The following is a 57671-nucleotide window of genomic DNA, read 5'->3' as shown; positions in this document are numbered from 1 at the left end:
TTTTCTGCAGGCTCAGGTTTATGTAAAAAGTAGCCCTGTAAAGTCATATCTGGGAAAGCTTGTAGCATAGTTAGGTGCTCTTGATTCTCTACTCCTTCAGCAACAATCTTCAGGTCAAATAAATCACCCAAACTAACTATCATATCGATAATCAGTTTGTCGTTATTGTTTGTTGGCGCTTCTAAAACAAATGACTTATCAATTTTAAGTTCATCAATTGGCAATTGCTTTAAGTAAGTTAAGCTGGAGTAGCCAGTTCCAAAATCATCAATAGATACCCTTATACCCAACTGTTTTAGATGATGTACAGCCGCAATAGCATCATCCATATTGTTTAACAGCGTGCCTTCAATTATTTCAATCGTCAGATTTGCAGGATTGACCTGTGCGTCAATAATGCTTTGAGTGATAAAGTGTAGAAAACGTTTTTCATGAAAATGTCTGCCGCTGATGTTAATAGAAATAGCTAGGCTTGGGTTTTGCTCGTTAATTTGTTCTAGTAGTTTTAAAGCTTGAGTTGTAACCCAGCAATCTAAATCATAAATAATATCAGACTCTTCGGCTATCGGTATAAATTCAGCAGGGCTAATAAAACCTTTTGTTGTATGTTGCCAGCGAAGGAGTACCTCAGCCCCCTTTAGGGTATGGTTGTGATCATATTGTGATTGTAAGTTAAGTATTAGTTCTTGTTGCGCAATTGCTTGGCGTAAGTCTTGTTCTACTTCGAAACGCCGTTTAGCTTGTTCGCCAAAAGATGTATCAAATGACGTAACTCTATTGCCGCCTTTTTCTTTTGCTTTATAGCAAGCAGCTTCACAGTTTCGAATAGTTTCAATTGCGCTTCCTCTTAATTCATTACGTGGAAGAATATAGGTCCCTATACTGACCGTTAAACTGATTTTTTGTTCTTCGATATCAAATGGTTCACTGGCGGCTAGTAGCAGTTTTTGTGCGGTTACATTCGCTAAGGATTGTGTTCTTTCATAACCAGTGCCTTTTTGTGTTTCACATAGTACAGCAAACTCATCACTGCCAAGGCGTGCAACGATATCTTTATTACCTAAATTATTGTTTATTCGTGTTGAAAACTCTTTTAATACTTTATCGCCCGCCATTAGGCCAAGGCCATCATTAATTGAATGAAAGCTATCTATATCTAGAATAAAAATACAGGTATAGCTTTGCTGTTTATTTTGCTCTCGTAATTGTTGTTCCAGAATTTTTAAAAAGTTATTACGATTAGGGAGGCCTGTAAGCTCATCATGCCATGTTAAATAGTCAATACGCTCTTGAGTGACTTTTACACTCGAAATATCACTAAATACACCAATAAAGTTAATGTTGGTATCGACTTCGTTTTTAACCATACTAAGTGTAAGTAATTCAGGATATAACTCACCGCTTTTTCGTCGTGTAGTCAGCTCACCACTCCAGTAACCCGCTTTGCTCGCATGTAGCCATATATCATCAAAGTTTATCTCTGGTAGGTTGTTTTGTTTGATTTCTTTTAATGGTTTTCCAAGAGCTTCACTTTCACAAAACCCTGTTATTCGGCAAAAAGATGGGTTGACAGCAATGATAATACCCTTGTGATTTGTGATTACTACGCCATCGGCTGTGCTGGTTAGGGCTTGATAAAATAAAGCTTGTTTGGCTGATAGTTTTTTTAATTCAACATCACGCTTGGTAAGCTCAGAAGCAAGGTTTTCTACCTCAATGAATTTGTCATGTAATTCAAAGTTTTTTTCAATGAGGCGATCGAGCATTCCTTGCACAGAGATGTGTGCGCGTACACGAGCACGAACGAGTGCCAATTTATAAGGTTTGTGAATATAGTCTACGGCGCCCAGTTCGAAACCTTGTTCTTCGGATTCTTCTTCGGTGAGGGCGGTGACAAATATAATAGGGATCCCCTTGCTATTTTGGTTCTGCTTTAGCTTTTTACAGACCTCATAGCCATCCATCTCAGGCATCATAATATCAAGTAATATTAAGTCTGGACGTGTCGTTTCAATAAATTCAAGCGCACTTCTGCCGCTAGTTGATACGCGAACATCATAATCTGATAGCAAGCCTTCAACCAATATATGCAGATTATTGGGTTCATCATCAACGATGAGAATTAACGGCTTTTGACGGTCAGCGTTTTGTGTTGGTAAGCTTTGGGGCACTAATTTCTCAATTACAGTTTCACTATTAGATAAAAAATAGCTCATAGTTAAGAGCTTTGTCTAGTTTTTAAGGTCATTTAAGTAGTTATTAATGATTGTTTTAATTGATTGAAAATTAAATTGATTTATCGCTTCTCTTAACCGTACTAATTGCGTATTTTCTGTTGCGTTTTCTATATGCTGCTCAAGTTGTAAAATAAGTACCTGGGGAATAGGTTTAGCTGATTTAGCTAATTCAAGTATTTCATCTAAGTACTCAATATTACTTTCAATATTCAGGCTGATTACTTGACTTGCTTTCAATTGGTTAGCAATCGCAAACTGCTCTATTGCGCGCAAAGAAATTTCAAGTTGCAGCTGGCAAGGAGTAAAGTTTATCGGTGTAGATTGTTTTATATCTTTTTGGAGTTTTTTAGCTACTTCCTCTAATCGTTCTAAGCCCAAAGTGCCGGTTAAACCTACAAACGTATGCAACATACGTCTTAACTCAAGAATATGTTGTTGCTTATAAAGCACTTCTGCTTCTTTTATAAAGTTACTGTAGTCTTTAGTAAACCGGTCGAACGACTCACTTAGCAGTACATCATTAAAGTCTAAGTTCTCTAAAGCCACGGGCAAGTTTATCAATTGTGTCTGGGAGAAATTAGGCGTTGCTAAAAGGGCTGAATTGATATCAAAATTTAAAAAAATGAGCACCTCAGTGCCTCCACCTTGTCTACTCTTGACTTGAATTTCGCCATTTAGCAGTTTGATCAGCTTTTGACTAATACTTAATCCTAACCCTGTTCCAGTATATTTACGGGAGTAGGAGTCATCGTTCTGATAAAAAGGATTAAAAATTGCTGATAACTTATCTTCAGGAATACCAATTCCCGTATCTTTTACTGAAAAAACTAAGGAAATTGAGTCATTGCTCAATGAATCGGCCGTTATCGTGATTGTGACACTCCCTTGCTCGGTGAATTTGATTGCATTGTCGACTACAAAGTTTAAGGTTTGGTTTAGCTTTAAATAATCACCTGTCAAGGCGATGTCTTCATCCATATGAAGTAATATATTGAATTCTAGGTCCTTAGACTTACATAAGCTTGAAAATGATTCTGATAAGTACTGTGACACTTCTTTAATGGTAAAGTTAATATTTTCGATAGTGGATTGATTCGAGTCTAGCTTTGATAACTCTAAAATATTATTTACTAATGAAAGCAGGTTGTTACCACTGGTAAGGGATTTAGCAATATACTTTTTATGCGCACCATCTGTAATTTCTTCAGATAAAAGTTGCTGCATTCCTAAAATGATATTCAAGGGTGTGCGCAGCTCATGACTCATATTAGCGACAAACTTGCTTTTTGCCTCATTGGCAATATCTGCTTGATGCTTTGCTGCTTTTAATGCTGAGTTTACCGCTTTCATTTGGTCATTTAGCTCTTGGGTTTCTATCAGTAGTGTGTTTGTTTCATTATTTTTCTTATACAGAGAATTGGCCGCTTTTATCGCATGCGAAAATTCATTATCTAGTTCAGGCTCAGCCAGTAGACCACGTTGCTTACCATTGTTCATATCGTTCAAAAGCAAGGAAAGGCTATTTATAGGGGATATTATTGTGCGCACAATAAAAATGCATATTGTAATTAATAATACCAACATCACTAGCGCAAATACTTTACTTTGTTCCGCTTGTTGATCTAGGTGTAAGCTGACTTGCTTTTGGGCTTGGAGAAAGGTGTTTTTTTCAGTACGGTTTATCTGGTCTGTTAAATACAGTAATTCATTTGCAACACCTGTTAAAACAACATTTACCGAGTAGTTATAGCCTCTCGACAGTAAAATAAGCTGGTTATAGCTTTTTCTGATTTCTAAAAATTCCCTATTTAGTAAATTCTTAGGCTGTATTGAGCCTGGCTCAATAAATTTTTCTATCTTATCTAGCTGCAGCTTAAGCTGATTAACATCTTGGCTGGTTGTCTGCGAAATATCAAAGTCAGTATTTTCTAAGTAGTTTTCCGTCGCGTAGTTTATATTTGAAAGTGTTAGTATTGCATCTGCGTAAATTGCCTCATGACTCGAGCCTTTAATGTTTTTCAACGTGTTGAGGTGCAATATTAAATTATTAACCGCGGGCTTGAAGCGTGTATTGAATAAGCGTACACGATTTTTTCTGTTTTTAACGACTTGCTCAAATGTTCGGTTAAAGTTTATTAAGTGCTCTCCTAAACGAGTAAGCAAGTCTTTATATGAACTTGAATGTTTTTGTGCATTGGTATTGAGTTTCTCTAAGTCATTTTTAGCATTCAACTGAAAACGTTTAAAATTATCTACTGAAATTGGCTTGGCTTTATCAACGTAATGAGTTACTTGACCTTGGAGTGAGATGACGTTATTTTCAAGATCGTTGGTTGCTTCACTTTGGGTTTGAGCATCATTTTGTACTGTCAAAAGTATTCTTAGTGAATTTTGTGCACTTGAAAATAAATAGCTTTGAAACAGTAAGATTATAACTAATAATGAGATCGCAGCGATGATTTTTGATTTGATAGAGTTTATTTTCATTAGCGACTAATTAGCTCATACCACTTTTGCAAGCTGTAATCATACGTTGGCATAACTGTATTCCAGACAGCTACATTGCTGAAGCGTTTTAAATAGCTACCACCACTGCGAACGTTACCTGCTTCTACAGATACTTTACCTTGCGTATTAAGCAGTGTCTCCGTTGCCTCTTTTCCTTCATACCAATATGCCCATTCAGCTTCTGAAAGTAACGGTTTTGAACGCTCTGGGTTACTAATGTAATAACCTTGTCGTGCAATAAAAGCGCCTGGCCAGCCACTGAGCCACCAATTCATATAATCATAGGCGGCATCTTTTGTATTATTGGTGATTTGGGAAGACAGACACATAACACCGTGCCAGCCTCGGTAACCCTCTTTTGGCGCTGCAAATCGTACATTGATGCCTTGACTATTTAAGCTCTCTACCGCGGGTGAAAACATACTTTGAATGCTAACCCGGTTATTCTTCATAAATTCAACGGACTCAGGTACTGAGTTCCAAAAGCCATTAAAGTGTTTTTGTTTTTTATAATCGAGTAAAATAAAAAATAACCTATCTAGTTCGTCGCGTGTCATAGCGCCTATATCAACAAATTTTATTAAGCCTTTACTTTGCGCTGCGAGCGCCAAATCAAAAATGCCAATTGTTGGTGCATTTACTATGCCTACTTTGCCACGATTTTTTTCGTCGAGTAACCAAGCCCAGCTTTCAGTTTCATATGCGCTACCAAGAGGAATGCTGTCTAAGTTGTAGCCAAATGAATCTACATTGTGGACATACGGTAAATAGCTTATTAACTCTGTTTCTTGTGCGTTTAGAGTGCCATCATCTTGAATATTAAGTAATTTGTAAGGTGCATCTCCTGCGCCAATAGATGCGTCTTGAGTAAGCTTTCCGGTTTTAGTCAATGAGTTAATTTCATTAAAATGAGTGATGCGCTTTTTTTCGATTGGCTGGATACTTCCTGCATTCCACAGAACATTGATACTATTAGACCATTGTTCATAAAGATCAAAAGAGCTCGGATCCATGGAAGCTTGTTGTAAAACAGATGAACTACCTGCAGGATTAAACACAATGTTGATACCTAAATCTTCCATTGCTTGTTTGCGTAGGGACTCTTGGAGTGTGACATGTGTGCCGAGCACACGTAGAGTGGTTTTTTTACGCGCGAAAACATAGGGTACATGGGTAATAATGCCAGCGCCTACACTTAAAGTGGCGATCTTCTTGAGTGTTGCCCGTTTAGGCAAATCCATATTTTAACCTAATAAATTTGTGTTAGATTAGGTATAGTTAATCATTTTCATAGACTCAAGTAAAAAATAAAATATATGAAGATTAATTAGAATAATTTAAAAAGGAGGATTATAAAGAATTGATAGGAAAGTGGTGGAGCTAAGCAGGATCGAACTGCTGACCTCCTGCGTGCAAGGCAGGCGCTCTCCCAGCTGAGCTATAGCCCCACATTCCTAAAGTTACAAATTTTGTAACCTGCTTAAGGTTCCGTTTAAGCGGGACGAACTTTAATGAGATTTATAAATTTGGTCAAGTATTTTTTATATTTTTTATCAATTTTCACGAAAACACTGAATTTTTGTTAGACTAGCGTCTATTAAAAAGCACAAAGAAACTAATAATGAAAAAATACGCTTGGGTTTTGCTGATTTTACTTTTTGGTTGCGCCAGTCAAGATGAGCCACCTTTTGAAATAAATAACAAACAACTGTACAAAAAACTGGATGAACAAGGTAATAAAATTTTTGCTTACGTTGTATCAGTTAAAGCTAATAGCAGAAAAAGCCGAAATTCAGATCGTCCATTAACCCGAAGAGAATTTAAAGATTTTGCAGAGCAAGAGTATTTTGAAGAATCTAATAGTCTAAAACTGCAACTTGAAGATCAGGCAGTTGAATTATTGAATAACGAATTAACGCAGCAACAATATTGCCCAAACAATTATGAAATAGACGAAGTGGTTTGGCGTGATTTAAGCGTACAACTTCGAGGGCGTTGTTTATAGCATGCTAGAAGGTAAAAGTAAGTTAGCTGAGTATTTAGCACATTTAAATATTCAGTATGATGTGATTGAGCACCCAGCTTTGCATGGTAGCTTAGATGCCGATAAGCTATTAATTGAGCGTCCAGGCACGCGCTTAAAAAATCTCTTTTTACGTGATAATGAAGGGAAAAATCATTTTTTAGTAATAACCGCACATGATAAGCAGCTTGATTTAAAGGCAATGGCTAAATATCAAGGGCTATCTCGGTTAGGATTTGCGTCAGATGAGCGTTTAGCACGTTATTTAAAAGTAGCTCCAGGCTGTGTTTCTATGCTGGCCCTTATGAACGATAAACAAAATAATGTTACGTTATGGCTCGACCAAGATATATGGTTTAGTGAGTTATTTCATTGCCACCCATTTGAAAACACGGAAACTTGGTTGATGAAAAAAAATGACTTAGAACAGTTTTTTGCCAGTACAGGGCATCAACCTAAGGTGGTTTTTTTACCTGCTAAATAACCACTCAACACTAAGGTTAATCCGCACAAACATACAAGCAGTAGCGCAGCCATAAACGCGACGTGCCCGTAGTGCTGGTATACCAAGCCAGGTAAAAAAGAACCCAGCGCACCACCACTATAATAAAATGATACATAACCGCCATTGGTGACACTCGGTGGCGCGTTACTTATTTTGTTTACTAAAGGAGCTGCTGTTGCGTGAATCATAAACATGGCAGCGCAAAACCCAGTAAAGGCCAATAAGAATATTATGAGCTGGTTACTCATTAAGATTAATATTGTTCCACAATAAAAAATAAACACTGTGCTGAGTAAGTGCCAAGCCCCTGGACTGTGCTTTAATAACCAAGGTGTGGCAATCGATGCTAAGGCACCAATGAGATAGCCACTGTAAACCAGGCCAATATCACGGGTATTTGTTATTAAAAACGTATCTTGCAAAATAAAAGGCAGGTAATTCAATAACGCAGCAAAGCAAAAAAACATGCAAAATACTGCGCTATACAACTTTAAAATAGGTGCTGTGGCAAGTTGTTTTAAATAACTCAGTGGTGATAATACCTGCGTTATTGTTTCATGGCGGCCTTTAGGGATGGCTAAAGCCAATAAAGTCAAAGCGACAGCGATTACATAGTAAAAGATCTGCCAACTCCATAAGTCTGTAAATACAGCAGCCAATACCCGACCGAAATAGCCTCCAGCGATAGTACTGCCTATGTACAAAGTCATATTGTGCTGTAATTGATCTGCTTTATATGTGCTGCCAATATAGGTGGTCATAGCGGTGAGGGCCGCAGGTAAAATGAGTCCTTGAATAAAGCGTAGTAACAGCAGGAGCTCAAAGCTGGGGGCAGTGGTAAACACAATACAGCTTAATGCCAGCATCAACATAGCATAGCGTAAAATAGTCAACGGGTTATGTTTAGCAAGTAATAAACCGTATACCAGAGGAGCAATGGCAAGTGGTAACATGGTTGCTGTCATAAGGCTGCCAGCATTTGCAGGCGTGACTTTAAACTGTGATGCAAAAAGACCTAATAATGGCTGCGGTGCGTACAAGACAAAAAAGATAAACAATGAGCACAATAATAAGTGGGAAATACGCATTATTTTGACCAGCCAATAAAAGCTGTTAGCTTACGCTTAGTGCTTTTTAAATCAATGATAAAGCAGCTTTAATTATTAAATATAAATATCAAAATACGATTTTCTTGCGCTATATCAGGGTTTGTTTTACTAACTTTGATAGATTAGTTTTTAATGCAACAACCTTCAATGTTGAGGTAACTGGGCTATGGGTATAAAATAATCCTAATCTAAGTTTTAATGGAACAAGGCCATGGGTTCATTACAAGACCAATTGCTACAAGCAGGACTTACAACATCACATAAAGCGAAAGTTGCAAAAAGCGAGAAACGCAAACAACAGAAGAAGCAGAAAAAAGGTGCCACGAGCAACCCAAGTGATCTGCAAAAGCACATTCAGCAAACTAAATTAGAGCAACAAAAGAAAGCTGAAGAGCTAAACCAAGCTCGTCAAGGTGATTTAAAGCAGCGTGAACAAATAGCCAGAGTTAAACAAATTTTAGAACACCACAATCAAGATGAAATTCGTGGTGAGCGTACTTTTAACTTTACCTATGAAAACAAAGTTAAAGAACTAGACGTGAATGAAAAGACACAAAAAGCACTTGCTGGTGGTAGATTAGCTATATGTGTTTTAGAAGGGCAATTTTTTGTACTTGAAGACGAACCTGCACGTAAAGTTGCTGAAGTAGATGAAAAGTACATCGTATTTCACGTTGAGCCAGAAGATAAGGGCAAAGATGATGATGACCCGTATGCAGACTTTGAAGTGCCTGATGATCTTGTTTGGTAATTTTTGCAATCGGAGCTTTTAAAACGCTCCCAGTGATCTTCAATGTGTATAAATTGCGTACAAAATTAGCATGCTATTACGCATGGTCTACAATTAAATAAGTAAATTTATAAACCGTCAAAAAGAAGAGAAAATACAATGAGCAAGATAACAACATTACTTTTAGGGGCTAGCCTTGCAATGGCAGCTAGTGCATCTTTTACATCAGTAGCAGCTGAAGGCGAAGCCCTTTATACAGCTAAACTTTGTCAAACGTGTCACGGCCCTGAAGGCAAAGCGCCAATTATGGCATTGTACCCGAAACTAAATGGCCAAAATAAAGAATATTTACTTGCGCAAATGAAAGACATTAAATCAGGTGCGCGTAGTAATGGGATGACTGCGGCAATGAAGGCTATGGTTGCTAATGTATCTGAAGAAGAAATGGCAGCAATTGCCGATTACTTAGCAAATGTAAAGTAACTCTATCGTTAACCTGAATCTTGGTTAATATTAATTAAACAGCCACATCAATTTATTTGATGTGGCTGTTTTGCTTTCTAACAGTTGATTGCAACCTTAGACTGCTTTAGACTTCTATACATCTATTTCGCACTGTGTTCAGTGTGTTTATACAAGGCATATATATGTTTGAATTACCGCAACTTGATTTAAAAAATAAAGTATCAGCACAGGAGTGGCAATTACGTGTAGATTTAGCCGCGTGTTATCGTTTAGTTGATCATTTTCGTTGGGGTGATTTAATTTATACGCATTTATCGGCAAGGCTGCCTGGCACTGATCATTACCTTGTAAATGCATTTGGTCTAACATTTGACGAAGTAACCGCATCAAACCTGGTGAAAGTTGATTTATCAGGCAATATTTTAGATGACACTCCGTTTAAAATTAACCCGGCGGGTTTTACTATTCACAGTGCTATTCATGAAGTGCGTGACGATGCTCACTGTGTTATTCACTTACATACCAAAGAAACCATTGCTGTTGCGACGCAAAAACAAGGCCTGTTGCCACTGAGCCAATATTCAATGTTTTCTTTACCTTCATTGTCTTACCATGGTTACGAAGGGCTTGCAGTAAATGATGATGAGAGAAAGCGATTGCAAGATGATCTTGCTAATACTAATCACATGTTATTAGTAAATCATGGCGGCTTAACGGTAGGTCCAACTGTGGGGGATGCTTTCATGCGCTTTTATGATTTACAGCGTGCGTGTGAAATTCAACTCGCATTGCAATCAAGTGGCGCAGACGTTACGCCAGTGCCTCAAGCCATAATCGATAATATTTATAATCAAGCCAATGTTGTGCACAGTGGTAGCACAGGTGGTCAGTTAGCCTGGCCTGCTATGCTACGTAAAGCGTATCGTCTTGATCCAAGTTTTGCTAATTAAGGAATTTTCATGAAAGTTAATCGCGTTGAAGTGTTTGATATCCATTGCCCTGAGCGTCCAGCGTGGACTCCTGTGTTTGTTCGTATTCATACTGACGAAGGTATTAGCGGTGTTGGTGAGGCGGGTCTTGCGTACGATTTAGGGCATAGTGCCGCTGCTGCGATGATCAAAGAAATGGCCGATGCATTTTTGATTGGTCATGACCCATTTCAAACTGAAAAGTTATGGTCGCGTATGCTGCGTGAAAGCTTTTGGGGTTTAGGTGGTGGTCCAATGGTTTATGCCGCAATGAGTGCTATTGATACTGCACTGTGGGACATTAAAGGTAAGGCACTTGGTTTACCTGTTTACCAGTTACTTGGCGGTAAAGTTAACGATAAGCTGCGTACTTATGCCTCACAATTACAGTTTGACTGGGATAGTGAATTTAAAGCCCTAGTACAACCACAAGAATATGCAGAAGCCGCTTTAAAAGCGATTGCAGAAGGTTATGATGCCGTTAAAGTTGACCCTATTCAGTATGATAAAGACGGGAACACGTATTATGATCGCACCAAGATCATTTCGCGTGCTGAAATGAAGTTATACCGTGCGCGTATGCAAGCTATACGTGAAGCGGTGGGTGACGAAGTCGATATTATTTTTGAATGTCACAGCTTACCGGGTGCGACATCTGCCATTCAGATCGGTGAAATAGCAGAAGAATTTGATTGTATGTATTACGAAGAGCCGGTTAACTATTTAAATCACTCATTACATGCAAAAGTTGCGGATAAGGTCGCTGTACCAATTGCAGGTGGTGAACGCTTATATAATCGTTGGGGTGTGCGTCCATACCTTGAAGATCAAAGCATTGACGTGCTCCAGCCTGATATAGGTTTATGTGGTGGTTTTACCGAGACTAAAAAAGTATGTGATTACGCCGATATTTTTGATGTAAGAATTCAAGCGCACGTATGTGGCGGCCCTGTTGCTACTGCAGCATCATTGCACTTAGAAACGGCTATTCCTAATTTCTTAATTCATGAGCACCATACTTATGCTATTAAAAAGTGGAACCGCGAATTATGCCTACAAGATCCACAACCAAAAAATGGCTTCTTTGAAGTATCAGAAGAGCCTGGTTTGGGTATTGAGCTAAATGATGAGATCGTGATGCGCTCACAAAGAGTAGAGATTAAATAAGCATCGAGTCGCGAGCTATGGGCCAGCGAGCTAAATTTAGCTCGCTGCTCATAGCGCTGATTAACTTTGAGCTTTGATAAGCTTAAAGTTATTCCTACTAATTCAAAATGTTAAAATTTTCCTAGAACCTAGTTATTATTCACTTTACATTTCACATCAGGCAATGGCTCTGTTGCTTTGCTATCTAAGTGACGTATAAAACATAAGTTATCTTTGATCAGCAGTTCAAACCTATCAGGCATATTCAACTGCTTGCCCATAATCGGGTTACCAAGTTCATCGGTTTTATTTACATTATCGACGACCATTAAACTACGTTTCATGAATACATCATCTGCAACGGCAATATTATCACTACGCATTAAGCGGGCTAATCCCTGTGCAATCAAGTCGCTCTGAGGCTTTTTCAAAAGCGCATGCTGCAGCTTGGGTGTAGGCGCCTCGCTATACGCACTGCAACCAAGTAGCAATAAACTAATACTGAGCAAAATGTATGGTAATTTTTTCATCTTTCGCTACCTGTTTTTTGCTTGAGGCAAGATTTTGTTCTGTTGAGCAAATGTACTTGCACGAGTATCGATTACCGCAGGTGTATCAGCCAACAGGGCAGGAGCAAAACCTTGTTGGCTAGCGGTTGATGTTGCTGTTGGGCAGCTTTGAGTTTCACGATAATTAAGAGCAGCTGCTAACAGTGCTTCATTTGGATCGCCTAATTGGTGGCTAAAGTCATCCGCTACAGCACAACCAGCTACACGTACCGGTAAGCGTTCATTATTCACCGTATTTTGCGGTGCAAAGCCATCAGAATATTCGCCAAAGCCTTTGTTGTTCTCACCTGTGAATTGAATGGTAAAATAGGTGGTGTTGCAGTTATCTGCAGGGTAAAAACCATAGGGCTTACCACAGGTGCCTGCGCCGATTTGGATCACTTCAATATCAATTCCTTGAAGCCCATTAATAATGGCTTCACTGGCAGAGCAAGTATTACTTGTGGTTAATAAATAAACTCGCTCTAGATTAAGAGAAGGTAAAGGTGTTCCTGGAGTGAGCCCCGGATTATCAGCAAAGCCAATAAACTCATCGGTAAACATCACCGGTTCTAACCGCTGCCCTGTGACAGGGTTAAATGTTGGGTGTTGATCATTAAAAATTGTGCGTTCAAAAATTTTATTGTTAGTATTCGCAGCACCTGCAATCATATAGCTTACTTGGCTTGCCATTTGTAAAAAACCACCGCCGTTGTAGCGAATATCAATAATTAAATCAGTGATATTACTGTTTTTTAGGGTATTAAACGCATCATATAATGGCTTTTCAGCAATGGCATTATGGCTATTAAACTGAAAATAACCCACACTGCTATTGGCAAGTGTTTTTACATTTGTAACTGGTTGTGATGTTATAGATTGAGCTGTTAAAGTGACCTCACGAACCTCTGAGGTCTCAATGTCTTTAAATGTAAAGTTGGTTGTTTTACCAGACTCACGAGGTGATAAGCCAGCATTAAGTATATCGACATCCGCTTGCGTGCTTGCATTTACAAAATCAACACCGTCTACTTCCAGTACTTCAAAACCACGGCTTAGGTTAGCATTACTTGCAGGGGTGTTAGTTTCTGTGTATGAGATTACAGCTTGGCGAGGGGCCGTTGCGCTAATTATCTTGAGCTTGAAGCCATAGCCAAAACTAACGCCTGATTGACTTTGGGCTTCCCACTCGGCTGTGGGGAGACTTGAGTGAAAATTGTCTTTATTAGCACCAGATTCCGTTATTTCTTTAGTCTTTAGAAGTTGAAAGTAGTCAGCTACGGAGTCGGTGAGAGCAGGGTCTCGGTCAATTATTTCGTCATACCATAAGTAGGTCTCATTACTCCATGAACGCAACCAATGTTTTTCATTTAGCGCTTGGCATTGCTGGGCAAAACTAGTTGAAGGCTCAAACACGCCTTCAGACCAGTCAATGGTTGTCGGTACTGGTATCTGAGTGTTATCAGTATTCGCTGTGCTGCCACCACCGCAACCAGTTAATACAGCTAGGGATAAGGCTGAGATTAGTGCTAAATTAAATCTTGATTGAGTCATCACACATCACTTTTTAGATACATCTTGTATAGAATATAGCGCCTTTTATTGATACAAGATAGTAAGTAAAAGGTTAAAGCTGATAAAAACGAAGAGCATTGGAGTAACTAAGTTGTTGCCATAAATCATGACTTTTGCATAACGAGAAGTGGCTGTGCCAAAGTTCACAATAGTTTTGTTGAATTTGGCAAACAGGAAAGTTACTAGCGAACATGATTCGCGTTTGGCCAAATTGCTGTAATATAAATTCAAAGCAAGCTTGCTGTTGTTGCTTATTTAAAGGCAGTAATTCAAATCCAGAATATTTGATATAAACATTTTTATTGTGGGCTAAATTATTGATGCCTTTTTGCCATAACGCTAATTGTTGTGGTAACCCAGCGTGATTTAGCACGAGTTTTAAGTGGGGAAGCTGCTGAGCATAATGAACAATTCTTTCGCTAATTAAGGTGTTTTCAAGCTCAAACTGAACTTCAAAGTGAAGTGCTTGTTCAGCTAAATAAGTAAGGTTCTCTAATGTATAAGGGTGTAATAGTCGAGAGCTGTCTTCGCCTTCTGTGATATCCCTAATACCGACAAGTGACGGGTGTTTTAAATTATTAATCGCTTTTTTAAACTCAACAGGATCAGAATCTATTTTCGCAAAACTAACAGCTCTATATTGCTGATTAGCTAAGTGTTTACTTAGCCAATCTAGTTCTCTAATGGGCTGTTGGTTATCGAACCCAGCTTCAATATGTACTAAAGCGGTTAGCTCAAATGGGCAATTTTTAATAAGGTCGTCAGGGGTTATCGGTTTTTTAATTTTCTCAAGATTAGGCCAAGGGGGAGGGTTATCTCCCTTTAGCCAGTTGTAGCAACCTTCATTTAGGTTAAAAAAATGCACATGAGGGTCAATGATTTTTGAGTGCATTTTTAATCCTCTTATTGCGCTGTATAGCCGCCATCAATATTTTGTAGGCTGCCTGTTATAAAGCTGGCGTTGTCGCTTGCTAAAAAAGCAACAAGCGCAGCAACTTCATCGGGTTGGCCTAAACGACCAAGCGGCTGCAAAGCACCTTCTTGTTCGACTATTTCAGCTTTATTCGCACCGCTTTTGGCGCAATATGCGTCTATGGCATTATGAAATAAAGGGGTTTCTATTGTACCTGGGCAAACGGCATTCGCTCTAATATTAAAAGCGGCATAATCTAGCGCTGTGGTCTTGGCCATAGATGCTAGCGCATGTTTGCTTAGGTTGTAAGCAAATGAGTTGGTTTTAGCTATATTTGCTTGGTCAGAAGCAATAAAAATAATTGCGCCATCTTGTTGTGCTTTCATGCTAGGCAAAACAGCCTTTACTGCAGCATAGGCCCCTTTAACGTTGAGGGCAAAAAGGTTGTCAAAAGTTGCTTCGTCAGTATCTTCAATATTAGCGCTTAAGTGCTTGCCAGCATTTGAAACGAGTACATCAATACGGCCTTGATCTTGGGCTATACGCTCAATAGTACGCTCTACATTAGCTACTTGACTAACATCACATTGTTGCCAGCTGCCAAATTCACCATCTTGAATGTCCAAGTTAAACACACTAAAGCCTTCGCTTTCTAAGCGCTGACATATAGCTCGGCCGATACCTAGGCTTCCGCCAGTGACGATTGCAACTTTTTTCATTTTATACCCTTAGTGGCTATGACCACAGCCGCCTTCGCTATGAACATGACCATGGGAAAGCTCTTCGCTGGTGGCTTCACGTACGGTTATAATATCGATATCAAAGGTAAGTGTTTTACCGGCAAATGGGTGATTTAAATCACAGTCAGCATTAAAACGACCTACTTTTACAATCGTTACTTGGTGTTGACCTTGGTTTGAATGCACCATGGCTGTCATGCCAGGCTTCCACACTTTTGTGTCACCTTGTAAGTGCTTAAGAGGAATGCGTTGGATAAGATCGTCAACACGCTCACCGTACGATTCACTTGGCTCAAGAGTAACCGTTAAGTTGTCACCAGCAGATTTGCCCTCAAGCGCGCTCGCTAAACCAGGCAACATGCCCTCAAGGCCGTGAATATAGCTTAATGGCTCGCCATTTTTACTGCTTTCAAGTTGCTCGCCAGCTTCACTTAAGGTGTAGTGAAACTCAACGGCTGAATTGTTACTGATTTGCATGCCAATCTCTTTTATTAAAGTTTACCAAAACGTCGATTTTACGCTAAATCATATTGATGTGAAACTAATGTGGCTGTTTTAAGGTTTTTTCTAACCCAGACAGCATTCCTTCATTATGAAGTTGTGAAACGGGCTTAGTTGCTTGTGGTAAATGTAAAACCAGCAATGAGCCAGGCTTTAAAATACTGGATGCACTTAGCTTATTCCACTGTGCTAAGTCTTTATGTGGCACATCGTATAGTTGGCTTATTCCCCAAATTGTGTCGCCAGGCTTTACTTGATATTCAATGGCAATTGTAGGAATTGCTACCTCGGTCTGCTCAAGGTATGGACTAATTTTATAATCGATAGTTAATGAGTCGGGCATAGTACGTGGCTGACCAACAATTAAGGCTTCGCCAATCCCTATTAGGTTGGAGGTTTTATTATTCATCATTTTTAATTTTTTAACTGAGAGGCCAAAACGCCGTGAAATGGAATATAAGGTATCGTCTTTCTTTACTATATATTCACCAGAAAAGTTATTTTTAAAAAACTGGCTGCGTAAAAGGCTTTGTTGCTCCAGTGGCAGTAACAGGGTGTGAGGCCCATCAGGAGAACTTTGATTTTTTAAATAGCCCGGGTTTAAAGTATGTAGCTGTTTACGGCCAATCCCTGACAGATTCGCTATTACTGAAAAATCAAACTGCTGGCCAACATTAAACTCGGTTGTGAGTGCTTTATTTGCTAATTTAGGACGCAGTAAGCCTTGCTGTGGATTTTGTACTAAATAGCTTAAAGCTAACAGTTTTGGTACATACTCAGAGGTTTCTTTTGGTAATTTTAAAGACCAGTAATCAGTACTTTTCCCTTTGTTTTTATTTTCAGCAATCGCTCTTTTTACGCGCCCTTCACCGCTGTTATAGGCGGCGAGTGCATGTAACCAGTTACCATCAAAACGCTTGTGCAAATATTTTAAATAGGCAAGAGCTGCATCTGTCGAAGCAAGCACATCTTGTCGCCCGTCATACCATTGATCTGACTTAATACCAAAATGATGGGCTGTTGCACCAACTAGCTGCCAAACGCCAACAGCTTGTTGCGATGAGCTAACGGTAGGTCTAAAGTCACTTTCGACAAAGGGAAGTAAGGCAATTTCCATTGGTAAATTTTGTTGTTCAATTTTACGAACAATATGGTAAAGATAAGGAGCTGCTCGTTTGTTAACTGTTTTTAAATAGTTGGGCTGTCTGATATACCATTTAATACGTTTATTAAGCGCTTTATTTAGATAGATTTTAAATTGTAGGTTCGTCGCTATGTGTTGCCATAAATCAGCATTTCTTTTTGTTACAGCCGTATTAGGGGAGTTAGTAGTTTGAGGTGTTGGCTGTAACTTTATAGTTGGTTTTACTGGGGCATCTGTTTTATTACTTACAGTAAGTACTGTTTTTTTTGAAGGCTCAAAGTGGTTAAAGATAACTGGTGCTGCTACGTCTTGTGCTTGACCATTTGCGGGGTCTGTTGTTTCACAACCTAACAACATAAATAGAGTAACAAATAGGGCAAACAAGTAACTGCGCATAAAAATCACCGAGAAATTGTCCTTTATAGAGTTTAGCACAACCTTGTGCGGGGGCTATTTTGACTGTTTAGCGCGCTTAAGTCCAGCTTGTAGAAACATTGGGTAAGCTTTAGCAGAGATGTCATCTGTGATGTACTGGTTAGCAAATTGTTCATTAAAGCTTTGTTGCAGTTGGGTTAAATCTTGCTCAGGGTTGTTTTGTACATGTTCTTGTATGGCAGTTAAAAAAGCGTGAGAGTGTTGTAGGTCTTTTATTGTTATCGGTTCACCGTGGCCTGGTAAAATTGTTTGTTCAATAGTGTTGGCAGCTAACTCAGTTAATAATTCTCGCCAGTCAGTTAAATTGCCGTGCCCTGGGTAAGGTAAATAGTCGACGATATCTCCACCGGCTAAAATAGTTTTTTGTTCGGCATAAAGCATTAAATCGGCATCAGTATGAGCTTGGTAGGCATTTATTGTTATAGGGTAATTGCCTAAATCAAGTGCAAGTGAGTCAGTGACTGCTAAAGCGGGTGATTTTAGTGTGTATTCTTGCCATCGCAGCAGTCGCACTTTTGCTAATTCAAGTTTATCACGCCAGGCAGCTTGCTTACTGTCAGGTTGCTTGGCTAAACGCTGAAAACTTAATTCAATGCTTTGTTGATATGTGTCTAGCTTATTATTATAAGCCAGTTGAAAATCTGTAAAGCTTGCCGCTAACTTTTGATGTGTAATTAATTTAGCATCTGGGTAATGGTGTTGTAATACGGCCATGCCAAGTAGGTGATCGTCATGAAAGTGGCTGGCGACTAAGTAACATAAAGGGACCTTAAGAGTGTGTTTTAGATGCTTAACAGTTGCTTCAACAGCCGAGAAGTTACCACTAGCATCAAACATTAATGCACAGTTGTCACCTTTAATAAGAATTTGGTTCGAATCATAAAACCGCAAGTTAGCGGACTGCTGAAAAAAATCGACGTGATTAGATATTTTTTGCCATTGAGCATGAGCCTGACTAATCGACAATAGGGTGCCTGCAAAGACTAAAAAACGAGTTAAACGAAAGCTGAGAAAATTGTTAGTCATCATTTATCCCTAAGGCAATTTAAGCAGATAAAAAACAAGCGCATAGTGCGCTTGTTTATTTATGAGTTGAGTCGCTTAAGTGTAAACTTAGTTTATCGATAAGCTCATCTTGTTGCTGTTGTGCAATGGCTTGTTGCTTTTGCACTTCTAACAATTCGTGACTGATGTTCAGTGCCGCCATAAGTAAGGCTTTTTGATCATTTCGTACTGTAGAGCGTTGTTTCATTTGCTCTACTAAATCATTGAGGTGCTTTGCAGCAGCAATCAGTGCTTCTTCTTGGCCTTGTGGGCAAGCAAATTGCTGCTCTTTGCCAAGTAGCTCAACAGTGACCCGCTGGTTTTGCAACTCAGACATTAGCTAGCCTGTTGGGCGCTTTGCAACTTCTCTAATAGGCCGCTTAGTGTTGAACTAGTGTCCTTTTGTTTTTCTTCGCTATCAAGTACTTCAAGTTGCAAAGTTTCATTTTCATCAATTAGCTTACTGTTTTTTTCTGTCAGGCTCGTAACCTCAGCTTGCAGCTCATTATTGCGGCTGATAAGTTGGTCGATCAGTTGTTCGAGTTGAGAAAGAGTTTCGTTGTTCATAAAGGCGCTCATATAACTGTTATTAATAACTAGCAAATGTAAAGCAAAGTTACTTTATATGCCAGCATTTACGCTTGTTTTAGCTGATTTTTATTTACTGTTAAGGGATAATTCAGCTCATCAGCTTTTTTGTTCAGAATTGGTTCACAGAGTTAGGTGAAATAAGTGTTTTAGTGAATGGTGTTTTAATTTCAACTGAAACTCGTATCTTGTTATAGCTTGCGTATAATGAAGCCTGATTACAGCTTTTATCATTTAGCTTATAGCGAAACTAAAATTATGCTCAGTTACAGACACTCATTTCATGCCGGAAATCCAGCGGATGTACTTAAACACTTAGTACTAGCACAAGTGTTAAGTTATCAAACAATTAAAGATAAGCCACTTGATTATATTGACACTCACTCAGGGGCGGGTTTTTTTGAATTAGCATCGGCTGATGCGCAAAAAACGCAGGAATTCCAAGATGGCATAGCAAAGCTTTATCAGCACAGTAGTGAGCACGAAGCTTTAAATGATTACATCGCATTGATCAAGTCTTTCAACGAACAAGGCGATCTTGCTTTTTATCCTGGCTCACCAAAAATAGCCGAGCACTACTTGCGTCGTCAAGACAAAGGCTGGTTTTTTGAGTTACACCCGAGGGATCTGGTGTTACTTGAAGAAAACATGCTGGGCAAGCGCTCAATCCGTGTTCGCGGTGAAAACGGTTTTGCGGGACTAATTGGTTTATTACCTCCAGCATCACGCAGAGCCTGCGTATTGATTGACCCACCTTATGAAATCAAAGACGACTACGATACAGTTGTTAAAACGTTAGTTAAAGCTCATCAGCGCTTTGCTACGGGTACTTATATGATTTGGTATCCAGTCGTTGATAGAGAGCGTATTGATCATATGGAACAGGGGCTTATAGCCTCTGGCATGCGTAATATTCAATTATTTGAGCTTGCTACACAAGCTGATACTGACGTACATGGTATGACAGCCTCAGGTATGATTGTTATTAACCCGCCTTGGAAATTAAAACAAACCATGGATGCCGTTTTGCCTGAATTAGTGGACTTGTTAAGTGACGCCAGCGGCTTTTATCGCAGCGAACAGCTAGTTGAAGAATAGCTAACCAGAGCTCAGGTTAACTAGAAGTTTTTTACTGTTTGAAAGCGCCCAATTTTGCTTGGGCGTTTTCTATGCAAGAGCCTAATTAAAGTACGTTGTTTGGAATGTAGCAGTGACTTCACCTGCCGCATCTTTCATTGTGAGTGTCTCACCCTTAATAGTAAACTCAGTTGCAGTGTCCAGTACCGCTGACATCGTGCTTTCAACATCCATTTGCTCAATACACATTTTTTGCGTACTTGCTAATGGCTTAAAAGTAAGTGCTTGTTCACTAACTTCATAGCTGCCAGTAAAGTTATTACACCCTAAAAAGCCATGAGTTGTGCCATCGGCTTTAAACTGAATAAAAGGCTCTTTGGTTTTTACCTCTACAGCTTCATCATTGAAGCTTACTGCTTTCCAGTAAGTGTTCGTCAGGGTTACGTCAGGCTTAGTTGCAGAAGCTTTTGATACAACAACTTCATAAGGTTGATCTGTTTGCTGCTGTGCAAAAGGGTCATTATTGGTTGTGCTAATGTAAAGTAATTGGCCTTGGTTCTCGATACGCGCACTAACACTATAGCGATGGCCCGCTTTAATTTTTGACTGCTCATATTGCAGCGACACATCATACGGAGGGCCCCCATTAAGCTCTATGGTCTGCTCACTAATAACATCTGCTTTAACGTCCATTTTAGACACATCAGAAAGCTTAACGGTCAATACGGAGCCTGGGCGTAACATACTACGGTCTAAATAAGTTACTTGTGTGTTAAGAGTCGCCATTGTTTTTTGCTCTGTTGCATTGTCGGGTGTTTGCTCCTGAGTACAACCTGATAGAGCAATGCTTGCGGTTAATAATGCAAGACAGCCTAATGATGATTTTTGTAATGACATAAAGTTTCCTTGAATGAACTAAAGTTTGCAGCACTATTTACTACAAACGCTATTAAATATATTCCTTCGGCGCTTAATATTAGCTTAATCCAACAAAAAATGGGCTAGCAGCCCATTTTTTATAAAAACTTTAATGTTAGGGTTTGTGGACCCTGGAAGATCAAATTACTTTTTTACATATTTAGTCAAAATCACAATGCGCTGACCGTCTACGCGTCCTTCAATATGCTCAGGATTACTGGTTAAACCAATATTACGCACAGCAGTGCCGCGCTTTGCAACTAAGCTACTTCCTTTTACATCAAGATCTTTGATGAGTGTTACAGTATCGCCAGCCTGAAGTACGACTCCATTACTATCGACATGCTTGATATCATCATCTTCTGCTAGTACTTTTTGTGCCCAAGCAAGTGTGTCTTCTTCAAGATAAATCATATCTAGCGCATCTTGCGCCCAACCATTATCAGGTGCTAAGCGGGTTAGCATTCTATAAGCAACAACTTGAACGGCCGGTGTTTGGCTCCACATGCTGTCGTTTAAACAGTGCCAATGAGTAGGAGTTAACTCGACGGTTGCTTCAACCTGGTCTTTGCAGGTCTGACAGGTGTAAATACATTTATCTGAATGAGCTTCGTTAACTGGTGGTACTTCGTATACAGATAGGTTCTCGGTTGCACTACACAGTTCACACTGGTTATTACTGCGTTCTACTAAGGCTTTTTCAATGCTCATATCTTGAGGCTCTTTTAGTCTTTAGCTAAGGGGGAGCGAGCATTATACCTAATTAGGACTTTGATGAGAATATGCCCTTGTTTAAAGTGTGGGTATTTTGTTAATTATATCGATATACTTTTGTTCAATACTACTAATTGTGCCTTCTTGATGCAGTTGTTTGATAGCTTGGTTAATCTGTGGAAGTAGGTGGCGATACTTATGTAAAATACGTATGCGGAGAAAACCATCGGAGTGGGCAGCTCCAAGAGCCACCTGTACCCCTAACTCCTTTGACCAATATAAAGCAGATAACTCACTAATTATAACGACCTCGAGCCGTTGACGTTGTAACGCTTGTATTAGCTCTTTTTCAGAAGGGAAATCCACGCGAATAAATTCATCATCGTCATAGTAATAATAGCCCATTACTGTGCCTACATTTTTTCCATTTATGGCAGCTAAACTTTGCCATTTTTTAGTGTGCTCAGGTAATGACACTAAATACTCAGGCATTTGAAAAAGAGGTGCAGAGTAAACAAAAAGAGGATTATTACGTTCGTGTTTTGATAACCATGCGGTACTAATTATATCAAAATCAATTTTACCAGTAGTGAGCGATTTTATTGTGCGCTTTGCGGGTAAGACAACATGTTCGCCACGAATATTGGCGGTGTTGAGGAGCTGTTGTACTATTTCAGGAAAGATACCGGGTAAGTCAGAATCACCAGTATAGAAAGGAAAATAATTTCCAGAGCCAGTTAAGTTATATTTTAAGGTTACAGGTTCATCTGCTAATGAAGGTTTGCAAAACATGTAGCAGGCTATTAAAAAGTAATACTTAATGGAAAGCTCCTTACTCTACTGCAAAGCAATTATGGCAAACTAGTTTAATGACTAATTAATACAGCTAAAGTTATTTGAGAGTGTATCTTTTGAATTAGCCTTTTTAGTGTTGTTTATATTTCTACTTTTGGCAAATTATAAGTGGGTGCAAGCTTTCAAAAATTCACTATACTGAAGGAATATAGAATAATAATTTAGTTACTCTGGGCGACTAAAATTATTAGCAGGAATAAAAATGCCGAACACAAAAATAACAAAAACAGTACCGACTATGGTAACTCAGTATATTGCGCGCCAGCCCATTTTTAATGTAGAAAAAGGCATCTTTGCATATGAACTTTTATACCGAGACTCAGCAAATAATGTATTCCCCGTTGGTACTACCGATGGGCAAGCAACAGGACGACTTTTTTTTAACGCATTAATGTTAATTGGGATTGAAAAATTAACAGCCAACCAATGCGCATTTATTAATTTATCTACGGATGCTTTGCTTGAAGATTTTCCAAAACTTTTACAACCAAGAAGTGCAGTAATAGAAATAGTAGAGCGCGCAGATAATATAGCTAAAGTAACTAAGCGTGTTAAAGCATTAAAGCAAGCAGGTTATCGTTTTGCGCTAGACGATTATGACGGTGATGAAAAGTGGGAGCCATTACTAGAGCTCGTAGATTACATTAAACTTGAAGTAGAAGAGCCTCTGATCAAAACGAACATGATGCTTAAAAAGCTCAAGCGACGCTTTCCTTACGTTAAAATTATTGTTGAACGCATTGAGACCCATGAACAGTTTTTAATGTTAAAAGCTGCGGGGTGTGATTATTTCCAAGGGTTCTTTTTTGCCCGCCCAGAAATGCTTAGCTACCATAATATTGAACCCTCTAAGCTGGCTGTTTTTGATTTATTACGTTGTACCTCGCGCCCAGATTTGAATTTTGATGAAGTACACCAGCGTGTCGCAAAAGATGTTGGTTTAACTGCACGTATACTTAAATTGGTTAATGCGCGTTCTAAGAGCCAAAACTTAGTTATTACCTCAATTTCGCAAGCTGTGATTTACTTAGGTGAAGATGCCATACGACAGTTTGTCAGGGTGTTGGCTCTGAGTGAGCTGGGAGTTGATAAACCTACTGAGTTGACTAAGTTAGGGTTGATCCGTGCTCATTTTATGCAGCTTATGTTGGAGCCTGGGGGCAAAGACATGTCTGAGCAAGGTTATTTGGTTGGTTTAATGTCGGTGCTTGATGCTATTTTAAATGTGGAGCTGGGTGTGATTGCTCAAGAATTTAGCTTAGGGGATGAGCTTTCCAGTGCTTTGCTGAATTTTAACGGTATGTTGGGAGCAACATTGCAACTAACTCGCAGTGTAGAGGAAGACAATTGGCCTTTAGCTGAAAAGTTGCTAGAAACCATTCGCCCAGCGTCCAGCATGGAAGTTGTGTACAACGCCATGCTTAGTGCTCGTCAGTATGGTGATGAAGTGTTAGCATCAATTATTGAACAAGAATAGTCACTTAAGTATGATGCGTGATTATTATTAACGTGACTTAAGATATTCCATGCGTTTTTTATTACCAGTTACCACTATTTTAATTGCCTTAGCGTTATTAATTCCTGGAGTTACTCAGCCAGTTTTGACTCTAGAGGGTAAGATTGATAAGTCTAAACTAGCTCAAACAGGTATCGAGATGCTGGCAGATGAAGGTGATCGCAATACCCGTAATATATTAGCAATGGCATCAAGCATGCTAGGGCTCGATAAACTGGAAGGTGAAATTAGTGCGTATAAAAAAACACGCAGTATTTGGGGCACGGTGACTGAACTTGCCAATAATAAAAACTATTTAGTTGCAGTGCTGGTGGCGTTGTTCTCTATTGTCATTCCAACTTTAAAGTTACTACTGCAACTGATTTATTTATTTTTACCGGTGAATAGTTTTAAGCGAGTACTCGGCTCGACTGTGCAACGCATTAGTAAATGGAGTATGGTTGATGTGTTTGTCATTGCTTTAATCGTAGCTTACCTAGCAGGTAATGCCGATGGACAAATGGGCGAACTTATCATTATGCACGCAGAGTTTGGCGCCGGTTTTTGGTATTTTACCGGGTATTGTTTATTCGCGATCGCCGCCAGTAATTTAATTAAGATTGAACCAAAAAACGGCTAAAAGATTGTGTTAACTAACGAGTTACCATAAAATTCGCTAGAACCTAGAACCTAGAACCTAGAACCTAGAACCTAGAACCTAGAACCTAGAACCTAGAACCTAGAACCTAGAACCTAGAACCTAGAACCTAGAACCTAGAACCTAATTTATAAAAGGCTACTTTTTGCAACGTATTCAGCTTAGTTTATTGACCATCGTATTGTTACTCACTTTAGTGGGCCAAGCCGTTGCGTCTGTAACTATGAGTTGTGAAATGCCACACATGAGTCAGTCACAGTCAAGCATGACGGATAGTCATAATATGCATCATGATATGTCCGCTGGCATGATGAATATGGATTGTTGTAATGATGATACAACAGCCAATCAAGAATGTAGCTGCCCAGTTAGTGCATGCTCTGCACATTCAATGCTGAGTATGGATGGTTTATTTACCACACTATTATCGCCGTCTGAAAAAGTACAACTTCACACCCCGCAAGATCAACACCGAATAGCCAGTTCGTTATACCGTCCTCCTATGCCTGCTTAATTGCAGGATAGGTGCGTCTAAAATTTATATAAATCACCTTTTCTGCCTCTAAATTTAATCTTTTTTTTAATTTTAGTGGAGTAAGTGATGAATCACTTCGTAGTACTTAAAGCCAGTTTTTTAGCGCTTTTGCTAACAACGGCAATCTCAACACACGGTAATGAACTAAGCCTTGATGAAGCACTTAACGTTGCGCTTAACAATGAGCCTTGGTTAACAGCCAATAAGTATCAGCAAGCAGCAGTGCAAGCACAAAGCCTAGCAGCGGGCACTTTGCCAGATCCCATCTTAACAGTTGGGCTAATGAATCTTCCGACCGATGGCTTTGCCTTTGATCAAGAAGGAATGACCCAACTTAAGGTGGGCGTAAGCCAAATGTTTAGTCGTGGTGATAGCCTTGAGCTGAAGCAGCAAGCTTTAGCTCAATCAGCTCAGCAATATCCTTGGCTACGTGCCGATAGGCTTGCGCAGGTTAAAACCATCGTCATTGAATCTTGGCTCAATGCGTACCGAGCGCAGCAGAGTATCGCGCTGATTGAGCGAGATAAAGGCCTGTTCACACAATTGATTGATATTACCGAATCGAGTTATGCAAGCTCGGTTGGGAACACTCGTCAGCAAGACATCATTCGCGCGCAGTTAGAGCTAACTCGCCTTGAAGATAAACTTGTAATGCTTGAACAGCAATTTGAAAGTGCTAAGAAGCGCTTATCGCAGTGGCTACCAATGAACATGTTAACTCAACCTGTTAGCACTAACCGTACTGACATAATGCCACTGGTTGATTTTGAAAAACTAGAATTTACCAAGTTAATACCGCTGTTAATGACGCACCCTGCAATTGTGGCAATAGATCAAACCGTCATGGCTAAGCAAACCGAAATAGATGTTGCCAAGCAAGGTTATAAACCGCAGTTTGGCGTAAATATGGGCTATGGCTATCGCGATGATACGCCAATGGGAGAGTCTCGTGCTGATTTGTTTTCGGTGGGTATTAGTATCGATTTACCGCTGTTTACCGACAATCGTCAAGACCAACAAGTTAATGCTGCTATTGCCATGGCAGAGTCGGTGAAAACAGAGAAATTGCTAGCACTACAAAGGCTCAAAGGGATGTATTTTAAAGAGTTTAGCCAGCTTGCACGGCTACAACAACGGGATGCGCTTTATCAAACTAAGTTATTGCCACAAATGGCCGAACAAGCACAGGCTACGCTGAATGCTTATACTCGCGATGATGGTGAGTTCTCAGAAGTTATGCGTGCTCGCATCAGCGAACTCAATGCCAAAATCGACGCTTTAAACATCCAAATTGATCAACAAATTATTATTGCTCGCTTGAATTATTATGCCAGTAGCAAAGATTCTGCGGTAATGACAGAGCTACTAACAGGAGAGCATGATGAACACTAATTTAAAATTGCTTATCGCAGTGTTGCTCGGTGCTTGTATTGCGTCGGCTGGCTTTACTTTTATGAATGACTCAACAAACTCCACAGCCGCTAAGGTAGAGCAAATCCCCTTGTATTGGGTTGCGCCTATGGACAGTAATTATCGTCGTGACGAACCAGGCCTTTCGCCAATGGGAATGGAATTAGTGCCTGTTTATGAAGAAAATAAGAGCAGCGGCCAAGATGGTCCCGGTGCGGTGGTGATTTCTCCTGCTGTGATCAATAACCTTGGTGTTAGAACCACTAAAGTGCAATTAAAATCATTGCAAACTAAAGTCAAAACAGTGGGCTTTGTACAATATAACCAAGATGAGTTAATCCACATTCATCCGCGAGTAGAAGGTTGGTTAGAAACGTTGTTTATTAAAGCCGCAGGCGATCAAGTTAAGAAGGGGGAGCCGCTATATACCTTGTATTCACCGCAATTGGTGAATGCCCAAGAAGAGTTTGTTCTGGCAGTTAATCGCAATAACCCAGTACTTATTCGTGCTGCCAAAGCGCGCTTAAAAGCATTGAATGTATCGGATGGTTTTGTTGAGCGCTTACAAAAAAATAAAAAGGTGATGCAAAATATTACCTTTTATGCACGCCAAAGTGGCGTGGTCGATGAGCTTAACGTTCGTGAAGGTTTTTATGTAAAGCCCGGCACTTCAATGATGAGTATTGCTCAGCTTGATGAGGTTTGGGTAGAAGCCGAGGTATTTGAGCGTCAAGCACAACTAATCGAAGTGGGCTTACCGGTTACCATGACCCTTGATTATATTTCCGGGCAAAGCTGGCGAGGTAAGGTTGATTATATATACCCAACCCTAGATGCCAAAAACCGTACGCTGCGGGTTCGTTTGCGCTTTAATAATGAAGATCATCAACTAAAGCCCAACATGTTTGCACAAGTGAGCATTCATACTAAAGCCGCACAGCCGCAACTTATTGTGCCAAAAGAGGCGGTGATCCGCACCGGCTCCCAAGATCGTGTTGTTATCGCTTTAGGAGAAGGGCGCTTTAAATCAGTGGCAGTAGAGCTTGGCCGCAGTGATAACCAGCATGCCGTTATTTTAGCGGGTATTAAAGCAGATGATGAAGTAGTAACGTCAGCGCAATTTTTATTGGACTCTGAATCCAGTAAAAGCTCTGACTTTAAACGTATGCAAACACCAGAAGCCATCACTAGTGTATGGGGCAAAGGCGTGGTGAATAGCATCATGGCTGGTCACCGTATGGTTAATATTAGTCATGAACCAATGGAAGAATTGGATTGGCCTAGTATGACTATGGACTTTAGCGTTGCCGATAGTGTTGATTTTCAGGCGCTACAAGCAGGGCAATCGTTGCATTTTGAATTGACTAAACAAGCCGATGACAACTATCTGATAAGCGCTATTCATATTATGGATTCAACCCATATAATGAATGAGGCTGATAATATGGCCACGGTAACAGGCACTATCAATACTATTGATAAAGAGAAACGGATTGCCAATATCAGCCGCGGCGCAATTAGAAAATGGAACCGAGGTCCTGCAACTATGAACTTTATATTTGCTGAAAATATTGATTTAAGCCACCTTTCAGCGCAGCAGAAATTGGCATTTACCTTTAGTGTGCAAGCGGGTGAATTTGTGATCCAGCGCATTGACGTTGCATCAAACATGCAATCTCACAGTGGTCACTAGGGGGCTTTATGATAGCAGCAGTTATTCGTTGGTCCGTTACTAATCGCTTTTTTGTTTTGTTACTTACAGCAATTTTGATCGGTGGTGGTTTATTTGCGGTAAAAAATACCCCCGTAGATGCTTTACCTGATTTATCCGATGTACAGGTAATTGTTAAAACCTCATACCCAGGACAAGCCCCGCAAGTAGTGCAAGATCAAGTCACCTTCCCGCTTACCACTGCCATGCTCTCAGTACCTGGAGCACAAACAGTGCGGGGCTTTTCATTTTTTGGTGACTCTTACGTGTATGTCATCTTTGATGAAAAAACTGATCTGTACTGGGCGCGAAGCCGAGTGCAAGAGTACTTAAGCCAAGTGGCTAGTCGCTTACCCGATACCGCAACCGCAGAGTTGGGTCCAGATGCTACCGGTGTTGGTTGGGTTTATTTATATGCGCTGGTGGATAAAACCAATCAGCACGACATTAGCCAACTACGTAGCTTGCAAGATTGGTTTTTAAAGTTTGAATTGCAAACCGTACCAGGCGTGTCAGAGGTGGCTTCTGTAGGTGGTATGGTTAAGCAGTACCAAGTCAATGTAGAGCCAGATAAATTACGTGCTTATGGAATTCCACTGAGTTTGATTCAAACCGCAATAAAGCAAGGTAACCAAGAAATGGGTGCCTCAGTGGTAGAAATGGCCGAAGCCGAATACATGGTAACCAGCACCGGTTATATTAAAAGCGTGGCTGATTTAGAAGCTATACCGCTGGGTGTCAATGCCAATGGCACACCGCTACAGTTACGTGATGTTGCCGATATTCGCCTTGGCCCACAAATGCGCCGAGGCATCGCTGAGCTAAACGGTGAAGGTGAGGTTGCAGGTGGCGTAGTGGTAATGCGCTATGGCGAAAACGCACAAAAAACCATAGAGCTGGTAAAAGCAAAGCTCGAATCACTCAAGAAAGGCTTGCCCGATGGGGTAGAAATCGTGCCAGTGTATGACCGTTCTAATCTGATCAAAAATGCAGTAGATAACCTCACCAGTAAACTGCTCGAAGAGCTGGTTGTCGTCGCATTGATTTGCGTCGTGTTTTTATTTCATGTGCGCTCATCCTTAGTGGCGGTTATTACTTTACCGCTGGGGATTTTAACGGCGTTTATCATCATGTATTGGCAAGGTATTAATGCCAATATTATGTCGCTGGGCGGTATTGCCATTGCCATAGGTGCAATGACCGATGGCGCGATAGTGATGATTGAAAACATGCATAAGCACATGGAAAAAAAACCATTAACGGATGAAAACCGTTGGCAAGTGGTGAGCGATGCAGCCAGTGAAGTCGGCCCCGCGCTGTTCTTTAGTTTAATGATCATTACCGTTAGTTTTATGCCTGTGTTTATTTTAGAAGCACAAGAAGGGCGCATGTTTGCTCCACTGGCGTACACTAAAACCTATGCAATGGCGGCATCAGCAGGTTTGGCGATCACTTTAGTGCCAGTGCTGATGGGTTATTTTATACGTGGCAAAGTCATTTCAGAGCAAAAGAATCCGGTTAATCGCTTGCTAGTGAATGCTTACAAGCCTCTGCTTAATACGGTATTGCGCTTTCCTAAAATGACTTTAGTGTTAGCTGTGGTGGTAGCGATTATTGGTTTTTATCCAGTGAATAAAATTGGTAGTGAATTTATTCCGCCGTTGGATGAAGGCGATTTAATGTATATGCCGACCACTTACCCAGGCTTATCGATTGGTAAAGCGCGGGAGATTTTACAACAAACCGATAAGCTCATCGCCACAGTGCCAGAAGTGTTAACGGTATTTGGTAAAGTCGGGCGGGCAGAAACGGCCACCGATCCTGCGCCATTGACTATGATCGAAACCTTTATTCAGCTTAAGCCTAAAGAGCAGTGGCGCGCAGGTATGACGCTAGAAAAGCTGAAAAAAGAACTCGACGACTTAGTGAAGTTTCCAGGCCTGACAAGTGCGTGGGTTATGCCAATCAAAACCCGTATTGATATGTTAGCAACAGGTATTAAAACGCCGGTAGGCATTAAAGTCGCGGGGCCAAATTTGAATGAGATCCAAAAAATTGGCCAGCAGATTGAAGTATTACTTAAAGATGTACCCGGTACGGCTTCCGTTTACTCTGAGCGCGTAGCGGGTGGACGGTATATTAAGGTGGATATCAACCGCGAAAAAGCCGCTCGTTATAGCTTAAACATTGCTGATGTGCAGCAAGTGGTCGCTACAGCGATAGGGGGCATGAATGTAACCGAAACGGTCGAAGGGCAAGAGCGTTATCCGGTAAACCTACGTTACCCACAAGATTACCGCGATTCACCTGAAGAGCTGATGTTATTGCCCATCGTCACCCCATCAGGTCAGCGGATAGCGCTTGCAGATGTGGCGGATGTATTTATTGAAGACGGCCCACCGGGGATAAAAAGTGAAAACGCACGCCTAAATGGTTGGAGCTTTATTGATATTGATGGCATTGATATTGGCAGTTATGTAGATAATGCGCGCCAATTACTGGACGAAAAGCTAGTGCTACCAGCGGGTTACTCAATAACTTGGGCTGGGCAATATGAGTACATGGAGCGCGCCAAAGACAAGCTCGCCTATGTATTACCACTGACCTTAGCGATTATTATTGTGCTGTTGTATCTTAACTTTCGAAGCTTTGTTGAAGTAGCCATAATAATGGCCACCTTACCGCTGGCAATGATAGGCGGTATCTGGCTCATGTACTTAGAAGGCTTTAACTTCTCAGTCGCCGTGGGTGTGGGGTTTATTGCCCTTGCTGGGGTCGCGGTGGAAATTGGCGTCATTATGCTGGTGTATTTAAACCAAGCCTACAATGAAAAGTGCGCGCAAGCACAACAAGCCGGCACAACGCTTAGTTTTGTAGAACTTAAGCAAGCCATAGTCGAAGGCGCAGGCCTGCGAGTACGCCCAGTGATGATGACCGTCGCAACCATAATCATCGGATTGCTCCCCGTACTTTACGGCACAGGCACCGGCAGCGAAGTAATGAGCCGCATCGCCGCCCCCATGGTCGGCGGCATGTTCAGCGCCATCGTTCTAACCTTGTTAGTGCTACCCGCAGTGTATTTGTTATGGCGTAAGCGGGGTATCAGCTCATAGCCTATAACTTTTACCTAAGGTGTGTAACTTGTACTGCTTTATAGTTTATAAGTTACACGATATGCTTATTTAACCTTGATTTTTAAGGTTTTTTGTTTTGGCATAGATCACGCATTGTATTGATGAATAACGTTAGTTAATAAGGAATGCACATGCAAGTTAAAACAATACAACAAGTATACGATTGGACAGTTTTGTTTCACACCCAAATGGCGGCGAATTTTTATAGCGTTAAAGATACTTTAGATGAGCATAATAAAATGCTGGTTGAATACTACCTTAAGTATGAAAAAAAGTTAGCAGAAGATCTTGTGGGCTTTAAAGCTATTACGGAAATTAACACCCTTGATACTTATTGTTATGAGTATTTTGCTGAAAACCCTGAGTTGCTTACTTTTAATGATCTGAACAAAGATAAGCAAGTAGATGAACAAGTAATTCAAGCTTACTTAACGACCCAACATCAAAAAGTTATCGATTTATATGAGTATTTATTAGGGCGTGCTGAGACAGAGCACGGTAAAGAAAAACTACAGCAATTACTGGAGCTTGAGCAGCAAGGTGTAAAGCAAATGATGCAAAGCTCTAACCGTCATATGGATATGTAAGTTTATAAGAGTTTGGATAGCGTAACGCTATCCAAACGTCCTATACAAAGTCGATTAAAAAACCGACCTTTTTCAGATAGCGTTGCTCTTGCTGTAAATCAGCTAAAAGCAAAGTTTGCTCTGCTAACCAGCCAACCGGAAATTGCAATAACATGCTGCTGCCTTTCACCGTTACTGCCAATTCTTGGTTTTGACCACTCAAGCGCTTTTGGTTTAATAAAACAGCCAATCTTAGTAATACTATCAGCTGCAATATTTTAAAATGTGGCACAGACAGTAAATTAGGGAATTCTTCTAGGCGTATTTTTTTGCGATAAAAGCGGATCATACAACTTAATAATGTTTGCTGTTGTTGAGTAAACCCCGGAAGCTGGCTATTTTGCACAACATAAGCACTGTGTTTATGTAAACCAGATGAGTTAATACTCAAACCGATTTCATGTAATTGTGCTGCCCAGCCTAGCAGCTGACGATTATCCAATGAATCCAATTGCCACTGAGTTTGCACTTGCTCAAATAACCAGTCAGCAGTAACAGCTACTCGTCCAGCATGTACTTTATCAATAGCATTTCTTTCACTTAAGTTCGCAATTGTATTAGTACGAATATCCTTAAGAGCCAGCTTTTGTTGCATTTCATGCAGTAGACCTTCACGCAGGGAAAAGTCGCTGTAGTCCATCTCTTTAATGGCAAATAACTCAAAAATAGCAATTAGTATGGCCAAGCCACCACAAATACTTACTTGGCGCTCTGGGCTTAAGCCTGTGATCAATAAGTTATCAATGGTTTTAGCGGCTATAAACTGCGTTTTTAGTTCTTGTAAACGCTCTAAAGTAATGTTTTTTTGTTCTGGATCATTAGCACTTATCATCGCCAGAATTGACTTAATCGTGCCTGATGTACCGACAACTGAGCCCCAACCTGCACTAATGTAGTTAGCGTAGATAATCTCAAGCTCTTGCTCTGCTTTTATTTGTGCTTTCTTAAAGCGCTTTTCACTAATGATGCCATCAGCAAAAAATTGCTTGGTATAGCTTACACACCCCATGTTGCGGCTAGCTAGCAATTTATGTTTAAAGTTTTTACCGATGATAAGTTCAGTACTACCTCCACCAATATCAATAATTAAACGGTTCTCATCATGGTGGATATAGTGGGCAACGCCTTGATAAATTAAGCGGGCTTCTTCTTGACCAGATATAACATCTATATGATATGGAAACACTTTGCTCGCTTGAGTTAAGAACGAGTTAATGTTTTTAGCGCGCCTGAGAGTATAAGTGGCTGCAATTTTTACATTACTCTCTGGGAAATCTTGTAATGTCGCGGCAAATTGCTTTAAGACTGCCAAAGCTCTATCAGTAGCGGCCTGACTTAATTGAAATTTATCATCTAAGCCATCAGCTAAGTACACTCGTTGCTTTTCTTTATGGAGAATTTGCAAAGAGCCATCTACCTCTCTTGCTACCACTAAGTGAAAACTATTTGAGCCTAAATCAACGGCAGCAATTGAAGGATAATCATTCATTGTTATAATTATGTTCCCATTTTTTTAGGTGATCATAAATCGCTATTTGTGAGCGAATTTTTTTACGGTTACCACGTTTAACGTAGTTATTTTTTTGCTCACTATCGATAATGCGCGCTTTGGTACGGTCTTTAAATTGTAGCTCAATTATATCAATGATCAGCTGTTTTAGCTTTTCATCATAAATAGGCACACCCACCTCAACACGATGATCTAAATTACGAGTCATCCAATCTGCAGATGAAATATAGACTTTTTCTTCGCCATTGTTACCAAACACCATCACCCGTGGGTGCTCTAAAAAGCGGTCAACAATACTAATAACACGGATATTATCGCTAAAGTTACTTAAACCAGGCACTAAAGAGCACATACCGCGCACGATGATACGAATTTTAACACCTTTTCGTGCTGCTAGGTACAGGCAGTCGACCAACTCTTTATCAACCAAGTTGTTTATTTTTATAGTTATTTTACCGCTATGGCCATTTTCTACATGTGTCACTTCTTGGTTAATTAAGCCTTTGAGTACTTCACGGGCATTGACTGGCGAAATCATCAAATGGTCAAATACAAAGGGCTTATAACTGTTTTGTATAAATTTGAAAACGTTGTCACTCTCATCACAAATACCGGTGTGTTTAGTAAATAAACTAAAGTCCGTATAAATTTTTGCGGTTTTTTCGTGAAAATTTCCTGTGCCTACATGCGCGTATTTTACAATTTGGCCTTTTTCACGGCGATGTATAATGCATAATTTACTATGTACTTTTAATGCAGGAATACCAAAAATAACTTTAATGCCCGCAGCACTCAGTACCTTCGCCCATTCAATATTGTTTTGCTCATCAAAGCGGGCTTTTAACTCAACCATTACGGTGACTTTTTTACCGTTTTGAGCTGCATTTATTAAAGCTGAAATTAAGCGTGATTTACTGGCTACGCGATAAATGTTTACTTTTATCTGTGTAACTTTTGGATCAAACGCTGCTTGGCGTACATACTCAAGCAAGTGATTAAAGGTGTGATATGGGTAATAAAGCAATATATCTTGTTTGCTGATTGCGTCAAACACGCTGGCGTGATTATTAAAAGCAGTGCTTTGCAGTGCTGGTAATTTTTTATTTTCTAAATATTGGCGGCCAATATTGGGAAAACTAATAAAATCTCTAAAGTTACGATAACGCCCGCCAGGAATAAGGGCATCATGATGAGTTACACCTAAACGCTTTTTCATTACTTTGAGCATAGATTCAGGCATGGCTTCATCATACACCAGTCGCACAGGCTCTGCGTATATTCGCTGCTTTAGGCCTTTAGACATTTTATCTAAAATACCTTCTTCTAGCTCATCATCAAGGTTGTATTCAGCATCACGAGTGAGTTTGATTGCATGAGCTTGGATTTCATTAAAACTAAAAAAACTACTAAAAACATCATTTATAAAAAACAAAATAATGTCATCAAGCAATACAATGGTTTTATGTCTACGGGTTTTTTCAGGGGGTAAGATCACAAATCGAGGTATGCGATCAGTTGGTACTTCTAACATTGCATAGTGGCTTTTATCACTGAGCATCTCCACGAACAAATAGGTCATGGTATCGTTTATATGATCAGAGTAATCTTTATTCTCATCCAGCATTATAGGGGCAATATGCTGTAGTACGTTGTCGAAAAAGAATGTTCTTAACCAATTGATATGAAATGCACTGAGCTTTTCAGGACGGTCGACATGAATGTTATGTTCGTTTAAATCAACCAGTATTTGTTGGTGTATTTGATTGAATTTTTTACCTAGCTGTAAAACTTTTTGCTGGATTTGGGTAAGCAGTAGCTCGTCTTCATCAAAGTTCGTATCAGGGAGCTTATTGAGTAAAATACGGCGTTTTACATCGGCAACCCTGACTCTAAAAAACTCGTCTAAGTTATTCGAGAATATCCCTAAAAAGCGCATGCGTTCGATGATCGGGTTGTTTTTATCTTTCGCTTCTTGCAATACGCGCTCATTAAATGAAAGCCAACTTAGTTCAGGGGCAAAGTAATTTATTGTTTGCGGCAAGTCAGTGCAAGCATTCATGTTCTATTCCTTTATTTAAAGCTAACTAAAAGATAGAACAAGAAGATGACACTAGCATGACAAACATGTCATTTTTATTACATGCTTGTCATGCTAGAAATAGGTGAAGAGGGGACTAAAAAATAATCTTGCTATGCATCTTCAATATCAACAATCAAATCAGCAGTAATAGCTTCAAGTGCAGCGACCACTTCATCTTTATTCATACCATTAGGTAACTCAACTGTCGCAACAGCGCTAAATATAGGCACACCCCAATTAGGTGCACTTTGCTGCTTTGAATTTAAATGCGTAATATTTGCCCCTTTGTGTCTAATTACACCTGCGAGCTCTTGCACAATACCGGGGCGATCATTACCAGTGATAACAAAGTTAAGCTTTTCAGCCGGGTTGTCGGCTAAAGAGTCAACACCAGTTTCAATACGCACTTCAAGCTTTTCAAGAGCATGTAGGGAGTCTTGTAATTCTTGTAAATGCTCTTCAGGTACAGCCACTTCAATAATGCCGGCAAAATGTCCAGCTAGGTGGCTTAAGTTACTTGTTAACCAATTACCGTGATGGTTTAAAACGGTGGATGATATTTCTTCTACAAGGCCGGGTCTATCTAGCCCTAAAATAGTTATAACTAGTTGCTTCATAAGTAGATTCCTAAAAATACCGATTATAAAGAGAGAAGTGCGTCGGCGTAAAATAGTTGCATGATTGTTATGTTTAAAAAATCAGATTGAGTATTGACTCTATCCGCTATTTTGTCCAACTTTTTGACTTTAAGTTCTGTAAGTAAACTATAAATTAGTTCCTTTTTATGTCCCTAATGCTATAACTTTATGATTATTATGCATAAAAATGTTGATTGAATTTTTCTCATTTTGCTAGGTTTTAGCTTAACCACATGAAAAGTAATGCCTTTTATGCATAGCGTTTAAATATGAAAACATAACCGCGTAATTATGACGGCTGTAACAATACTGTCATCTTGGTGAAATATAATCAGCCCAACGTTAAGTTTTAAAGGTGTTTCGATGACTTCCAATCCGAATAAACCGTCTTTTAATACGGATAGAAGCCGTCTATTTAAAGACAGGTTTGCCCAATTTAGCATTACTGCTGGCGGTATAATGGTATTAATAGCTTTGCTACTAATATTCTTTTATCTGCTTTATGTTGTTCAGCCTATTTTCGAATCAGCTAAGGTCGAAACCCGCGATAGCTTTGCTTTAAACAATGCAGATCAAGTCGTTGGGATAGGGGTGGAAGAGCAAACAGAAGTCGCTTTTTTACTTTCTAAGCAAGGCAGTGTGGATTTCTACAATGTTGAAGAAGCGACTTTTGGCCAGAAACTAGCGTCATTAGATGTTTCGCTAGAGGCTGATGTAACAAGCTTTGCTAACAGCGCACCATTTCAAGGTTTATATGCATACGGTTTAGAAAACGGCACGGTGAGCATTGTTGCACCAAAGTTTCTTGTTACTTTTCCAAATAATACCCGCAAGTTAACACCTCGACTCGATTACCCGTTAGGTGAAGTTTCATTGATTGTTGACGATGAAGGGGCTGCTTTATCACAGTTTGCATTCAGCCATTTTGAGGATAGCACTGCTGTGGTTGCACAAACTGCAGATAAGCGCATTATGTTTAGTAGCTTTGTTGCTGAAGAAAATATGTTTACCGGTGAGGTTGAATGGCAAGTAGAGCGCACTGAGCTAGATATAGAAGGACGTGTTGATCAGCTTCTTATGTCGCCTGATACGACGCGTGTTTTTGTTCGTACCGCAAATCAAATTTATATTTACGACACGCGTTACCCAAGTGAAGTTGAGTTGATACAAATCCTCGCTGCCAATGAAGAAAATGCTAATCTTGTTTCGGCTCAATTACTGGCTGGGGCTAACTCGTTGATGTTGGCAAACGATAACGGTGAGATATCGCAATGGTTTGAAGTAAACACAGACGATGGTCGTGAATATCAAAAAATTCGCTCATTCGAAACATCTAAACAAAGCAAGTTGAATATATTCACTGAGTTTTATCGCCGTACTTTTTTCACTACTAGCTCTAATGGTGAGTTAGGTGTTTATTACACCACTAGTGAAGCAAAGTTATGGCAAGGTAAAGTAAGCGATGGGGCAATTGAAAACTTTGCAATTGCGCCACGTTCTAATGCTGCATTGATTCTAGCGGATGATAAGTTAACCGTGCTAGAAATTCATAACGAGCACCCAGAGGTAACATGGTCAGCGCTATGGCAAGAAGTATGGTACGAAGGTTACCCTGAGCCTGGCTACATTTGGCAATCAACTTCAGCAAGTGATGATTTTGAATCAAAGTTCTCATTGGTACCCATTTCATTCGGCACAATCAAAGCCGCTATGTACGCCATGTTGTTTGCTGTACCGATTGCATTATCAGCAGCAATTTATACCGCTTACTTTATGTCGAGCGAGTTACGTAAAGTTGTTAAGCCAACCGTTGAAATCATGGAAGCATTACCAACAGTTATACTTGGTTTCTTAGCGGGTTTATGGCTTGCACCATTAATTGAAGAGCACCTACCTGCTATTGTCGGTTTGTTGGTTATGCTGCCATTGGGTATTTTAGGTACCGCTTATGGCTGGACTAAACTACCTTCGAGCATCCGTCATCGTATTCCTGAAGGCTCTCATTCAATTTTATTAATCCCAGTAGTATTGCTTATTGGTTGGCTCGCGTTTGCCATGAGCGGTGCGATTGAATTGTGGATGTTTGATGGAAATGTACGCCAGTACTTAACCAATGAGCTTGGCATGACCTTTGACCAACGTAACTCTCTGGTTGTTGGTATAGCAATGGGCTTTGCCGTTATCCCAACTATTTTCTCAATAGCAGAAGATGCGGTATTTAGCGTACCTAAGCACCTTTCAAACGGTTCGTTAGCTTTAGGTGCAACGCAGTGGCAAACGTTAGTTAGTGTTGTACTACTGACAGCCAGCCCAGGAATTTTCTCAGCAGTAATGATGGGCTTAGGTCGTGCAGTCGGCGAAACCATGATTGTACTGATGGCAACGGGTAATACGCCAATTATGGACTGGAGTATTTTCCAAGGTATGCGTACATTAGCCGCAAACATTGCAGTCGAAATGCCAGAGTCTGAAGTGGGTAGTTCTCACTATCGAATCTTGTTCTTAGCGGCATTTGTATTATTCATATTCACCTTTATTTTTAACACAGTAGCTGAGTTTGTTCGTCAGCAGCTGCGTGATAAATACAGCTCAATGTAAGTGGAGAGACACGACATGGTAAAGCAGTGGTTTAAGTCAGGTTCTCCTTGGATATGGATGACAGGTGGTGCAGTAAGTATCAGCTTAATATCTGTATTAGGGTTATTAGCAATGATTGCTTGGAAAGGTTTAAGCTTTTTCTGGCCATCAGAAGTTGCGCAGTTTGAGTTAGATGGCTCAGTAGCAAAACAAACTGTTATTGGTGAAATTTATGACCGTGAGATGGTGCCAAAGTCTCGCTTAGAGGCGATGGGTATTGATTTATCTGGTTTTGATAAAGAGCATTTAGAGCGCTTATTAATTAAAACCGGTAACCGTGAATACGTTGATTTAGATTTTCGTTGGATTTTAGAGACTGACATAAAATCAAAATCTATGCCTGCGGACTTAGCCGTATTCGAGCGCAGTAAAAACGGTAACTTCTACGGTTATGTTGAAAAGGTGATAAAAGACGGGCAAGTCATCACTAATAATAAAACAGAACTATTAGAAGAACTTGTAGAACGTGCTGTTGAGCTAAACGAAGAAGCGCTTGATTTACAAAATGGTGATATTGGCCATATAAACTACGAGTTAGAGCGTATCCGCTTAAGAGAGAAGTCATATTTACTTGATGATGAGCTCACTGATGCACGCGTGGCTGAGTTAGCACAAGAACGCGCTGAACTTCGTGCTGAATACTTAGTATTAGAGAAGCAGTTGTTCGCATTGCGTAATCAAGCAAAGCGCGACCAAGTCATTGTTAAAGATATGCGCGGTGAAATGGTGACAATTCCGTTGTATCAAGTACTCGATTTTTGGCAGCCAAATGATATGGGCTTCTTTGCAAAGTTAGGGCATTATTTTGTTCAACTGGGCAAGTTTGTTGCTGATGACCCACGTGAAGCGAATACTGAAGGCGGCGTGTTCCCCGCAATCTTTGGTACCGTGTTTATGGTTATGCTTATGGCGGTAATTGTGACTCCATTTGGTGTTATTGCTGCAATTTACTTACATGAGTACGCAGCAAAGAATGCAGTGACCAAAATGATTCGTATCGCGGTAATCAATTTAGCGGGTGTACCTTCGATTGTTTACGGTGTATTTGGTTTAGGTTTCTTTGTTTATATGCTCGGTGGTAGTTTAGACCAATTATTCTATCCTGAAGCAGCGCCAAGCCCAGTATTTGGTACTCCAGGTGTTATGTGGTCAGCATTAACCTTAGCTATTTTAACCTTGCCGGTTGTTATTGTTTCAACGGAGGAAGGTTTATCACGTATCCCAAGTACTGTTCGTCATGGCTCGTTGGCTCTTGGGGCAACTAAAGCTGAGACGTTATGGCGTATTATTGTACCAATGGCAAGCCCAGCCATAATGACAGGTTTAATACTAGCCGTTGCTCGCGCAGCGGGCGAAGTTGCGCCATTGATGTTAGTTGGTGTGGTTAAAATGGCACCAACATTACCACTGGATGGCAACTTCCCATATTTTCACTTAGATAGAAAGTTTATGCACTTAGGCTTCCATATATACGATGTTGGCTTCCAAAGCCCTAACGTTGAAGCGGCTCGTCCGTTAGTATACGCCACAGCATTCTTGTTAGTATCGGTGATTATTACATTGAATATCACAGCAATCGGCATACGTAATCATTTACGTGAAAAATTCAGATCGCTTGAGCATTAATTAGTAAAGGTAAAAAGACATGATTACAGTCGCTCCACAAGTAAACCAATCAGGCGGTAGCTTGAAATTGGACTTAGAAAATTTAGCCTCTGAGCAAACGGCACTCGAGATCAAAGACTTAGATCTTTACTATGGTGATAAGCAAGCACTAAGCTCAGTGAATATGAAAATTCCTAAAGGCCAAGTAACGGCTTTTATCGGGCCATCAGGTTGTGGTAAATCAACACTTTTACGTTGTATTAACCGTATGAATGACTTGGTTGATATTTGTCGAATTGAAGGTGAGATTTTACTTCACGGACAAAATATTTACGATAAAAGCGTTGATGTTGCAGCCCTTCGTCGTAATGTTGGTATGGTGTTTCAGCGCCCGAATCCGTTTCCTAAATCAATTTACGAAAATGTGGTTTATGGCCTACGCTTACAAGGTATTAAAGAAAAGCGTAAGCTAGATGAAGTGGTAGAGCAGTCACTTCGTGGTGCTGCGTTATGGGATGAAGTTAAAGACAGGCTTCATGACAGTGCATTTGGTTTGTCTGGCGGTCAGCAGCAACGTTTAGTGATTGCTCGTTCAATCGCGATTGAACCTGAAGTTTTGTTACTTGATGAACCAACGTCTGCACTTGATCCTATCTCTACGTTAGTTATTGAAGAGTTGATAAACGATTTAAAAAATAAGTTTACCGTTGTAATTGTTACTCATAACATGCAACAAGCAGCACGTGTATCTGATCAAACAGCATTTATGTACATGGGTGAGTTAATTGAGTACTCAGATACCAATACTCTATTTACTACACCGAACAAAAAGAAAACTGAAGACTATATTACAGGTCGTTATGGTTAAGGTAATTGCTACCGATTTTGCTGTGTTATTACGAATTTGATAAGAAGGTAAACAATGGAACACAATCTTAATAAGCATATCTCAGGTCGCTTTAATCAAGAGCTTGAGAACGTACGTAACCATGTTTTAAGCATGGGAGGCTTAGTTGAGCAGCAGCTCAATAGTGCGCTAGATGCTGTCAGTAATGGTGATGCGGAGCTTGCGCGCAAAGTAAGAGAAAATGATTATAAAGTAAACGCGATGGAAGTGAATATTGACGATGAGTGCACACGTATTATTGCTCGTCGCCAACCTGCTGCTAGCGATTTACGTTTAGTCGTTGCGATTGCTAAAACCATTGCAGATCTTGAACGTATTGGTGATGAAGCTGAACGTATTGCTAAGGTTGCCTTAGACTCGTTTACTAAAGATCAGCAAGACTTATTAGTGAACATTGAAAACATGGGGCGTCAGGTATCTAAAATGCTACATGATGTTTTAGATGCATTTGCACGTATGGATGTGCAAAAAGCATTTGAAGTTCATAAAGAAGATGCCAAAGTTGACCGTGAATATGAAGCCATTACACGTCAAATTATGACTTATATGATGGAAGACCCACGTTCAATCCCAAAAATTATGGATTTAGTGTGGTCTGTTCGTTCATTAGAGCGCATTGGTGATCGTTGTCAAAATATTGCTGAATACATCATCTATTTTGTTAACGGTAAAGATATTCGTCATACATCTCAAGAAGATATAGAAAAGTCACTATAACGGTGATTCTAATTATTTATTCTTAAAAGCGGCTTAAGGTCGCTTTTTCTGTCAGAACAGTCATTTTTATTGTACTCAAGTGGCAGTGAAGTAATAAAAAGCGTTCACAATCGTTGTGAATGCTGTAAAATTCACGCCGCAAAGCATACTAATTTGATTTAAGGGTCAGTTATGCCTACAAACGCATTTTTAGGGGTATTCGCAAAATCTCCTATTAAGCCAATGGAAGATCACATCAAGAAGGTACATCAAGCAAGTAAAGCTTTGATCCCTTTTTTCAACCACGTATTTAAAGAAGAATGGGCTCAAGCAGAAGAGATTCGCTTGAACATTCGTAATTTAGAGCGTGAAGCCGACGATATGAAACGAAATATACGTTTACAACTACCGCGTGGTTTATTCATGCCGGTAGAGCGTACAGATCTGCTCGAACTCGTCACCCAGCAAGACAAAATTGCAAATAAAGCAAAAGACATTGCTGGTCGTGTAATTGGTCGTGAGATGACCATTCCTAAAGAGATTCAGACTGATTTCTTAGCCTATGTAACTCGTTGTGTTGATGCGACTAAACAAGCATCTAACGCAATTAATGAGTTAGATGAGTTACTAGAGACTGGTTTTAAAGGTCGTGAAGTGACCTTAGTAGAAAAAATGCTAGTTGAATTGGATGCAATAGAACAAGACACGGATGATATGCAAATCAAAATTCGTCGCCAATTACGCGTCGTTGAAGATGAACTAAACCCTGTTGATGTAATGTTTTTATATAAAATCATTGAATGGGTTGGCGAGCTTGCTGATATTGCAGAGCGCGTAGGTTCACGTCTTGAGCTGATGTTGGCTCGTTAATTTACACTCAGTTCAATAACGAAAGATTAAGGTTACACAATGGATATCATTGCATCTTATGGCACGGTATTAATTTTAATTGCCGCAGCAGTCGGTTTTTTTATGGCTTATGGTATTGGCGCGAATGACGTTGCTAATGCTATGGGTACTTCAGTAGGTTCAAAAGCTTTAACTATCAAGCAAGCTATTTTTATTGCTATGATTTTTGAGTTTGCTGGGGCCTATCTCGCAGGCGGCGAGGTAACATCGACGATTCGTAAAGGTATTATCGATTCAACTCCATTCTTGGATATTCCAGAATTGATGGTACTGGGTATGATCTCAGCTCTTTTTGCAGCAGGTAGTTGGCTACTTATTGCATCATTTTTAGGCTGGCCTGTTTCAACAACTCACTCAATCATTGGTGCAATTATTGGTTTTGCTCTTGTTGCAGTAGGTAGTGAAGCCATTCAATGGGGTAAAGTTGCTGGTATCGTAGGTAGTTGGATTGTTACCCCTGCTATCTCGGGCTTTATCGCTTATCTCATCTTTATGAGTGCGCAAAAACTGATTTTTGATACCGAAGCTCCACTTAAAAACGCTAAACGCTTTGTGCCTGTATATATGGGTCTAGCCGGTTTTATTATGTCTTTAGTGACGATTAAAAAAGGCTTAAAGCATATTGGTATTAATCTAGGTGCGGTTGAAGGTTATGCATTTGCTATCGGTATTGCTGTAATAGTAGGTATCGTGGGTAAAATTGCTATTTCTCGCTTAAAGATAGATCCACAAGCTGATAAGAAAATGCAATTCAACAATGTTGAAAAAGTATTTGCTATCTTAATGGTATTAACCGCTTGTTGCATGGCATTTGCTCATGGCTCTAACGATGTCGCCAATGCAATTGGTCCATTAGCTGCGGTTGTAAACATCGTAGAAAATAATGGTGAAATAGCGAAGAAAGCTGCACTTGCATGGTGGATATTACCACTAGGTGGTATTGGTATCGTTGCCGGTCTTGCTATCTTAGGTAAAAAAGTAATCAAGACTATTGGTGAAGGCATCACACATTTAACGCCTAGCCGTGGTTTTGCTGCGGAACTAGCCGCTGCTTCAACCGTTGTTATTGCTTCTGGTACCGGCTTACCTATCTCTACTACACAAACCTTAGTTGGTGCTGTGTTAGGTGTGGGTATGGCCCGTGGTATAGCTGCACTTAATATGGGTGTAGTAAGAAACATTGTGGTTTCTTGGGTAATAACATTGCCAGTAGGCGCTGGTCTTGCTATTGTTATTTTCTACATATTAAGAACTGCGTTCGGAGTCTAATTCCCGCAGCTTTTAAGTAGCACAGACTTTTAGCTTGAAAAGATCTCAATGCCCTAGGTATTGGGGTCTTTTTATTTGTAGGTAACAAAAGTAATGACTAATCTACCAAGTATTAAACAGCTGCAATATTTATTGGCTGTGCATCAGCATCAACACTTTGGCCGTGCTGCCAGTGCCTGCTTTATTGGCCAGTCAACACTCAGTAGTGCAATTCAAACATTAGAAGAAACCTTAGGTTGCCAGTTAATCGAACGTGAAAATCGTAGTCTAATGTTTACCGCTATTGGCGAAGAAGTTGTTGAACGTGCCCGTAAAATCATTGACGATACATTAAGCGTTAAAGAGCTGACTAAAAGTCATTTAAACCCATTAAGTGGTAAATTAACGTTAGGGGTAATACCCACCATAGCAAGCTTTATTGCTGCGCCGTTATATCATTTCTGTCAGCAAAACTTTATCGAATTAGAACTGATACTGGTCGAAGATACCAGTGATCAGTTACTAGATAAGTTAGAGCATGGCCATATAGATTTAGCACTACTTGCCTTGCCATACGATACTGATAAGTTTCATACTCAAGTATTGGCTCAAGATCACTTTAGTTTAGTGCATCATTCAGATTACACTCCAGCGGTTGGTATTGAAGACTTTAATTTATTACCCGATGCCAGCGTTTTCTTATTAGAACGTGAGCATTGTATGACAGGCCATGCGCTTAGCGCGTGTCATCTAAATCGCTCAAGTTGTATTAATCCATTTGAAGCGGCAAGCCTGCATACGCTACTAAGCATGGTTGAACATCAGCTCGGCGTAACATTCCTACCACAAATGGCAATCAATGCAGGGATTCTTGCCAATAAAAATATGCTGGCAACACCATCAAAGGGTGACGCATACCGTGATATAGGAATATTGTGGCGTAAAACGACCGGTCGAATTCGGGATTTTCGTTTATTTAGCCAAGCGCTCGAGGAGTTTTTAAATAAGCAATGCCAAATGGATAATGCCTCTTAGCCACAAATACTGAAAAAGCTCAATTTATTTGAGCTTTTTTGATCTCATTTCAAACTATTTATTTTCTCCCCTCGACTAACCTAATAAGTAAGTTAATTAAAAATTGAGAATTGTGTTTTTTCAATCACTAGAAACATTAATCGCAAAGGCACAGCAAGGTAATAAACGCGCCTGGCTTAAGCTGGTTAAACAGCACGAGAGCCAAGTTTATAACCATTGCTTGCGGATGCTCAGTAACCCGGATGATGCCATGGACTTAATGCAGGAAGTGTTTATTTCTGTGTACAAGAGCTTGCCAAAATTTCGAGGTGAATCAAGTTTTAACACCTGGGTATTCCAAATAGTGCACCGTCGTAGTGTTGAGTATTACCGCCGTCGCAAGCAGTTCCAAAGCCTTGATGAAGTGCCTGAGCAGGTGTGTGTGCATAGTGAACTGGAGAATAATCAGTTAGTGCAAGTTGAGCATCAACAATTAAAAACGATGCTAAATAACTTACCATGGGAGCAGCGTTTGGTGGTCGAGTTAAAGTTTTTCCAGCATTGCACCTTTGAAGAGATAGCTGAGCAACTCGATATTTCCATAAATACCGCCAAGTCTCGTTTATATAGTGCATTAGGTAAATTAAAAGTTCATTTGGAGGCCGTTGATGGCTAATTTAGAGTCGCTTTTTGAGCAATGGTTAGAAGGCAATATTTTGAGTGCTGCGCAATTGCAACAGCTTGAAAATGATCCTGAATATAGTGCGCTGATGAGCCAGGCACAAGTCTGGCAGCAGCATAGTAATGAATATAAAACAGTGCCAGTGCCACAGTGGGATCGCCAGTCAACAATGCCTCAGGTCGCTTCTGTAAGTGTATTTAGCATGGCTGGGGTATGGGCTGTTGCGGCATCAGTTATGGTTTGTTCGTTAATTTTTTTAGTGATGCCAAAACAGCAGGCGCCAGAATTACTGGATCAAGTCGCGAAACAAACACAGTTATTAGAATCACAGCAAAAGCAAATAGACCAGTTACAGAAAATTATAACTGCACAAAATGAGTTACAACAGCAACATATGTATCAACTAGCAAAAGAGGCAATAGCTACCGGACGAGTTGAGCGCCAGGAAGATCTTAATAATTTACTGACTTATTTCAAAACGCAGCGTGCTCAAGATCAAGCTTATCTTCGCATGCAGCTAAATGATTTAGCCGAACAAGTTCAAGAGCAGCCATTGGCAGCTATCGCAAAAAATTAGGAGTAAATGAATATGAATAAAAAACTGATTAGCGGCGTTATTATCGCCATGCTAGGTTGTACGAGTAGCAAGTTATTTGCACAAAGTCCGGATGATCTAGCTGCCATACAGCGAGAAGTTGGCATTATGGAGAACATTCTTAGCGCAGCGTTAAAACAAGATACCGATAAAGCTGTGCGTACTATAAAAGCTCATTATCTTGTTAAGCAAGGTGTTGTTTTTGAATTAGACATTAGAAGTGCGAACCGTTGGCAAAGTTTTTTTAGTAGCGTACCTAATGCGCCATTACCTCCTCTGCCTGAGATTGATTTCTCTGAAGTGAATATTGAGTTTATTAGCGACCATGCTGAAGCAATAAGCGAACATGCTGTTAAGTCATCCCGTAAAGCTTATCAACAAGCGATGGAAGTTATGAGAGAAGGGGCTGAGCAAGTAAGAGAAGCTGCAGAGCAAGAGCGTGATATAAGTCGTGAACTACGCGATTTAGAGCGTGAAAAGCGTGATCTTGAGTTTGCTAGCCGCCATGATAATAGCGCAGAAGCAAAAGAGTTAGCGCAACGCAAAAAAAGCCTTGAAAAAGAAATTGCAGCACTTGAAAAACAACAAGTAAAGCTCACTAAACAGCAACAGAAATTGCGTCAAGATATAACTGAAAAACAAGCTGAACGTGCCAAACAGCAAGCCGCAGAGCAACAAAAATTGCTCACCCAGGTTAATAACAGCATCAGTTTAACTTTGTGTGACTATGGCAGTGGGTTGCGTAACTTACCTAATGATGAGCATGTAAGTTTTGTGCTCAATGGTTTGGCTGATAATAGAAAAAGTATGATCAAAGTATTTAATAAGGCGGATATAAAAAAATGTGTAATGGGTGATATTAAAGCTAATGACTTAGCCCTTAAAGCCATTAGCTATCAGTTCTAATATAACTTATTAAGAACGATCCCTGACCAACAAAGCAGCCTGTCATAAAGGCTGCTTTTCATTGTGCCCTTCATACTCAAACTGCTTATTAAACGGGGTAATATCAGGTAAAAACAATAAATACACCCATACTACTAGATTAAAGTAGGGCACTAAGCCTAGGCAAGTAAATGTAGTAACAGGGTAGCCTTTTAAACAAGCATAGCGGTAGCACTGATAAGTTATCCCTAAATTTACCAATAGCAGTAGTACGATCAATTGCGTCATAATTTAACTCCTTAAATTCGACAATACCACTAACAAAATGTTAATTGCTCAGTAGTATGTTCTAGCTAATTAGTGATGTCATGTAAATTTTTGTTTATCATAGTAAAAACAAGACATTTAACAACATCGTGTACAAAGTATAGATGAGTTACAGCTATATGGAAGTAAAAAATGCGCAGAATTATGCAAGAAAGTGTGTTTTTTGAGCTAGGTTATTGTTCGTAAAAAGTTTTGTTTTGAGATATTTTTTCAAGCTCATTTTTTATTTTTTCTACCGGTACTGGGCGTGAAATAAAGTAGCCTTGTCCGTAATCAACACCAATTTCTTTTAGTGCTAAAAATATCTCTTCGTTTTCAACATATTCCGCTACAGAGCGCTTATCTAAAGAGCGGCTAATATCATTAATTGCTTTTACTAAGGCCAAATCGATAGGATCATTAAGCATATCCCTAACAAACGAGCCATCAATTTTTACATGTTGTGCAGGGAGTTGTTTTAGGTAATTAAAGGTACTAAAGCCGGTACCAAAATCGTCAATTGAAAAGTGACAGCCAAGACGGTTTAGTTTTTCAATCATGGCTCTTGTTGCAGCTAAATTGTTTATACTGGCAGATTCAGTTATTTCAAAAATCACCCGAGTTGCCGGTAAATTGAACTTCTCAAGGGTTGATTCAATATGGGGTAGTAACCGCTCATCTAAAAATGATTGAGCAGATAAGTTAATCGCAATTTGATTGAGCTCTGGATTAGCGGCGATAGCTGCAACAGCATTACGAATTACACACTGATCCATTAAGTAGGTGTCATTGAGTAATTCAAGAGAAGGTATAAATTGGTTTGGATAAATCAATTCACCATCAAGCTTTAATCTCAGAAGTGTTTCAAAGTAGGCGACTTCACCTTTTTTGAAGTCCCAGATTGGTTGATAATGCAGTTCAACTTGATCCTGCTGAAGGGCTTGGCGGATGCTGTGACCCCACTCAAGGCCAGCTTGTAGTGTATTATGACTGGCATCGTCTTTAGAATAGCAATGAACCAAATTACGGCCTAAATTTTTGGCAATATATAAGGCGATATCAGCTTGCTTTAAACACTCACTCGGGTCGTGATTGGCTGCTGTTATTTGTGTTAAACCAATAGAGCAGCTAATTGAATAAACTTGTTCTTCCGATTTGAATTGATGGCCTTCAATTGCCATGCAGATGCTTTCAGCTACCAAATGAGCGTCTAACAAGTTTATGTTTTTTAAGATAACCGCAAACTCATCACCACCAATTCTGCAAACAAGGTGTTCATCACTAATATTAGCTGTAAACAACTGAGCGACTTCTTTTAAAACAATGTCGCCTTGTTGATGGCCTTTACTGTCGTTGATAATCTTAAAGTGGTCTAAATCAATGTAAATCAGTGCATGTTCTACATCAGCATAGGTATTGCTTGTTTGGCAAATACGATTTAGCTGCTGATCAAAGTAATATCGATTATGTAAACCAGTTAAAGTGTCATGCAAAGCGAGATGTCGTAATTGTAGTTCGGCTTGTTTACGTTCATGAATATTATCAATGGTTGCAGTGATAGTTGCAGCGCTACTGCTATTTTTTATTAGTTGTAAACGACACTCCACCCATATAGCACGGCCATCTTTGTGGATGATCTGAATTTCAACTTTTTGTTGCTCTATCCCGTCTTTTAATATCGTGCTGATTGTACTTAACAGTTTTACTTTGCATTCATCAACACAAAAATCAGTGAGAGATTTAGTTAAAGTATGTTTTATACCAAAGCCACTGAGAGATTCCCAAGCCGGATTAATAAAGCGGATCAGCCCTTGCTGATCAAACTCAAGCACGACGGTATTTAAGTGTAATAAAATACGCTGGTGCGCAGAAAACAGTTCTTTATATCGACTTTGGCTTTGACTTAATTGTTCAACCTTTTGCGCGAACTCTGCATAGCTCACCATAAAATCTTCACGGCGTGCGGCATGGTCGCATACTTTACTCAAAAAAGACTGCTCATAAGGTGCACGAATAAAGTCTGTTACGCCTGAAAGCAGTAACTGCTCAGTATAATCTGCATCATTAGTTTCAATAATGGTTACAATGGCTTGCTTAGAATTATGCTGTAGTATCTCTTTGACCAGCTCATTGGCAGGCCCGGCAAGATCTGCAGTTGCATCCAGTAATACAATTGAAAAGTCTTGTTGCAAATACGTGGCTAATGCCTGCTTGTTTGTGGTTGCCCGATTGCAAGCAAAATTCAGTGCCAAGGTTTGCTCAATTTCAGCCGCTTTGTCATCGTCCACTTCTACTAACAGCAGGTTTAAACGACTACTTTTTTCTAGGTGCGTAGAGAGTACGTTGGCTAAAACTTGTGGCAGCATGTCTTGGCGTTCAAACGGCAGTACGGCATCAATACCGTAACTGCGGGCGGTTGTTTCGGCTATGCGTTCACAGTAAATCGGGGGGGTAAGCAAAATAGGCGTATTTTTTTTAGTTTTTAACAGCCCAGAACGTATCATTCGCGAAAAGCGCCAGCCATCAATTTTACCCACATCAAGGCCTGTGATAACTACATCGACCGCTTGGTGTTTTAAAATCTCTAACGCTTGCTGTGTATCGCTAACTTCAATGAAGGTGAACACATTAAGTTTAGTAAGAGTTGACCTAATAGTCTGACGCTCAGTCATACTGGCGTTTAAAATCAGCAACTTTAGCTGCTTAGCCATGAAGTCATTACCTCTTATTAACCCATGCTTAATTCAATAGATTAGGATAATGCCATTTGTCCCGAATCACAAGAAAACATTAGCGTGCCATGAAACTTAGTTGAGCAATGAGTTTGATACAGTTAAACTTGGCGCGACTTTTTTGATCTGGATATATTTAATATGCGCGTTGCTGACTTTAGCTTTGACCTCCCTGATGAATTGATTGCTCGTTTTCCGAAACAGGATAGAACAAGTAGTCGTTTACTTACTTTAGATGGCCCATCAGGTGCACTTGAACACAAAGTATTTAGCGATATTTTAGCGTTAGTGAACGAAAATGATTTACTGGTCTTTAACAATACAAAAGTAATTCCAGCGCGTATGTATGGGCAAAAAGAGTCTGGCGGTAAAGTTGAAGTGTTAGTTGAACGTGTACTTGATGAGCACAGAGTACTTGCTCATGTGCGTGCTAGTAAATCTCCCAAGGAGGGCACCACGCTGACACTTGAAGGTAAAGCGAAAGCCACCATGATTGGCCGCCAAGGTGAGCTGTTTGAACTAGAGTTCACTGATAGTCAAAATGTATTAGAGATTTTAAACGATATTGGTCACATGCCACTACCGCCTTACATCGACCGCCCAGACACAGAGGATGACCGTAAGCGTTACCAAACAGTGTATGGTGAAAAGCCAGGTGCAGTAGCTGCGCCCACCGCAGGACTCCATTTTGACGATACTTTAATGGCCGCGCTAAAAGAAAAAGGCGTTAACATGGCCTTTGTTACGTTACATGTAGGAGCTGGGACTTTTCAACCTGTACGCGTTGACTCAGTAGATGACCACATTATGCACTCTGAATACATTGAAGTGCCTGATGAGGTGGTTGCTTTGGTTGCTAAAACAAAAGCAAATGGCGGGCGAGTAATTGCAGTAGGTACCACGTCGGTTCGCTCTTTAGAGTCTGCCGCAAAAATTCACGGCGGTGAACTAGCTAGTTACTTTGGTGATACGGATATCTTTATTTATCCGGGTTATCAATTCAACGTGGTTGATGCCATGGTCACTAACTTTCACTTGTCAGAATCAACGCTTATTATGTTGGTGAGTGCTTTTTCAGGCCAAGATAACATCATGGCTGCGTATCAAACAGCGATAGAACAAAAGTACCGCTTTTTTAGTTACGGTGATGCAATGTTTTTGACCCGTAAGTAAATATAATTGAAGCGAATGTAAGGCCCTAGGGTCTGTTTATCTTTGCGGATTAAAATTTGTTCAAACTAGGGGCGGTTTAATCGCGGCGCGAGGTTTGTAACCTAGTGGGCTAAGTCAAAACCGAGCAAAGCTACCGCGTCCTGCTCACGCCCCTTACCTACATCCATGTAGGCAACAAAGAGTAAATCGCCCCTAGGCAGAACCCGAGGGGCAGCGCCTGTTTGGCATTGATGCTGCGTTATCACCTATTTATGGGGAATAACCACATCACATAGGCGCTGCCTTGCCTGAATACCAAACAGACTGCTGCAAATTTAACCTTGAAAGGTAAACAGACCCTAGCTAAATGCTGGGGTTTTTTACTTTTAATCTGGGCTTTTATCCCAATTAATAGTAATGCCATAGTAACTAATGGTAGAATCGAGCGGTTAAATTATAGCTTGTTGGTGTTATTCACCGGCATCAGTAGTTGGACTGTTTTTCCGACATTGAGGACGATATGAAATTTGAATTAGACCGTACTGACGGTAAAGCGCGCCGCGGCCGCTTGATTTTTGACCGAGGTGTTGTAGAAACACCTGCATTTATGCCTGTGGGTACCTACGGTACTGTAAAAGGCATGACCCCAGATGAAGTTAAAGATACTGGCGCACAAATTTGCTTAGGCAATACTTTTCACCTAATGCTGCGCCCTGGTACTGAAATCATCAAACAACATGGTGACTTACACGACTTTATGAACTGGGATCGTCCTATTTTAACGGATTCAGGCGGCTTCCAAGTGTTTAGTCTTGGTGCAATGCGTAAAATTTCTGAAGAAGGTGTATTGTTTAGCTCACCAGTAAATGGTGAGAAAATCATGCTTTCTCCTGAAAAAGCAATGCAAGTGCAGCGTGACTTAGGCTCAGACATCGTGATGATTTTTGACGAATGTACGCCATACCCAGCCACGGAAAAAGAAGCAAAAGACTCAATGGAGCTATCACTTCGTTGGGCTAAGCGTTCTAAAGAAGGTCACGGTGATAACCCATCAGCTTTATTTGGTATTATTCAAGGTGGTATGTATCCTGAGCTTCGTGCGCAGTCACAAAAAGGCCTTGAAGAAATCGGTTTTGATGGCTATGCGTTAGGTGGTTTATCTGTAGGTGAGCCGAAAAACGAAATGATCAATATTCTTGATCACTGTGCGTATAAGATGCCAGAGAACAAACCGCGTTACTTAATGGGCGTAGGTAAACCTGAAGACTTAGTTGAAGCTGTACGCCGTGGTATTGATATGTTTGACTGTGTTATGCCAACACGAAACGCGCGTAATGGTCACTTATTTGTGACTGGCGGCATTGTTAAAATCCGTAACGCAGTGCATAAAACAGATACCGGCCCACTTGATCCTGAGTGTGATTGCCATACATGTAAAAACTATTCTCGTGCATACTTACATCACCTTGATAAATGTAATGAAATTTTAGGTGCGCGACTAAACACAATCCATAACTTACGTTATTATCAGCGTGTGATGGAAGGCCTACGCAACGCAATAAGCGAAGGCAAATTAGATGAATTTGTAAATGATTTTTATGCTCGCCGTGGCCAAGAAGTCCCTGAGCTGGCAGATATAAATGATTAAATTTTATAAAAATTAAAGAGGAAGTGTTATGAGTTTATTTATTTCAAACGCCCACGCAAGTGCGGCTGGTGCAGCCCCTGCAGGCGGCGGTTACGAAATGCTAATTATGTTAGCTATTTTTGGTTTAGTATTTTACTTTTTGATCTACCGCCCACAAGCTAAGCGCGTAAAAGAGCATAAAAGCTTAATGAGCTCGATGGCAAAAGGTGATGAAGTACTGAGCCAAGGTGGGTTAGTGGGCAAAATTGTAAAAATCGCAGAAGACAAAGACTTCATCGTTATTGCATTAAACGATCAAACTGAAGTAACGGTACAAAAATCTGCAATTTCTGCAGTACTGCCTAAAGGCACAATGAAGTCGCTATAATTAGAATAATAAGGACAGGCACGTGTTAAACAAGTTTCCATTATGGAAGTATTTACTTGTTATCGCTGTGATTGCTATCGGCCTTTTATATGCTTCACCAAACCTGTATGGCCGCGATCCGGCCATACAGGTTTCTGGCGCAAAAGGTGCTGATGTTGAACTCAGTGTATTAGATACAGTAAATGGCATCCTCAAAGATAACAACGTAACAGTGAAATCTACAAAACTTGAAAATGGACAAATTTTAGTTCGTTTCAAAAATGTAGAAGAGCAACTTAAAGCGCAAGATTTACTGCGCAACTCACTGGGCGAAGATTACATCTCAGCCATTAATATGGCCCCGGCGCAACCTCATTGGCTGAAGAGCCTTGGTGGTAATCCAATGAAGTTGGGCTTGGATTTAAGTGGCGGTGTTCACTTTACGATGGAAATCGACATGGTTACAGCCGTTGATAACGCGCTGGAACAGATGGAGCAGGACTATAAAAGTGACCTACGTGGTGAAAAGCTTCGTTATCGATCAATTCGCCGTGTCGCTAATAGCGAACGTATGCGAGTTGAAATGCGCAGCGAAGAAGATAAAGATGCCGCTGAACGTTTTCTACAGTCTCGTTATCCGTTACATACCTTCATTGATGATAGCTCAAACGACAATGCCTTTTATGCCAATCTAAGCGATTTAAAGCTAAAAGAAATTCGCGATTACGCTATCAAGCAAAACGAAACTATTATTCGTAACCGTATCAATCAAATTGGTGTTGCAGAGCCAAATGTACAGCGCCAAGGTGCTGAGCGTATTATCGTACAATTACCTGGTGTACAAGATACAGCTCGCGCGAAAGAAATACTTGGTGCAACAGCAACTCTTGAGTTTCGTGAAGTAGACGAAAATGCCGATCCAACAGCGGCAGCGCAAGGGCGTATTCCTGCTGGTACAGAAATGATCATGAGCCGTGACGGTTACCCTGTAGTGCTCAAAAAACGCATTATTCTTGAAGGTAGCCATATTACAGGTGCACAATCAGGTGCCGATGAATATCAGCGTCCGCAAGTGAGTATTAGCCTTGATAGCAAAGGTGGCGCTAAAATGAATGCGTTCACTAAGCGTGCCATTGGTAAACGCATGGCAACGGTATTTATCGAATACAAGCCATCAGGTAAAAAAGATGCCAACGGTAAAGCTCTTCCACCTATTAAAGTTGAAGAAGTGATTAACGTGGCGACAATTCAGGCTCGCCTTGACCGTTCATTCCGTATAACTGGGATTGATAACCCAGCTGAAGCGCATAACTTAAGCTTACTACTTCGTGCTGGTGCCCTTGTTGCGCCAATTCAAATTGTTGAAGAACGTACTGTAGGTCCAAGCTTAGGACAAGAAAATATCGAAGCGGGTATGACCGCCGTCGCTCTAGGTTTCTTATTCGTACTAATATTTATGCTGGTTTATTACAAAGGTTTTGGCATGGTAGCAAACATTGCTCTTGCAGCGAACCTTGTGTTGATCATTGGTGTGATGTCGTTAATTCCAGGCGCTACACTAACGCTACCAGGTATTGCCGGTATTGTATTAACCGTTGGTATGGCCGTTGATGCTAATGTACTTATTTTTGAACGTATTCGTGAAGAACTTGCTGATGGCCGTAGTCCACAACAAGCGGTTCATCATGGTTACGACAGTGCATTTAGTACTATTTTTGATGCAAATATCACGACCTTAATTGCAGCGATTATTTTGTTTGCTGTAGGTACCGGTCCAATTGCAGGCTTCGCCGTAACATTAGCGATTGGTATTTTGACTTCAATGTTTACAGCGATTGTTGGTACACGTGCCGTGATCAACTTATTTATCGGCGGTAAACGTGTCGATAAGCTGTCAATTTAAGGAGCGATGATGCAAATTTTAAAATTAGGCGGCCGAACGTTAAAGTTCATGTCGTTACGAAAAGTTGCAATGGGTATTTCAACGTTGCTTATTTTGGCTTCACTAGCGTCAATCTTTGTAAAAGGCTTAAACTTTGGTTTGGACTTTACTGGTGGTACAGCCGTTGAAGTTGGCTTTTCACAACCTGCGGACTTAAAGAAAGTACGTGCGGTGCTTGCTGAAAACAACTTTGCAGATGCATCGGTGCAGTTGTTTGGTTCTAGCCAAGAAATCTTAGTACGTCTAGCACCGCGTGGCGATGACGTAAAAGCAGAAGTTATTGGTAATCAAGTTATTGCTGCATTAAAACAAGCTGACGACAGTGTAGTAATGCGCCGTATTGAGTTTGTTGGCCCAAGTGTCGGTGAAGACTTAAAAGAGCAGGGTGGCCTGGCCATGTTAACTGCACTTATCTGTATCTTAATTTACGTTGCATTTCGCTTTGAGTGGCGTTTTGCTTTAGGTGCGGTTTCAGCGCTAATGCATGACGTGATCATTACTTTAGGTTTGTTCTCAGTGCTTGGTTTGGAGTTCGATTTAACCATTCTTGCCGCGATACTAGCAGTAATCGGTTACTCACTTAACGATACCATTGTTGTATCTGACCGTATTCGTGAGAACTTTCGTAAAGTTCGTATTGACGACACGATTGAGATCATCGACATCTCGCTAACGCAAACCCTTAACCGTACATTAGTTACATCAATCACCACTATTTTGGTATTGATTGCACTATTTGTATGGGGCGGACAAACAATTCATGGTTTTGCCACTGCATTATTGTTTGGTGTTTTTATTGGTACGTATTCATCAATATATGTCGCCAGTGCGGTAGCCATTGCTATGGGCGTGAGTAAAGAAGACTTAATCCCTGAAGTAATTGAAAAAGAAGGTGCCGATTTAGATCCAATGCCTTAGATATTAATCTAAATAGCAGAACTAAATGTACGTTTAAAAACCGCTCCTTGAGCGGTTTTTTTATTGCAGGAACAGGCTGTAGCCGTGATTGTTTAAGGTTTGCGTTATGTGTAAAAGCTCATTAGCGCTGAAGTGCTCTCGATTTAATTATTGCTGTTTCTAGAACGTGATTTTTCATATAATGAGCATTATTCTTTGTTTTCATACAAGTTACCACTTTATGCTTAAGTCACTTCTTCTCACCAGTCTTTTAATCATGCTAAGTGCATGTGGTGACAATACTGAATCTACACACTCAGAACAACTCGATGAGCCAGTGCAATTAACCTTACTTGAGCAGTATCGTAATCAAGCAGTGCATGTATTAGATATTATCAATATCAAGAATGATGCGAATAAATTACAAAAAGAATCAGCGAAACTAGTGACACTGTCGCAATCATTATTGAAAGAGCTCACAGTTGAGGTTCCGCAATGTACGCACTATTTAGTTAGCCTAAATGCTGCTGCCGCGGACATGACGAGTTTACCAGTTGAAAAAATTGCAAGTGACTACCTACGTGGTAAAAAGTTACCTAGCTTCGAACAACCCATTTGCTATCACATTAAAGAGCTACTTGTTCATGGAGCTATGGTGCAAGCTATTGCTCATAAAGGGCTTAACAACAGCGTGGAATATAAAACGGCTGAGCTTGATATGATTGAAGCCATAGCTCACTTTGAGCAAGTTGAAGCTGAGCTGGCGGATTAGACATATAACTGTCATACTTAGTTGCTACTTTAACCGCCTCTTAATAATAATTGTCGGTTTGGTGCTAGGTGAGTATTCAGCGAATTACATTAGAAAAAATATTACACAATAGTGATATAACAACCTTATTCCAACCGATTTTTGATATTTCTAATAAG

General features: G+C 40.2%; 52 protein-coding genes and 1 tRNA gene (2 of these 53 running past the window's edge). 31 read left to right on the top strand and 22 right to left on the bottom strand.

Annotation, left to right across the window (positions count from 1 at the left end):
• The 4 genes from AAEU30_RS10970 to AAEU30_RS10955 form a co-directional block, all read right to left on the bottom strand.
• Positions 1-2216: the 5' portion of a two-component system response regulator gene (locus tag AAEU30_RS10970; RefSeq protein ID WP_421960540.1), read on the bottom strand. Its footprint begins 40 nt before the window's first position; the window shows 2216 of its 2256 coding nt (coding positions 1-2216); the start codon lies at positions 2214-2216; the stop codon falls past the left edge of the window.
• A 15-nt stretch (positions 2217-2231) separates the two neighbouring features.
• Positions 2232-4610 carry an ATP-binding protein gene (locus AAEU30_RS10965; RefSeq protein ID WP_421960539.1) on the bottom strand — a complete coding sequence of 793 codons (2379 nt, stop codon included), beginning with the start codon at positions 4608-4610 and terminating at the stop codon, positions 2232-2234.
• Positions 4611-4723: 113 nt separating this feature from the next.
• Positions 4724-5986 carry an ABC transporter substrate-binding protein gene (locus AAEU30_RS10960; protein ID WP_421960538.1) on the bottom strand — a complete coding sequence of 421 codons (1263 nt, stop codon included), beginning with the start codon at positions 5984-5986 and terminating at the stop codon, positions 4724-4726.
• Positions 5987-6117: 131 nt separating this feature from the next.
• A tRNA-Ala gene (locus tag AAEU30_RS10955) sits at positions 6118-6193 on the bottom strand.
• Between the two features lie 173 nt (positions 6194-6366).
• Between AAEU30_RS10955 and AAEU30_RS10950 the strand changes: the two genes are divergently transcribed.
• Both AAEU30_RS10950 and AAEU30_RS10945 read left to right on the top strand, forming a co-directional pair.
• Positions 6367-6750, top strand: coding sequence for a hypothetical protein (locus AAEU30_RS10950; RefSeq protein ID WP_421960537.1), 384 nt, complete (start codon positions 6367-6369; stop codon positions 6748-6750).
• 1 nt (position 6751) lies between these two features.
• On the top strand, positions 6752-7252 hold the full coding sequence (locus AAEU30_RS10945) for a prolyl-tRNA synthetase associated domain-containing protein (protein ID WP_421960536.1): 501 nt from the start codon (positions 6752-6754) through the stop codon (positions 7250-7252).
• Here the strand turns inward: AAEU30_RS10945 and AAEU30_RS10940 are convergent.
• Positions 7219-8361: an MFS transporter gene (locus tag AAEU30_RS10940; RefSeq protein WP_421960535.1), complete on the bottom strand. Its 1143-nt coding sequence runs from the start codon at positions 8359-8361 to the stop codon at positions 7219-7221. The two genes, AAEU30_RS10945 and AAEU30_RS10940, sit on opposite strands and share 34 nt — an antisense overlap.
• 232 nt (positions 8362-8593) lie before the next feature.
• On the opposite strand from AAEU30_RS10940, the gene AAEU30_RS10935 reads away from it, so the two are divergent.
• The 4 genes from AAEU30_RS10935 to AAEU30_RS10920 all read left to right on the top strand — a co-directional run bounded on the left by AAEU30_RS10935 (position 8594) and on the right by AAEU30_RS10920 (position 11712).
• Complete coding sequence (locus AAEU30_RS10935; protein ID WP_087534482.1) at positions 8594-9133, top strand: DUF2058 domain-containing protein; 540 nt, start codon at positions 8594-8596, stop codon at positions 9131-9133.
• Positions 9134-9271: 138 nt separating this feature from the next.
• Positions 9272-9595, top strand: coding sequence for a c-type cytochrome (locus tag AAEU30_RS10930; RefSeq protein WP_087534481.1), 324 nt, complete (start codon positions 9272-9274; stop codon positions 9593-9595).
• Between the two features lie 164 nt (positions 9596-9759).
• Positions 9760-10527 carry a class II aldolase/adducin family protein gene (locus AAEU30_RS10925; RefSeq protein ID WP_421960534.1) on the top strand — a complete coding sequence of 256 codons (768 nt, stop codon included), beginning with the start codon at positions 9760-9762 and terminating at the stop codon, positions 10525-10527.
• Positions 10528-10536: 9 nt separating this feature from the next.
• Positions 10537-11712, top strand: coding sequence for a mandelate racemase/muconate lactonizing enzyme family protein (locus tag AAEU30_RS10920; protein WP_421960533.1), 1176 nt, complete (start codon positions 10537-10539; stop codon positions 11710-11712).
• A gap of 128 nt (positions 11713-11840) precedes the next feature.
• Here AAEU30_RS10920 and AAEU30_RS10915 read toward each other — a convergent pair whose 3' ends face one another.
• The 9 genes from AAEU30_RS10915 to zapB form a co-directional block, all read right to left on the bottom strand.
• Positions 11841-12221, bottom strand: a complete 381-nt coding sequence (locus tag AAEU30_RS10915; protein WP_421960532.1) for a hypothetical protein — start codon at positions 12219-12221, stop codon at positions 11841-11843.
• A gap of 6 nt (positions 12222-12227) precedes the next feature.
• Positions 12228-13793, bottom strand: coding sequence for a S41 family peptidase (locus AAEU30_RS10910; RefSeq protein WP_421960531.1), 1566 nt, complete (start codon positions 13791-13793; stop codon positions 12228-12230).
• A gap of 73 nt (positions 13794-13866) precedes the next feature.
• Positions 13867-14706, bottom strand: coding sequence for an amidohydrolase family protein (locus tag AAEU30_RS10905; protein WP_421960530.1), 840 nt, complete (start codon positions 14704-14706; stop codon positions 13867-13869).
• A gap of 11 nt (positions 14707-14717) precedes the next feature.
• Entirely contained in the window at positions 14718-15446 is a 729-nt protein-coding gene (locus AAEU30_RS10900) for an SDR family NAD(P)-dependent oxidoreductase (protein ID WP_421960529.1), read from the bottom strand.
• A gap of 9 nt (positions 15447-15455) precedes the next feature.
• Positions 15456-15944: an FKBP-type peptidyl-prolyl cis-trans isomerase gene (locus AAEU30_RS10895; RefSeq protein WP_421960528.1), complete on the bottom strand. Its 489-nt coding sequence runs from the start codon at positions 15942-15944 to the stop codon at positions 15456-15458.
• 64 nt (positions 15945-16008) lie between these two features.
• Complete coding sequence (locus AAEU30_RS10890) at positions 16009-17508, bottom strand: transglycosylase SLT domain-containing protein (protein WP_421960527.1); 1500 nt, start codon at positions 17506-17508, stop codon at positions 16009-16011.
• A gap of 54 nt (positions 17509-17562) precedes the next feature.
• The gene (locus AAEU30_RS10885; protein ID WP_421960526.1) at positions 17563-18576 is read right to left on the bottom strand and encodes an MBL fold metallo-hydrolase; all 1014 of its coding nucleotides are present in this window, start codon (positions 18574-18576) and stop codon (positions 17563-17565) included.
• Between the two features lie 52 nt (positions 18577-18628).
• A complete protein-coding gene (locus AAEU30_RS10880) occupies positions 18629-18928 on the bottom strand; it encodes a cell division protein ZapA (protein ID WP_421960525.1) in 300 nt (99 codons plus the stop codon).
• Positions 18928-19158, bottom strand: coding sequence for a cell division protein ZapB (zapB, locus tag AAEU30_RS10875; protein WP_087533381.1), 231 nt, complete (start codon positions 19156-19158; stop codon positions 18928-18930). Before zapB ends, AAEU30_RS10880 begins: the two co-directional genes overlap by 1 nt.
• A gap of 279 nt (positions 19159-19437) precedes the next feature.
• Here zapB and AAEU30_RS10870 point away from each other — a divergent pair, with 279 nt between their 5' ends.
• Complete coding sequence (locus AAEU30_RS10870) at positions 19438-20277, top strand: 23S rRNA (adenine(2030)-N(6))-methyltransferase RlmJ (RefSeq protein ID WP_421960566.1); 840 nt, start codon at positions 19438-19440, stop codon at positions 20275-20277.
• 81 nt (positions 20278-20358) lie between these two features.
• Here the strand turns inward: AAEU30_RS10870 and AAEU30_RS10865 are convergent, their stop codons facing one another.
• The 3 genes from AAEU30_RS10865 to AAEU30_RS10855 all read right to left on the bottom strand — a co-directional run bounded on the left by AAEU30_RS10865 (position 20359) and on the right by AAEU30_RS10855 (position 22680).
• Positions 20359-21153: an META domain-containing protein gene (locus AAEU30_RS10865; RefSeq protein WP_421960524.1), complete on the bottom strand. Its 795-nt coding sequence runs from the start codon at positions 21151-21153 to the stop codon at positions 20359-20361.
• Positions 21154-21318: 165 nt separating this feature from the next.
• Positions 21319-21885, bottom strand: coding sequence for a PhnA domain-containing protein (locus tag AAEU30_RS10860; protein WP_087533369.1), 567 nt, complete (start codon positions 21883-21885; stop codon positions 21319-21321).
• An 81-nt stretch (positions 21886-21966) separates the two neighbouring features.
• Positions 21967-22680, bottom strand: coding sequence for a substrate-binding periplasmic protein (locus tag AAEU30_RS10855; RefSeq protein ID WP_421960523.1), 714 nt, complete (start codon positions 22678-22680; stop codon positions 21967-21969).
• A 265-nt stretch (positions 22681-22945) separates the two neighbouring features.
• Between AAEU30_RS10855 and AAEU30_RS10850 the strand changes: the two genes are divergently transcribed.
• The 7 genes from AAEU30_RS10850 to AAEU30_RS10820 all read left to right on the top strand — a co-directional run bounded on the left by AAEU30_RS10850 (position 22946) and on the right by AAEU30_RS10820 (position 32273).
• The gene (locus AAEU30_RS10850; protein ID WP_421960522.1) at positions 22946-24220 is read left to right on the top strand and encodes an EAL and HDOD domain-containing protein; all 1275 of its coding nucleotides are present in this window, start codon (positions 22946-22948) and stop codon (positions 24218-24220) included.
• Between the two features lie 49 nt (positions 24221-24269).
• The gene (locus AAEU30_RS10845; RefSeq protein WP_421960521.1) at positions 24270-24878 is read left to right on the top strand and encodes a paraquat-inducible protein A; all 609 of its coding nucleotides are present in this window, start codon (positions 24270-24272) and stop codon (positions 24876-24878) included.
• Between the two features lie 163 nt (positions 24879-25041).
• Positions 25042-25410 carry a hypothetical protein gene (locus AAEU30_RS10840; protein WP_421960520.1) on the top strand — a complete coding sequence of 123 codons (369 nt, stop codon included), beginning with the start codon at positions 25042-25044 and terminating at the stop codon, positions 25408-25410.
• 87 nt (positions 25411-25497) lie between these two features.
• Positions 25498-26823, top strand: coding sequence for a TolC family protein (locus AAEU30_RS10835; RefSeq protein WP_421960519.1), 1326 nt, complete (start codon positions 25498-25500; stop codon positions 26821-26823).
• A complete protein-coding gene (locus AAEU30_RS10830; protein ID WP_421960565.1) occupies positions 26813-28534 on the top strand; it encodes an efflux RND transporter periplasmic adaptor subunit in 1722 nt (573 codons plus the stop codon). The genes AAEU30_RS10835 and AAEU30_RS10830 overlap by 11 nt, the downstream gene beginning before the upstream one ends.
• Positions 28535-28542: 8 nt before the next feature.
• Positions 28543-31665 (top strand): efflux RND transporter permease subunit, encoded by a 3123-nt coding sequence (locus tag AAEU30_RS10825; RefSeq protein WP_421960518.1) that lies wholly within the window; start codon positions 28543-28545, stop codon positions 31663-31665.
• A gap of 152 nt (positions 31666-31817) precedes the next feature.
• Complete coding sequence (locus AAEU30_RS10820; protein ID WP_290210315.1) at positions 31818-32273, top strand: hypothetical protein; 456 nt, start codon at positions 31818-31820, stop codon at positions 32271-32273.
• Positions 32274-32313: 40 nt separating this feature from the next.
• On the opposite strand, the gene AAEU30_RS10815 is transcribed toward AAEU30_RS10820, so the two are convergent.
• The 3 genes from AAEU30_RS10815 to AAEU30_RS10805 all read right to left on the bottom strand — a co-directional run bounded on the left by AAEU30_RS10815 (position 32314) and on the right by AAEU30_RS10805 (position 36519).
• Positions 32314-33801, bottom strand: coding sequence for a Ppx/GppA phosphatase family protein (locus tag AAEU30_RS10815; RefSeq protein WP_421960517.1), 1488 nt, complete (start codon positions 33799-33801; stop codon positions 32314-32316).
• A complete protein-coding gene (gene ppk1, locus AAEU30_RS10810; protein ID WP_421960516.1) occupies positions 33794-35881 on the bottom strand; it encodes a polyphosphate kinase 1 in 2088 nt (695 codons plus the stop codon). Before ppk1 ends, AAEU30_RS10815 begins: the two co-directional genes overlap by 8 nt.
• A 131-nt stretch (positions 35882-36012) precedes the next feature.
• Positions 36013-36519: a glycine cleavage system transcriptional repressor gene (locus AAEU30_RS10805; RefSeq protein WP_421960515.1), complete on the bottom strand. Its 507-nt coding sequence runs from the start codon at positions 36517-36519 to the stop codon at positions 36013-36015.
• 384 nt (positions 36520-36903) lie between these two features.
• Here AAEU30_RS10805 and AAEU30_RS10800 point away from each other — a divergent pair, with 384 nt between their 5' ends.
• The 10 genes from AAEU30_RS10800 (at position 36904) to AAEU30_RS10755 (ending at position 47739) form a co-directional block, all read left to right on the top strand.
• On the top strand, positions 36904-39138 hold the full coding sequence (locus tag AAEU30_RS10800) for an ABC transporter permease subunit (RefSeq protein ID WP_421960514.1): 2235 nt from the start codon (positions 36904-36906) through the stop codon (positions 39136-39138).
• A 15-nt stretch (positions 39139-39153) separates the two neighbouring features.
• On the top strand, positions 39154-40803 hold the full coding sequence (gene pstA / locus AAEU30_RS10795; RefSeq protein ID WP_421960513.1) for a phosphate ABC transporter permease PstA: 1650 nt from the start codon (positions 39154-39156) through the stop codon (positions 40801-40803).
• Between the two features lie 19 nt (positions 40804-40822).
• Positions 40823-41650 carry a phosphate ABC transporter ATP-binding protein PstB gene (gene pstB, locus AAEU30_RS10790; protein WP_421960512.1) on the top strand — a complete coding sequence of 276 codons (828 nt, stop codon included), beginning with the start codon at positions 40823-40825 and terminating at the stop codon, positions 41648-41650.
• A gap of 54 nt (positions 41651-41704) precedes the next feature.
• Entirely contained in the window at positions 41705-42406 is a 702-nt protein-coding gene (gene phoU / locus AAEU30_RS10785; protein ID WP_421960511.1) for a phosphate signaling complex protein PhoU, read from the top strand.
• A 171-nt stretch (positions 42407-42577) separates the two neighbouring features.
• Positions 42578-43255 (top strand): TIGR00153 family protein, encoded by a 678-nt coding sequence (locus AAEU30_RS10780; protein ID WP_421960510.1) that lies wholly within the window; start codon positions 42578-42580, stop codon positions 43253-43255.
• A 39-nt stretch (positions 43256-43294) separates the two neighbouring features.
• The gene (locus AAEU30_RS10775) at positions 43295-44563 is read left to right on the top strand and encodes an inorganic phosphate transporter (protein WP_421960509.1); all 1269 of its coding nucleotides are present in this window, start codon (positions 43295-43297) and stop codon (positions 44561-44563) included.
• A 93-nt stretch (positions 44564-44656) separates the two neighbouring features.
• Positions 44657-45577 carry a hydrogen peroxide-inducible genes activator gene (locus AAEU30_RS10770; protein ID WP_421960508.1) on the top strand — a complete coding sequence of 307 codons (921 nt, stop codon included), beginning with the start codon at positions 44657-44659 and terminating at the stop codon, positions 45575-45577.
• A gap of 112 nt (positions 45578-45689) precedes the next feature.
• A complete protein-coding gene (locus AAEU30_RS10765; RefSeq protein WP_421960507.1) occupies positions 45690-46232 on the top strand; it encodes an RNA polymerase sigma factor in 543 nt (180 codons plus the stop codon).
• The gene (locus AAEU30_RS10760; protein ID WP_421960506.1) at positions 46225-46815 is read left to right on the top strand and encodes a hypothetical protein; all 591 of its coding nucleotides are present in this window, start codon (positions 46225-46227) and stop codon (positions 46813-46815) included. The genes AAEU30_RS10765 and AAEU30_RS10760 overlap by 8 nt, the downstream gene beginning before the upstream one ends.
• A gap of 12 nt (positions 46816-46827) precedes the next feature.
• Complete coding sequence (locus AAEU30_RS10755) at positions 46828-47739, top strand: Na/Pi cotransporter family protein (protein ID WP_421960505.1); 912 nt, start codon at positions 46828-46830, stop codon at positions 47737-47739.
• A gap of 42 nt (positions 47740-47781) precedes the next feature.
• On the opposite strand, the gene AAEU30_RS10750 is transcribed toward AAEU30_RS10755, so the two are convergent.
• Together AAEU30_RS10750 and AAEU30_RS10745 are read right to left on the bottom strand one after the other, a co-directional pair.
• Positions 47782-48006 carry a hypothetical protein gene (locus tag AAEU30_RS10750; RefSeq protein ID WP_421960504.1) on the bottom strand — a complete coding sequence of 75 codons (225 nt, stop codon included), beginning with the start codon at positions 48004-48006 and terminating at the stop codon, positions 47782-47784.
• Positions 48007-48218: 212 nt separating this feature from the next.
• A complete protein-coding gene (locus tag AAEU30_RS10745; protein ID WP_421960503.1) occupies positions 48219-50735 on the bottom strand; it encodes an EAL domain-containing protein in 2517 nt (838 codons plus the stop codon).
• 162 nt (positions 50736-50897) lie between these two features.
• On the opposite strand from AAEU30_RS10745, the gene queA reads away from it, so the two are divergent.
• The 7 genes from queA to AAEU30_RS10710 all read left to right on the top strand — a co-directional run.
• On the top strand, positions 50898-51929 hold the full coding sequence (gene queA, locus AAEU30_RS10740) for a tRNA preQ1(34) S-adenosylmethionine ribosyltransferase-isomerase QueA (RefSeq protein WP_421960502.1): 1032 nt from the start codon (positions 50898-50900) through the stop codon (positions 51927-51929).
• A gap of 499 nt (positions 51930-52428) precedes the next feature.
• Positions 52429-53556, top strand: coding sequence for a tRNA guanosine(34) transglycosylase Tgt (gene tgt, locus AAEU30_RS10735; protein WP_421960501.1), 1128 nt, complete (start codon positions 52429-52431; stop codon positions 53554-53556).
• Positions 53557-53584: 28 nt separating this feature from the next.
• Positions 53585-53923 (top strand): preprotein translocase subunit YajC, encoded by a 339-nt coding sequence (gene yajC, locus AAEU30_RS10730; protein ID WP_421960500.1) that lies wholly within the window; start codon positions 53585-53587, stop codon positions 53921-53923.
• A 22-nt stretch (positions 53924-53945) separates the two neighbouring features.
• The gene (gene secD / locus AAEU30_RS10725; protein ID WP_421960499.1) at positions 53946-55805 is read left to right on the top strand and encodes a protein translocase subunit SecD; all 1860 of its coding nucleotides are present in this window, start codon (positions 53946-53948) and stop codon (positions 55803-55805) included.
• A gap of 9 nt (positions 55806-55814) precedes the next feature.
• The gene (gene secF / locus AAEU30_RS10720; RefSeq protein WP_087533341.1) at positions 55815-56762 is read left to right on the top strand and encodes a protein translocase subunit SecF; all 948 of its coding nucleotides are present in this window, start codon (positions 55815-55817) and stop codon (positions 56760-56762) included.
• 220 nt (positions 56763-56982) lie between these two features.
• Positions 56983-57513 (top strand): hypothetical protein, encoded by a 531-nt coding sequence (locus tag AAEU30_RS10715; protein ID WP_421960498.1) that lies wholly within the window; start codon positions 56983-56985, stop codon positions 57511-57513.
• Between the two features lie 74 nt (positions 57514-57587).
• Positions 57588-57671 carry the 5' end (the start) of a GGDEF domain-containing protein gene (locus AAEU30_RS10710; RefSeq protein ID WP_421960564.1) on the top strand. Its footprint extends 1698 nt past the window's final position, so the window shows 84 of its 1782 coding nt (coding positions 1-84); the start codon lies at positions 57588-57590; its stop codon lies off the right edge, out of view.

It is taken from the genome of Pseudoalteromonas mucoides, from assembly GCF_049257175.1.
Taxonomy (GTDB): Bacteria; Pseudomonadota; Gammaproteobacteria; order Enterobacterales; family Alteromonadaceae; genus Pseudoalteromonas.
The sequence above is the reverse complement of the archived record's forward strand: the minus strand, read 5'-3'. Positions and strand labels throughout refer to the sequence as shown.

Excerpts from the sequence above, each read along its gene's own strand:
- AAEU30_RS10755 (WP_421960505.1), top strand. The coding sequence starts at position 46,828 with ATGAATAAAAAACTGATTAGCGGCGTTATTATCGCCATGCTAGGTTGT.
- AAEU30_RS10830 (WP_421960565.1), top strand. The coding sequence starts at position 26,813 with ATGAACACTAATTTAAAATTGCTTATCGCAGTGTTGCTCGGTGCTTGT.
- AAEU30_RS10865 (WP_421960524.1), bottom strand. The coding sequence starts at position 21,153 with ATGTCATTACAAAAATCATCATTAGGCTGTCTTGCATTATTAACCGCA.
- pstA (WP_421960513.1), top strand. The coding sequence starts at position 39,154 with ATGGTAAAGCAGTGGTTTAAGTCAGGTTCTCCTTGGATATGGATGACA.
- AAEU30_RS10860 (WP_087533369.1), bottom strand. The coding sequence starts at position 21,885 with ATGAGCATTGAAAAAGCCTTAGTAGAACGCAGTAATAACCAGTGTGAA.
- tgt (WP_421960501.1), top strand. The coding sequence starts at position 52,429 with ATGAAATTTGAATTAGACCGTACTGACGGTAAAGCGCGCCGCGGCCGC.
- AAEU30_RS10775 (WP_421960509.1), top strand. The coding sequence starts at position 43,295 with ATGGATATCATTGCATCTTATGGCACGGTATTAATTTTAATTGCCGCA.
- AAEU30_RS10845 (WP_421960521.1), top strand. The coding sequence starts at position 24,270 with ATGCGTTTTTTATTACCAGTTACCACTATTTTAATTGCCTTAGCGTTA.
- AAEU30_RS10815 (WP_421960517.1), bottom strand. The coding sequence starts at position 33,801 with ATGAATGATTATCCTTCAATTGCTGCCGTTGATTTAGGCTCAAATAGT.
- AAEU30_RS10900 (WP_421960529.1), bottom strand. The coding sequence starts at position 15,446 with ATGAAAAAAGTTGCAATCGTCACTGGCGGAAGCCTAGGTATCGGCCGA.
- AAEU30_RS10895 (WP_421960528.1), bottom strand. The coding sequence starts at position 15,944 with ATGCAAATCAGTAACAATTCAGCCGTTGAGTTTCACTACACCTTAAGT.
- AAEU30_RS10960 (WP_421960538.1), bottom strand. The coding sequence starts at position 5,986 with ATGGATTTGCCTAAACGGGCAACACTCAAGAAGATCGCCACTTTAAGT.
- AAEU30_RS10760 (WP_421960506.1), top strand. The coding sequence starts at position 46,225 with ATGGCTAATTTAGAGTCGCTTTTTGAGCAATGGTTAGAAGGCAATATT.
- AAEU30_RS10855 (WP_421960523.1), bottom strand. The coding sequence starts at position 22,680 with ATGTTTTGCAAACCTTCATTAGCAGATGAACCTGTAACCTTAAAATAT.
- AAEU30_RS10750 (WP_421960504.1), bottom strand. The coding sequence starts at position 48,006 with ATGACGCAATTGATCGTACTACTGCTATTGGTAAATTTAGGGATAACT.
- secF (WP_087533341.1), top strand. The coding sequence starts at position 55,815 with ATGCAAATTTTAAAATTAGGCGGCCGAACGTTAAAGTTCATGTCGTTA.
- AAEU30_RS10820 (WP_290210315.1), top strand. The coding sequence starts at position 31,818 with ATGCAAGTTAAAACAATACAACAAGTATACGATTGGACAGTTTTGTTT.
- AAEU30_RS10825 (WP_421960518.1), top strand. The coding sequence starts at position 28,543 with ATGATAGCAGCAGTTATTCGTTGGTCCGTTACTAATCGCTTTTTTGTT.
- pstB (WP_421960512.1), top strand. The coding sequence starts at position 40,823 with ATGATTACAGTCGCTCCACAAGTAAACCAATCAGGCGGTAGCTTGAAA.
- AAEU30_RS10805 (WP_421960515.1), bottom strand. The coding sequence starts at position 36,519 with ATGAAGCAACTAGTTATAACTATTTTAGGGCTAGATAGACCCGGCCTT.
- AAEU30_RS10745 (WP_421960503.1), bottom strand. The coding sequence starts at position 50,735 with ATGGCTAAGCAGCTAAAGTTGCTGATTTTAAACGCCAGTATGACTGAG.
- AAEU30_RS10940 (WP_421960535.1), bottom strand. The coding sequence starts at position 8,361 with ATGCGTATTTCCCACTTATTATTGTGCTCATTGTTTATCTTTTTTGTC.
- AAEU30_RS10870 (WP_421960566.1), top strand. The coding sequence starts at position 19,438 with ATGCTCAGTTACAGACACTCATTTCATGCCGGAAATCCAGCGGATGTA.
- AAEU30_RS10920 (WP_421960533.1), top strand. The coding sequence starts at position 10,537 with ATGAAAGTTAATCGCGTTGAAGTGTTTGATATCCATTGCCCTGAGCGT.
- AAEU30_RS10780 (WP_421960510.1), top strand. The coding sequence starts at position 42,578 with ATGCCTACAAACGCATTTTTAGGGGTATTCGCAAAATCTCCTATTAAG.
- AAEU30_RS10915 (WP_421960532.1), bottom strand. The coding sequence starts at position 12,221 with ATGAAAAAATTACCATACATTTTGCTCAGTATTAGTTTATTGCTACTT.
- zapB (WP_087533381.1), bottom strand. The coding sequence starts at position 19,158 with ATGAACAACGAAACTCTTTCTCAACTCGAACAACTGATCGACCAACTT.
- AAEU30_RS10890 (WP_421960527.1), bottom strand. The coding sequence starts at position 17,508 with ATGCGCAGTTACTTGTTTGCCCTATTTGTTACTCTATTTATGTTGTTA.
- AAEU30_RS10935 (WP_087534482.1), top strand. The coding sequence starts at position 8,594 with ATGGGTTCATTACAAGACCAATTGCTACAAGCAGGACTTACAACATCA.
- AAEU30_RS10715 (WP_421960498.1), top strand. The coding sequence starts at position 56,983 with ATGCTTAAGTCACTTCTTCTCACCAGTCTTTTAATCATGCTAAGTGCA.
- AAEU30_RS10925 (WP_421960534.1), top strand. The coding sequence starts at position 9,760 with ATGTTTGAATTACCGCAACTTGATTTAAAAAATAAAGTATCAGCACAG.
- AAEU30_RS10770 (WP_421960508.1), top strand. The coding sequence starts at position 44,657 with ATGACTAATCTACCAAGTATTAAACAGCTGCAATATTTATTGGCTGTG.
- AAEU30_RS10950 (WP_421960537.1), top strand. The coding sequence starts at position 6,367 with ATGAAAAAATACGCTTGGGTTTTGCTGATTTTACTTTTTGGTTGCGCC.
- AAEU30_RS10835 (WP_421960519.1), top strand. The coding sequence starts at position 25,498 with ATGAATCACTTCGTAGTACTTAAAGCCAGTTTTTTAGCGCTTTTGCTA.
- AAEU30_RS10885 (WP_421960526.1), bottom strand. The coding sequence starts at position 18,576 with ATGATGACTAACAATTTTCTCAGCTTTCGTTTAACTCGTTTTTTAGTC.
- phoU (WP_421960511.1), top strand. The coding sequence starts at position 41,705 with ATGGAACACAATCTTAATAAGCATATCTCAGGTCGCTTTAATCAAGAG.
- AAEU30_RS10880 (WP_421960525.1), bottom strand. The coding sequence starts at position 18,928 with ATGTCTGAGTTGCAAAACCAGCGGGTCACTGTTGAGCTACTTGGCAAA.
- queA (WP_421960502.1), top strand. The coding sequence starts at position 50,898 with ATGCGCGTTGCTGACTTTAGCTTTGACCTCCCTGATGAATTGATTGCT.
- AAEU30_RS10910 (WP_421960531.1), bottom strand. The coding sequence starts at position 13,793 with ATGACTCAATCAAGATTTAATTTAGCACTAATCTCAGCCTTATCCCTA.
- AAEU30_RS10945 (WP_421960536.1), top strand. The coding sequence starts at position 6,752 with ATGCTAGAAGGTAAAAGTAAGTTAGCTGAGTATTTAGCACATTTAAAT.
- AAEU30_RS10905 (WP_421960530.1), bottom strand. The coding sequence starts at position 14,706 with ATGCACTCAAAAATCATTGACCCTCATGTGCATTTTTTTAACCTAAAT.
- AAEU30_RS10930 (WP_087534481.1), top strand. The coding sequence starts at position 9,272 with ATGAGCAAGATAACAACATTACTTTTAGGGGCTAGCCTTGCAATGGCA.
- ppk1 (WP_421960516.1), bottom strand. The coding sequence starts at position 35,881 with ATGAATGCTTGCACTGACTTGCCGCAAACAATAAATTACTTTGCCCCT.
- AAEU30_RS10800 (WP_421960514.1), top strand. The coding sequence starts at position 36,904 with ATGACTTCCAATCCGAATAAACCGTCTTTTAATACGGATAGAAGCCGT.
- AAEU30_RS10850 (WP_421960522.1), top strand. The coding sequence starts at position 22,946 with ATGCCGAACACAAAAATAACAAAAACAGTACCGACTATGGTAACTCAG.
- yajC (WP_421960500.1), top strand. The coding sequence starts at position 53,585 with ATGAGTTTATTTATTTCAAACGCCCACGCAAGTGCGGCTGGTGCAGCC.